This is a genomic window from Bradyrhizobium septentrionale, from assembly GCF_011516645.4.
In the GTDB taxonomy this organism is placed as follows: domain Bacteria; phylum Pseudomonadota; class Alphaproteobacteria; order Rhizobiales; family Xanthobacteraceae; genus Bradyrhizobium; species Bradyrhizobium septentrionale.
This window is the reverse complement of record NZ_CP088285.1, coordinates 3,919,396-3,973,831: the sequence shown is the minus strand read 5'-3', so window position 1 is coordinate 3,973,831 and position 54,436 is coordinate 3,919,396. Positions and strand designations below refer to the sequence as shown.

Annotated in this window: 57 protein-coding genes, 2 tRNA genes and 2 pseudogenes (2 of these 61 running past the window's edge); 23 read left to right on the top strand and 38 right to left on the bottom strand. The window is 64.7% G+C overall.

Annotated elements, in window-relative coordinates; all coding sequences use genetic code 11:
* From HAP48_RS20600 to HAP48_RS20590, 3 genes are all read left to right on the top strand, one after another.
* Positions 1–273, top strand: the final stretch of a protein-coding gene (locus HAP48_RS20600; protein ID WP_166210702.1) for a DUF2252 family protein. It extends 801 nt beyond the left edge of the window; the window shows 273 of its 1,074 coding nt (coding positions 802–1,074); the start codon falls outside the window, past its left edge; the stop codon is at positions 271–273.
* 162 nt (positions 274–435) lie between these two features.
* Positions 436–1,407 (top strand): S1C family serine protease, encoded by a 972-nt coding sequence (locus HAP48_RS20595; RefSeq protein WP_166210705.1) that lies wholly within the window; start codon positions 436–438, stop codon positions 1,405–1,407.
* Positions 1,408–1,431: 24 nt separating this feature from the next.
* A complete protein-coding gene (locus tag HAP48_RS20590; protein ID WP_166210708.1) occupies positions 1,432–2,514 on the top strand; it encodes a carboxylesterase family protein in 1,083 nt (360 codons plus the stop codon).
* A gap of 116 nt (positions 2,515–2,630) precedes the next feature.
* On the opposite strand, the pseudogene HAP48_RS20585 reads toward HAP48_RS20590, so the two are convergent.
* A pseudogene (locus tag HAP48_RS20585) lies at positions 2,631–3,532 on the bottom strand (SDR family oxidoreductase).
* A gap of 57 nt (positions 3,533–3,589) precedes the next feature.
* Positions 3,590–4,330: an SDR family oxidoreductase gene (locus tag HAP48_RS20580; RefSeq protein WP_166210711.1), complete on the bottom strand. Its 741-nt coding sequence runs from the start codon at positions 4,328–4,330 to the stop codon at positions 3,590–3,592.
* Between the two features lie 120 nt (positions 4,331–4,450).
* On the opposite strand from HAP48_RS20580, the gene HAP48_RS20575 reads away from it, so the two are divergent.
* Positions 4,451–5,338, top strand: a complete 888-nt coding sequence (locus HAP48_RS20575) for a LysR family transcriptional regulator (protein WP_166210714.1) — start codon at positions 4,451–4,453, stop codon at positions 5,336–5,338.
* Between the two features lie 63 nt (positions 5,339–5,401).
* Positions 5,402–5,608, top strand: coding sequence for a hypothetical protein (locus HAP48_RS20570; RefSeq protein WP_166210717.1), 207 nt, complete (start codon positions 5,402–5,404; stop codon positions 5,606–5,608).
* A 101-nt stretch (positions 5,609–5,709) separates the two neighbouring features.
* Here the strand turns inward: HAP48_RS20570 and HAP48_RS20565 are convergent, their stop codons facing one another.
* The 6 genes from HAP48_RS20565 to HAP48_RS20540 all read right to left on the bottom strand — a co-directional run bounded on the left by HAP48_RS20565 (position 5,710) and on the right by HAP48_RS20540 (position 9,563).
* A complete protein-coding gene (locus tag HAP48_RS20565) occupies positions 5,710–6,390 on the bottom strand; it encodes a DsbA family protein (protein ID WP_166210720.1) in 681 nt (226 codons plus the stop codon).
* 36 nt (positions 6,391–6,426) lie between these two features.
* Positions 6,427–7,206, bottom strand: a complete 780-nt coding sequence (locus HAP48_RS20560) for a sulfite exporter TauE/SafE family protein (protein WP_166216172.1) — start codon at positions 7,204–7,206, stop codon at positions 6,427–6,429.
* Between the two features lie 93 nt (positions 7,207–7,299).
* Positions 7,300–8,022: an LrgB family protein gene (locus tag HAP48_RS20555; RefSeq protein WP_166210723.1), complete on the bottom strand. Its 723-nt coding sequence runs from the start codon at positions 8,020–8,022 to the stop codon at positions 7,300–7,302.
* Positions 8,019–8,405, bottom strand: coding sequence for a CidA/LrgA family protein (locus tag HAP48_RS20550; protein WP_166210726.1), 387 nt, complete (start codon positions 8,403–8,405; stop codon positions 8,019–8,021). Before HAP48_RS20550 ends, HAP48_RS20555 begins: the two co-directional genes overlap by 4 nt.
* A gap of 274 nt (positions 8,406–8,679) precedes the next feature.
* Complete coding sequence (locus HAP48_RS20545) at positions 8,680–9,123, bottom strand: PaaI family thioesterase (protein ID WP_166210729.1); 444 nt, start codon at positions 9,121–9,123, stop codon at positions 8,680–8,682.
* Positions 9,124–9,128: 5 nt separating this feature from the next.
* Positions 9,129–9,563 (bottom strand): acyl-CoA thioesterase, encoded by a 435-nt coding sequence (locus HAP48_RS20540; RefSeq protein ID WP_166210733.1) that lies wholly within the window; start codon positions 9,561–9,563, stop codon positions 9,129–9,131.
* Positions 9,564–9,655: 92 nt separating this feature from the next.
* On the opposite strand from HAP48_RS20540, the gene HAP48_RS20535 reads away from it, so the two are divergent.
* The gene (locus HAP48_RS20535; RefSeq protein ID WP_166210736.1) at positions 9,656–10,213 is read left to right on the top strand and encodes a TetR/AcrR family transcriptional regulator; all 558 of its coding nucleotides are present in this window, start codon (positions 9,656–9,658) and stop codon (positions 10,211–10,213) included.
* A gap of 188 nt (positions 10,214–10,401) precedes the next feature.
* Here the strand turns inward: HAP48_RS20535 and HAP48_RS20530 are convergent, their stop codons facing one another.
* The gene (locus HAP48_RS20530) at positions 10,402–10,893 is read right to left on the bottom strand and encodes a hypothetical protein (protein ID WP_166210739.1); all 492 of its coding nucleotides are present in this window, start codon (positions 10,891–10,893) and stop codon (positions 10,402–10,404) included.
* Between the two features lie 180 nt (positions 10,894–11,073).
* On the opposite strand from HAP48_RS20530, the gene HAP48_RS20525 reads away from it, so the two are divergent.
* Both HAP48_RS20525 and HAP48_RS20520 read left to right on the top strand, forming a co-directional pair.
* On the top strand, positions 11,074–11,364 hold the full coding sequence (locus HAP48_RS20525; RefSeq protein WP_166210742.1) for a PsiF family protein: 291 nt from the start codon (positions 11,074–11,076) through the stop codon (positions 11,362–11,364).
* Between the two features lie 243 nt (positions 11,365–11,607).
* Positions 11,608–12,693, top strand: coding sequence for an AbrB family transcriptional regulator (locus HAP48_RS20520; protein WP_420869884.1), 1,086 nt, complete (start codon positions 11,608–11,610; stop codon positions 12,691–12,693).
* Positions 12,694–12,936: 243 nt separating this feature from the next.
* On the opposite strand, the gene HAP48_RS20515 is transcribed toward HAP48_RS20520, so the two are convergent.
* The 4 genes from HAP48_RS20515 to HAP48_RS20500 all read right to left on the bottom strand — a co-directional run bounded on the left by HAP48_RS20515 (position 12,937) and on the right by HAP48_RS20500 (position 14,295).
* Complete coding sequence (locus HAP48_RS20515) at positions 12,937–13,317, bottom strand: hypothetical protein (protein ID WP_210292666.1); 381 nt, start codon at positions 13,315–13,317, stop codon at positions 12,937–12,939.
* A 97-nt stretch (positions 13,318–13,414) separates the two neighbouring features.
* The gene (locus tag HAP48_RS20510) at positions 13,415–13,699 is read right to left on the bottom strand and encodes a DUF1488 family protein (RefSeq protein WP_029077632.1); all 285 of its coding nucleotides are present in this window, start codon (positions 13,697–13,699) and stop codon (positions 13,415–13,417) included.
* Positions 13,700–13,736: 37 nt separating this feature from the next.
* Complete coding sequence (locus HAP48_RS20505) at positions 13,737–14,033, bottom strand: hypothetical protein (protein WP_029077633.1); 297 nt, start codon at positions 14,031–14,033, stop codon at positions 13,737–13,739.
* Positions 14,026–14,295: a hypothetical protein gene (locus HAP48_RS20500; protein ID WP_166210748.1), complete on the bottom strand. Its 270-nt coding sequence runs from the start codon at positions 14,293–14,295 to the stop codon at positions 14,026–14,028. The genes HAP48_RS20505 and HAP48_RS20500 overlap by 8 nt, the downstream gene beginning before the upstream one ends.
* 517 nt (positions 14,296–14,812) lie before the next feature.
* Here HAP48_RS20500 and HAP48_RS50050 point away from each other — a divergent pair.
* Positions 14,813–14,944, top strand: coding sequence for a hypothetical protein (locus tag HAP48_RS50050; RefSeq protein ID WP_256434592.1), 132 nt, complete (start codon positions 14,813–14,815; stop codon positions 14,942–14,944).
* Between the two features lie 38 nt (positions 14,945–14,982).
* Here the strand turns inward: HAP48_RS50050 and HAP48_RS20495 are convergent, their stop codons facing one another.
* Complete coding sequence (locus HAP48_RS20495; protein ID WP_224496522.1) at positions 14,983–15,555, bottom strand: disulfide bond formation protein B; 573 nt, start codon at positions 15,553–15,555, stop codon at positions 14,983–14,985.
* 159 nt (positions 15,556–15,714) lie between these two features.
* Between HAP48_RS20495 and HAP48_RS20490 the strand changes: the two genes are divergently transcribed.
* A tRNA-Leu gene (locus HAP48_RS20490) sits at positions 15,715–15,799 on the top strand.
* A 397-nt stretch (positions 15,800–16,196) separates the two neighbouring features.
* Here HAP48_RS20490 and HAP48_RS20485 read toward each other — a convergent pair.
* The 3 genes from HAP48_RS20485 to HAP48_RS20475 all read right to left on the bottom strand — a co-directional run bounded on the left by HAP48_RS20485 (position 16,197) and on the right by HAP48_RS20475 (position 18,129).
* Positions 16,197–16,661, bottom strand: a complete 465-nt coding sequence (locus HAP48_RS20485) for a RidA family protein (protein ID WP_166210754.1) — start codon at positions 16,659–16,661, stop codon at positions 16,197–16,199.
* A 187-nt stretch (positions 16,662–16,848) separates the two neighbouring features.
* Positions 16,849–17,127 (bottom strand): hypothetical protein, encoded by a 279-nt coding sequence (locus HAP48_RS20480; protein ID WP_166210757.1) that lies wholly within the window; start codon positions 17,125–17,127, stop codon positions 16,849–16,851.
* 369 nt (positions 17,128–17,496) lie between these two features.
* The gene (locus HAP48_RS20475) at positions 17,497–18,129 is read right to left on the bottom strand and encodes a TetR/AcrR family transcriptional regulator (protein ID WP_166210760.1); all 633 of its coding nucleotides are present in this window, start codon (positions 18,127–18,129) and stop codon (positions 17,497–17,499) included.
* Between the two features lie 95 nt (positions 18,130–18,224).
* Between HAP48_RS20475 and HAP48_RS20470 the strand changes: the two genes are divergently transcribed.
* The gene (locus tag HAP48_RS20470) at positions 18,225–18,890 is read left to right on the top strand and encodes an O-methyltransferase (protein ID WP_166210763.1); all 666 of its coding nucleotides are present in this window, start codon (positions 18,225–18,227) and stop codon (positions 18,888–18,890) included.
* Positions 18,891–18,917: 27 nt separating this feature from the next.
* Positions 18,918–18,993 (top strand) — tRNA-Ser (locus HAP48_RS20465).
* Positions 18,994–19,012: 19 nt separating this feature from the next.
* Here HAP48_RS20465 and HAP48_RS20460 read toward each other — a convergent pair.
* The 4 genes from HAP48_RS20460 to HAP48_RS20445 all read right to left on the bottom strand — a co-directional run bounded on the left by HAP48_RS20460 (position 19,013) and on the right by HAP48_RS20445 (position 25,313).
* Positions 19,013–21,958, bottom strand: a complete 2,946-nt coding sequence (locus HAP48_RS20460; protein WP_166210766.1) for a toll/interleukin-1 receptor domain-containing protein — start codon at positions 21,956–21,958, stop codon at positions 19,013–19,015.
* 166 nt (positions 21,959–22,124) lie between these two features.
* Positions 22,125–23,465: a TRAFs-binding domain-containing protein gene (locus HAP48_RS20455; RefSeq protein ID WP_166210769.1), complete on the bottom strand. Its 1,341-nt coding sequence runs from the start codon at positions 23,463–23,465 to the stop codon at positions 22,125–22,127.
* Between the two features lie 12 nt (positions 23,466–23,477).
* Entirely contained in the window at positions 23,478–24,062 is a 585-nt protein-coding gene (locus HAP48_RS20450; RefSeq protein WP_166210772.1) for a hypothetical protein, read from the bottom strand.
* A gap of 111 nt (positions 24,063–24,173) precedes the next feature.
* Positions 24,174–25,313 (bottom strand): patatin-like phospholipase family protein, encoded by a 1,140-nt coding sequence (locus HAP48_RS20445; RefSeq protein ID WP_166210775.1) that lies wholly within the window; start codon positions 25,311–25,313, stop codon positions 24,174–24,176.
* Positions 25,314–25,678: 365 nt separating this feature from the next.
* Between HAP48_RS20445 and HAP48_RS20440 the strand changes: the two genes are divergently transcribed.
* Complete coding sequence (locus tag HAP48_RS20440; RefSeq protein WP_166210778.1) at positions 25,679–27,094, top strand: toll/interleukin-1 receptor domain-containing protein; 1,416 nt, start codon at positions 25,679–25,681, stop codon at positions 27,092–27,094.
* Between the two features lie 48 nt (positions 27,095–27,142).
* Here HAP48_RS20440 and HAP48_RS20435 read toward each other — a convergent pair whose 3' ends face one another.
* From HAP48_RS20435 to HAP48_RS20425, 3 genes are all read right to left on the bottom strand, one after another.
* Positions 27,143–27,859, bottom strand: a complete 717-nt coding sequence (locus HAP48_RS20435) for a hypothetical protein (RefSeq protein ID WP_166210781.1) — start codon at positions 27,857–27,859, stop codon at positions 27,143–27,145.
* A gap of 108 nt (positions 27,860–27,967) precedes the next feature.
* Positions 27,968–28,237 carry a hypothetical protein gene (locus HAP48_RS20430; RefSeq protein WP_051345929.1) on the bottom strand — a complete coding sequence of 90 codons (270 nt, stop codon included), beginning with the start codon at positions 28,235–28,237 and terminating at the stop codon, positions 27,968–27,970.
* A 125-nt stretch (positions 28,238–28,362) separates the two neighbouring features.
* Positions 28,363–29,340 (bottom strand): NAD(P)H-dependent flavin oxidoreductase, encoded by a 978-nt coding sequence (locus HAP48_RS20425; RefSeq protein WP_166210784.1) that lies wholly within the window; start codon positions 29,338–29,340, stop codon positions 28,363–28,365.
* A gap of 87 nt (positions 29,341–29,427) precedes the next feature.
* On the opposite strand from HAP48_RS20425, the gene HAP48_RS20420 reads away from it, so the two are divergent.
* A complete protein-coding gene (locus tag HAP48_RS20420; protein WP_166210789.1) occupies positions 29,428–30,990 on the top strand; it encodes an AMP-binding protein in 1,563 nt (520 codons plus the stop codon).
* Positions 30,991–31,232: 242 nt separating this feature from the next.
* On the opposite strand, the gene HAP48_RS20415 is transcribed toward HAP48_RS20420, so the two are convergent.
* Positions 31,233–32,138 carry an alpha/beta fold hydrolase gene (locus tag HAP48_RS20415; protein WP_420869883.1) on the bottom strand — a complete coding sequence of 302 codons (906 nt, stop codon included), beginning with the start codon at positions 32,136–32,138 and terminating at the stop codon, positions 31,233–31,235.
* Here HAP48_RS20415 and HAP48_RS20410 point away from each other — a divergent pair.
* Positions 32,137–32,364: a hypothetical protein gene (locus HAP48_RS20410; RefSeq protein ID WP_166202893.1), complete on the top strand. Its 228-nt coding sequence runs from the start codon at positions 32,137–32,139 to the stop codon at positions 32,362–32,364. The genes HAP48_RS20415 and HAP48_RS20410 overlap by 2 nt on opposite strands.
* Here the strand turns inward: HAP48_RS20410 and HAP48_RS20405 are convergent.
* The 7 genes from HAP48_RS20405 to HAP48_RS20375 form a co-directional block, all read right to left on the bottom strand.
* Positions 32,356–34,482 carry a hybrid sensor histidine kinase/response regulator gene (locus HAP48_RS20405; RefSeq protein WP_166210795.1) on the bottom strand — a complete coding sequence of 709 codons (2,127 nt, stop codon included), beginning with the start codon at positions 34,480–34,482 and terminating at the stop codon, positions 32,356–32,358. The two genes, HAP48_RS20410 and HAP48_RS20405, sit on opposite strands and share 9 nt — an antisense overlap.
* A gap of 397 nt (positions 34,483–34,879) precedes the next feature.
* A complete protein-coding gene (locus HAP48_RS20400; protein WP_166210798.1) occupies positions 34,880–35,650 on the bottom strand; it encodes a thioesterase family protein in 771 nt (256 codons plus the stop codon).
* Complete coding sequence (locus tag HAP48_RS20395; protein WP_166210801.1) at positions 35,650–36,618, bottom strand: NAD(P)H-dependent flavin oxidoreductase; 969 nt, start codon at positions 36,616–36,618, stop codon at positions 35,650–35,652. Before HAP48_RS20395 ends, HAP48_RS20400 begins: the two co-directional genes overlap by 1 nt.
* Positions 36,619–36,793: 175 nt before the next feature.
* Positions 36,794–37,291 (bottom strand): hypothetical protein, encoded by a 498-nt coding sequence (locus HAP48_RS20390; RefSeq protein ID WP_166210804.1) that lies wholly within the window; start codon positions 37,289–37,291, stop codon positions 36,794–36,796.
* 124 nt (positions 37,292–37,415) lie between these two features.
* Positions 37,416–37,997, bottom strand: a complete 582-nt coding sequence (locus HAP48_RS20385) for a YqaA family protein (protein ID WP_029077657.1) — start codon at positions 37,995–37,997, stop codon at positions 37,416–37,418.
* A gap of 69 nt (positions 37,998–38,066) precedes the next feature.
* The gene (gene hisE, locus HAP48_RS20380; protein WP_166210807.1) at positions 38,067–38,462 is read right to left on the bottom strand and encodes a phosphoribosyl-ATP diphosphatase; all 396 of its coding nucleotides are present in this window, start codon (positions 38,460–38,462) and stop codon (positions 38,067–38,069) included.
* 116 nt (positions 38,463–38,578) lie between these two features.
* A complete protein-coding gene (locus HAP48_RS20375; protein ID WP_166210810.1) occupies positions 38,579–39,019 on the bottom strand; it encodes a hypothetical protein in 441 nt (146 codons plus the stop codon).
* 250 nt (positions 39,020–39,269) lie between these two features.
* Here HAP48_RS20375 and HAP48_RS20370 point away from each other — a divergent pair, with 250 nt between their 5' ends.
* From HAP48_RS20370 to HAP48_RS20340, 7 genes are all read left to right on the top strand, one after another.
* Entirely contained in the window at positions 39,270–40,325 is a 1,056-nt protein-coding gene (locus HAP48_RS20370) for an ABC transporter substrate-binding protein (RefSeq protein WP_175612312.1), read from the top strand.
* A 248-nt stretch (positions 40,326–40,573) separates the two neighbouring features.
* The gene (locus HAP48_RS20365; protein ID WP_166210816.1) at positions 40,574–42,352 is read left to right on the top strand and encodes a glucan ABC transporter ATP-binding protein/ permease; all 1,779 of its coding nucleotides are present in this window, start codon (positions 40,574–40,576) and stop codon (positions 42,350–42,352) included.
* Between the two features lie 202 nt (positions 42,353–42,554).
* Positions 42,555–43,979 (top strand): D-alanyl-D-alanine carboxypeptidase family protein, encoded by a 1,425-nt coding sequence (locus HAP48_RS20360; RefSeq protein WP_166210819.1) that lies wholly within the window; start codon positions 42,555–42,557, stop codon positions 43,977–43,979.
* Between the two features lie 178 nt (positions 43,980–44,157).
* Positions 44,158–45,840: a long-chain fatty acid--CoA ligase gene (locus HAP48_RS20355; protein ID WP_166216176.1), complete on the top strand. Its 1,683-nt coding sequence runs from the start codon at positions 44,158–44,160 to the stop codon at positions 45,838–45,840.
* Positions 45,841–45,865: 25 nt separating this feature from the next.
* Entirely contained in the window at positions 45,866–46,423 is a 558-nt protein-coding gene (locus HAP48_RS20350; protein WP_166210822.1) for a DUF924 family protein, read from the top strand.
* A 108-nt stretch (positions 46,424–46,531) separates the two neighbouring features.
* Positions 46,532–47,017: a peroxiredoxin gene (locus tag HAP48_RS20345; protein WP_029077665.1), complete on the top strand. Its 486-nt coding sequence runs from the start codon at positions 46,532–46,534 to the stop codon at positions 47,015–47,017.
* A 532-nt stretch (positions 47,018–47,549) separates the two neighbouring features.
* A complete protein-coding gene (locus tag HAP48_RS20340; protein WP_166210825.1) occupies positions 47,550–48,773 on the top strand; it encodes a calcium-binding protein in 1,224 nt (407 codons plus the stop codon).
* A 141-nt stretch (positions 48,774–48,914) separates the two neighbouring features.
* Here HAP48_RS20340 and HAP48_RS20335 read toward each other — a convergent pair.
* From HAP48_RS20335 to ispH, 4 genes and pseudogenes are all read right to left on the bottom strand, one after another.
* Positions 48,915–49,681 (bottom strand): annotated as a pseudogene (locus HAP48_RS20335) (IS5 family transposase).
* 78 nt (positions 49,682–49,759) lie between these two features.
* The gene (gene rnhA / locus HAP48_RS20330) at positions 49,760–50,221 is read right to left on the bottom strand and encodes a ribonuclease HI (RefSeq protein WP_166210828.1); all 462 of its coding nucleotides are present in this window, start codon (positions 50,219–50,221) and stop codon (positions 49,760–49,762) included.
* Positions 50,209–51,189 (bottom strand): homoserine kinase, encoded by a 981-nt coding sequence (locus HAP48_RS20325; protein WP_166210831.1) that lies wholly within the window; start codon positions 51,187–51,189, stop codon positions 50,209–50,211. The genes rnhA and HAP48_RS20325 overlap by 13 nt, the downstream gene beginning before the upstream one ends.
* Positions 51,190–51,194: 5 nt before the next feature.
* The gene (gene ispH / locus HAP48_RS20320; RefSeq protein WP_166210834.1) at positions 51,195–52,169 is read right to left on the bottom strand and encodes a 4-hydroxy-3-methylbut-2-enyl diphosphate reductase; all 975 of its coding nucleotides are present in this window, start codon (positions 52,167–52,169) and stop codon (positions 51,195–51,197) included.
* A 229-nt stretch (positions 52,170–52,398) separates the two neighbouring features.
* Here ispH and HAP48_RS20315 point away from each other — a divergent pair, with 229 nt between their 5' ends.
* On the top strand, positions 52,399–53,097 hold the full coding sequence (locus HAP48_RS20315) for a DUF1013 domain-containing protein (RefSeq protein ID WP_166210838.1): 699 nt from the start codon (positions 52,399–52,401) through the stop codon (positions 53,095–53,097).
* Positions 53,098–53,211: 114 nt separating this feature from the next.
* Here the strand turns inward: HAP48_RS20315 and HAP48_RS20310 are convergent, their stop codons facing one another.
* A complete protein-coding gene (locus HAP48_RS20310; protein WP_166210842.1) occupies positions 53,212–54,288 on the bottom strand; it encodes an acyltransferase family protein in 1,077 nt (358 codons plus the stop codon).
* 80 nt (positions 54,289–54,368) lie between these two features.
* Positions 54,369–54,436 carry the 3' end of a hypothetical protein gene (locus HAP48_RS20305; RefSeq protein WP_029878796.1) on the bottom strand. The gene runs 205 nt beyond the window's last position, so only the last 68 of its 273 coding nucleotides appear in the window; its start codon lies beyond the right edge, outside the window; the stop codon is at positions 54,369–54,371.

Genomic DNA, 54,436 nt, shown 5'->3' with positions numbered 1-54,436 from the left:
CTGCGTCCTCGTCACGGCTTCATCCTGCGCCGCATCGCCGCCGATTCCCACAAGATCGAGCTCGGCGAGGATGCCGGACGGAAACTGCAACGCAAGCTGATCAAGGCGATGGCTTATGATCTTGCATCGATCCATGCAGCCGGCACATCCCGGGTCAGCCGGTTGCGGGAAGACCTCAAGCGGCGGCAGCGGAAACAGCGCAACTGGCTCGATGCCGCCGCCGAAATCGCCGAGGCCAAGGTGCGGCGCGATTTCCGGGAGTGGCGCGGCTGAACCCGATGCTGAACGCGCGGGCAGCGGCGTGCCCGATCTGGCATCTCGATCATCCGCCAATTGACTGTTATATATCACGGAAGCGGACGACAGTCCGGACCGTGATCTTTTCGCCTCGCACGGCGTTATCGACGACGCATTTGCGCCCCTGCGGAGACCTACATGCCCTCCACCACCGAATGGAAAGTGCCACCGGCCTTTCAGCCTCGCCCCGAAGATTACCGCTTCGATCTCGATCGCGCGCTGACGAGTGTGGTCGGCCTGCATTCGATCATTCCGCCTGACGCCTTCAGCGCCGAGACGCTCGGCACCGAGCGCGCCGGCAATGGCGTGCTGATCGACGACGGGCTGGTGCTGACGATCGGTTACCTGATCACCGAGGCCGCAACGGTGTGGCTGCATCTCGGCGACGGCCGGGTCGTCGAGGGCCACGCGCTCGGTTTCGATTTCGAATCCGGCTTCGGCCTGGTGCAGGCGCTCGGCCGGCTCGATCTCGCTCCGCTGCCGATCGGCCGGTCGGCGGCAACGCGGGTCGGCGACAGTGTCGTGGTCGGCGGCGCCGGCGGCCGCACCCGCTCGGTCGCGAGCCAGATCGTGGCGAAGCAGGAATTCGCGGGCTATTGGGAGTACCTGCTCGACGAGGCGCTCTTCACCTACCCGTCGCATCCGAACTGGGGCGGCACCGGACTGATCAACAATTCCGGTGAGCTGATCGGCATCGGCTCGCTGCAGCTCGAACGCGAGCGCTCGGGCCGCGCCGAGCATGTCAACATGATCGTGCCGATCGATCTGCTCAATCCGGTGCTCGACGATTTGCGCAAGTTCGGCCGCGTCAACAAGCCGTCGCGGCCGTGGCTCGGCATGTACACGACCGAGATCGACAACCGCCTCGTGGTGGCCGGCATTGCCAGCAAGGGTCCGGCGGCGCGCGCCGAGCTGAAGACCGGCGATGTCATCATCGCGGTCGACGGCGACAAGGTGACGAGCCAGACCGGCTTCTACCGCAAGCTCTGGTCGCTCGGCACGGCCGGCGTCGACGTGCCGCTGACCGTCTACCACGAAGGCGTCACCTTCGACGTGACGCTGACCTCGATCGACCGCATGAAGCTGCTGAAGGCGCCGCGGCTGCACTAGAGCAAAAAGAAAGAGGCAGCGGCGATGAGCGAGGCCGTGGTTGATAACATCGTGGCCGTGCTGCCGCCGCTGTTGCAGACGCTGGAATCGCTGTCCTTTGTCGCGCGCAATCTCAACCCGCCGGACTTCGATCGCGTGATGCAGATCGCGGGCGAGCCCGACGAGGCCTTGCAGGCGGTGCGGCCGCTTCTCGCCGGATGGCCGGAGAGATTCGACCACATCAAGACCGCACTTGAAGCTGCGATCGATGCGGCGCTCGCGGGCTACGCGGGCCTGCGCGCGGTGCAGAATGGCGAAGGCGATCTGGTCAGCGTGTTCCGCGCGCTGCGCTATCTGCCGCGGGCGCAGGAGGCACTCTATCCCTTGACGGAGTTGCCGCCGGTAAGCCACTTCTTCCTCGCGCCCGACTTGCGCGAGAATGCCGATCTGCAGGCCAGGCTCGCTGCCACGCCAAACGAGAACACCGGCATTTTCCATGAGCGCAACGAACCGGGCAGCCGCGGCGGCTTCTCGATGTATGTGCCGGAATATTACGCGCCCGATCGCACCTGGCCGCTGGTGATGGCGCTGCATGGCGGCAGCGGCAACGGCCGCGGCTTCCTGTGGAGCTGGCTGCGCGACGCGCGCAGCCGCGGCGCCATCCTGGTGGCGCCGACCGCGACCGGCCAGACCTGGGCGCTGATGGGCGACGACACCGACACGCCGAACCTCAACCGCATCATCGACCAGGTGCGCGAACGCTGGCGCATCGACGAGACGCGCATGCTGCTGACCGGGATGAGCGACGGCGGCACCTTCAGCTATGTCAGCGGGCTCGACGGCGCCTCGCGCTTCACGCATCTTGCGCCGGTCGCGGCAACCTTCCATCCGCTGATGGCCGAGATGGCCGATGCGGATCGGCTGCGCGGCTTGCCGATCTTCATCACCCATGGCCGGCTTGACTGGATGTTCCCGGTGCAGACCGCACGGCAGACCCAGGGATTGCTGTCGGCCGCCGGCGCCAAGGTCACCTATCGCGAGATCGATGATCTCAGTCACACCTATCCGCGTGAGATCAATGCGGAGATCTTCCGGTGGCTGAACGGCGATCGCGCCGACGGCGCGTAGGGAACTGTATCCCCGTCATTGCGAGCGAAGCGAAGCAATCCATCGCGCCACAAGCGGAGGCATGGATTTCTTCGTCGCTATCGCTCCTCGCAATGACGTGGAGGGAGCGCGTCGAGTTACTCATTCACCCGCGGCTTGAGCAGGTCGGAGAAGCCGACCCGGTGCAGCATCTCGTTGCGGACGCGGTCGATCACGCCGAAGGCAACCTCGGCACCGTCCTGGGTCGGATCGATGTGGACGCGGAACGGCCGCTTGCCGAACGGCGTGTCGACGACGCTGACGATCGCATCGGCAACCGATGAGGCGTCTGCATCCTCGGGCACGATCGCCGCGAACGCCTTCATGATCTCCTCGCCGAAGCCGGCATAGGGACCCGCTTCATATTCGGCCACGCGCGCGCCTGGTCGGCGGGACGGCCGGAATGCGCGAAGTGGTTGGTGCCGCCGGTGAAGGCGCCGGGCACGATGATCGAGGTCTCGATGCCCCAGCGCGTGAGCTCGCGGGCATAGATCACGGCCATTGCATCCATGCCGGCCTTCGCCGCGAAATACGGCGCGAGATAGGGCGGCGTGCCGCCGGCCGAGCTGCTGCTCGACACCCAGACCACAAGCCCCTTGCCCTGCTTGCGCAACTGCGGCAGCGCCGCGCGGTTGACGCGCTGGGTCGAGAGCACGTTGACGTCGTAGAGCTCGGCGAGCTGCTCGGGCGTGAACGCCTCCGCCGGGCCGAACACCATGTGGCCGGCATTGTGCATGACGACGTCAAGGCGACCTTCCTCGGCGACGATTTGCGCGATCGCCGCATCAACCGAGGCCTGCGAGCCGACATCGAGCTCGAGCGCGCGCAGATCGACATTGTTGTCCCTGGCGAATTCCTCGATATCGGCGACCGCGGCAGCGTTGCGGCCGGTGGTGTGGCGCATCGAGGCGTAGACAATATGGCCGGCCCTGGCGAGCGCGTTGGCGGTGAGGCGGCCGAAGCCGCTCGATGCGCCGGTGATGACGATGACCTGTTTCATGACACTTATCCCTGTGAAGTCGGGTTGAATGAGCGTTGGGTTGAAGGTGTGAAAGCGTCAGACCAGGCCGCCATTGGCGCGCAGCGTCTGGCCGTTGATCCAGGAGCCGTCGGGACCAACCAGGAACGACACTGCGTTGGCGATGTCGTCGGGCGTGCCGAGCCGCTCCAGCGGCACCATCTTGGCGAAGCGGTCGATCAGTTCGTCCGACTTGCCGTGCAGGAACAGGTCGGTCGCGGTCGGGCCGGGCGCGACCGCATTCACGGTGATGCCGCGGCCGCGCAATTCCTTCGACAGGATCGCGGTCAGTGACTCGATCGCCGCCTTGGTCGCGACATAGATGCCGTAGGTCTCGAGCCTGGTGCCGACGACGCTGGTCGAGAAGTTGACGATGCGTCCGCCGTCGCGCAGCCGGCGCGCCGCCTCGCGCATGGTGTTGAAGCTGCCCTTCAGATTGACCGCGACCTGCTGGTCGAAGGCGGCATCGTCGCTGTCGGCGATCTTGCCGAGCTTCATGATGCCGGCATTGTTGACCAGCACATCGACGCCGCCGAACGCCGCTTCCGCCGCGTCGAACATGCCGCGCACCGCGTTGGCATCGCTGACATCGGCCTTGGCCGTCAGCGCCCGGCCGCCGGCGGCCTCGATCCGGTCGGCGACCGCCCGGGCGGGCTTGGCGTCGCCGGCGTAGTTGATGACGACGGTGAAGCCGTCCCTGGCGAGGCGCTCGGCAACCGCCGCGCCGATTCCGCGCGAGGCACCCGTCACCAGAGCTACCTTGTTGGCTTGGTTGGTCATTTTCAGTCTCCCATCTGGTTGTGCGGCCGAGCCGCGTTCGATGGGAGGACGCTATTCCTTGTCGCTAGCCGGATAATCATGCATATTCTGACATCACTATTCGTTATTTTCGGACAATAGATGGACCGCTTCGACGCGATGCGGGTGTTCACCCGGGTGGTGGAACGGCGCAGCTTCTCGCTGGCCGCCGACGACCTCGGCCTGCCGCGCTCGACGGTGACGGACGCGGTGAAGGGGCTGGAGGCGCGGCTCGGCGTGCGGCTGCTCGAGCGCACCACGCGCACGGTCCGGCCGACGCTCGACGGCGAGGCGCATTACCGCCGCTGCCTGTCGCTGATCTCTGACCTCGAAGACGCCGAGGGCGCGTTCGGCGGCGCGCGGCCGAAGGGGCTGTTGCGGCTCGAGGTGCAGCGCACGCTGGCACGGCACTTCCTGCTGCCGAACCTGCCGGGCTTCCTCGCTGAGTATCCCGACATCGAAATCAACATGAGCGAGAGCGATCGCTGGGTCGATCTGATCCGCGAAGGCGTCGACTGCGTGCTGCGCTTCGGCCAATTGCCCGACAGCGACATGATCGCGCGGCGGGTGACGATGCTGGAGCGGCTGACCTGCGCCACGCCGGATTACTTCGCGCGCTTCGGCATGCCGACCGATCCGTTCGCGCTCGACGGCCATCGCATGATCGGCATTCGCTCGCTGACGACGGGACGCGTGCGGCCAATGGAGTTCGTGATCGACGGCGCACTCAAACAATTTCCACTGCCCGCGCCGATGTCGGTGACCGGCCCCGAAAGTTATCTGGCGAGCGCCAAACTCGGCCTCGGCCTCGTGCAGGTGCCGCGCTTCCACGCCGAAACCGATCTCGCCAACGGCACGCTGGTGCCGGTGCTGCAGCAATGTCCGCCGCCGTCGGTGCCGGTATCCCTGCTCTATCCGCGCAACCGCCAGCTTTCGCCGCGGGTTCGCGTGTTCATCGATTATGTGATGCGGGTGTTTGGGCGCAGTTGATTGATCGCCGGAACCACACCGAGCCCCACGACGTTATCCTTCCGACACCGGAGGGATTAAGCGATGCGGACGTTTTTCGGCATGATTTTGGGTGCGCTGCTGTTGATATGCGGCGTCTATGTCTACGATTCGGCGCGGACGTCGAGCGTGGCCAATGGCGAGGTCGCGCGGGACACGCGCACCATCGTCAATTGGGACGTCGCGGCCCATGACTGGAATCTGTTGAAGACGCGTGTCCGTGAGCAGTGGACCAAGGTCGCCGAGAAGTAACGGTTGATTTCAAACCAGCACAAAAGCAAATGGCCTCTCCGGCGCCGGAGAGGCCATGATTGTTTCTAGCGAACGTCTTACCAAGCTCCTCGGATGAGGCGTTACAAGTTCTTTTCGTTGTTGCGGCCCATATTGGCCTTGCGGGCGTCGGCGATCACCTGCTCGAACTGATCCATGCTGAGCACGCCCGGCACGCGATACTTGCCGACGATGAACGAGGGCGTGCCGTTGAAGCCGAACGCCAGCGCCTGCTCGTTGTTGCGCGCCAGGATCGCATCGATCGCCTTGGCGTTGGCGTCGAGATCCTTCTTGAGCCGGTCCATGTCGAGGCCGGCGCCCGAGAGCAATTCGGCGATGCGCGGCTCGGTGATGCGCGAATTGACCGAGATCATCGCCTCATGCGCAGCCTCGAACTTATCCTGGTATTTTGCCGCCAGCGCCATCCGCGACGCGACCTTGGAGACCGGCCCGAGGATCGGCCAGTCCTTCAGCACGAGGCGGACCTTGCCGTCGTCCTGCACCACCTGACGCAGTTCCGGCGCGAGCTTGCGGCAATACGGGCAGTTGTAATCGAACCATTCGACGATGGTGATGTCGCCCTTGGGGTTGCCGATCACCGGGATATCCGGATCGCGCAACACCTGCGCCTCGGTCAGAACGTTGTCGTCCTCGGCGCGCGCGCCGCCTGCGGCCAACAGCGCGATGCCGGCACCGAGCAGGCCGAGCGCGCCGCGGCGGGTGGCACCGGCGTTGGTCAGAGGCGATTTCGTCAGATGGTTCATGGCTGGCTTTCGCAAGGGCACTTCGCCCTTCTACGTTCAGGACACATTGATGTTACGCAGCAGCATATAGATCGCCACCACGATAATCACAGTCGCAAACACGATATTAAGCGCGCCGCGCCGCTCCGACAGGTGCCGGGCGCTGCGTGTGCCCATCAGGCCGCCTGCGACGCCGCCGGCGACGAATAGCCCCGCCAGCCCCCACGACACCAGCCCGGACCACGCATAGCTCAACGCCGTGGTCATGCCGAAGGCGGTGACGGCGACCAGCGAGGAACTGACCGCGTTCATGATCGGCATACCGGTCGCCAGCATCAGGGCCGGCACGATCAGGAAGCCGCCGCCGATGCCAAAGAAGCCGGACATGGTTCCGGTCGTCAGCCCGAGGCCGATGATCGCGGGCATGTTGGACATCGAGATCTTGACGTCGGTCACTCCGACCCGCGCGCGGGTCTTCAGCATCAGGCCCGCAATCGCCAGCATCACCAGCGAGAACAACGCGAGCAGCTTCTGCCCCTCCAGCATCTTGCCGAGGATCGAGCCGCCGAAGGCCCCGCACATGCCCGACAGCGCGAACACCAGCGCGCAGGACCAGATCACGGTGCCGCCGCGGGCGTGGTTGGAGAGGTTGATCGCGGCATTGGCGGCGACCGCGATCGCCGAGGTGCCGATCGCGACATGCGGCTCGGGCACGCCGACCACATAGACCATCAGCGGCACGGCAAGGATCGACCCGCCGCCGCCGACCAGGCCAAGCGAAAAGCCGACCAGCAGGCCCGATGCCAGCCCAAGCACGCTTTGAGTTGCGGAGAACACCAAGGGGAACAGACTCACGTTTGAGGCCGCGACCCTAGAAGGATTTGCTGCCGAGCGCCATCCCAACAGCACAAAACTGCCCTGCACCCGAGGTCAGCGCACCAGATAGGTCACCGCGAGCGGCACCAGCAGCGAGGTGACCAGCGCGTTCAGGCTCATCGCGATCCCGGCAAAGACGCCGGCGACCTCGTCGACCTGGAAGGCCCGCGCGGTGCCGATGCCATGGGCGGCGATGCCGGCGGCAAAGCCGCGGCCGCGGAAGTCGGTAATCCCGGTGAAGTTCATCAACGGGGTGACGATGATCGCCCCCATGATGCCGGTGAGGATCACCGACACCGCCGTCAACGACGGATCGGCATGCAGCGATTCGCTGATGCCCATCGCGACGCCGGCGGTGACCGATTTCGGCGCCAGCGACAGGATGATGTCGCGCGGCAGCCCGAACGCCTGCGCCAGCAGCACCACCGAGACGATCGCCGTGAGCGACCCGACCGCGAGCGCAACCAGCATCGGCAGGATCGCGGCCGCGACCCGCCTGCGGTTCTCATAGAGCGGCACCGCCAGCGCGACCGTCGCAGGTCCGAGCAGGAAGTGCACGAACTGCGCACCGGCAAAATAGGTGGTGTAGGAGGTTTTCGTCACGAGCAGGAACGCGCCGATGATCCAGAGCGAATGCAGCACGGGATTGGCGAGCGGATGCCGCCTTGTCTTCAGCGACACCGCATCGGTCACGGCATAGATCAGCAGCGTCACGGTCAGCCAGAGCAGCGGCGACTGCGAGAGATAGACCCAGAGCGAGAACGGATTATCGCTCACGGCCTGTCCTCCTCGCGCGGCAGCAGACTGCTCGCCGCAACGAAGGTCGCGACCGTCGCCAGCAGCGTCACGATGACCGAAACCGCGAGGATCACCAGGATCGCGATGCCGTGCTCGGCGAGCAGATCGAGCTTCTGCACCACGCCGACGCCGGCCGGAACGAACAGCAGCGAAAGATTGGCCAGCATGGCGCGGCTCGCACTCTCGACGCCGTCATCGCCGAGCGGCCCGCGCGCCAGCGCCGGAAAGCGGTCGCGCGCCAATAGCAGCAACAGCAGGAACACCAGCCCGACCACCGGCCCCGGCACCGGCACGCCAAGCGCCCGCACGGCGACCTCGCCGACCAGCTGACAGAGCAGGATCAGGCTGAGGCTGGCGATCATGACGAGACGCTCACGTGAAGCATCCGCGTATCAGGTCGTTGTGGCGGGAGCTTGTCAATGCGTCTCCCCAAGCACCGTCATCCTGAGGTGCGAGCCTTGCGGCGCACTTGCGCCGCTGGGCGAGCCCCGAAGGATGCACGGCCCGGATGTTGCCACACGTTGCTTCTTCGCCGAGAGTGGGGCCGTCGACCCTTCGAGACGCCGCGCAAGCGCGGCTCCTCAGGGTGACGGTGATAGATTGCGCCCGAAGGACGGAAAAGTCGGTAGCGCAAACTTACGCCCGCCGCTGCAACGCCATCAGCGTTCCGCTCATGGTCGCGATCAGCGTTTCGACGCCGTCCTGCACCGCGTAAGCCCTGCCGTCGCAGACGGTCAGCGTACGGCCGGGCTTGACCACGACGCCGCAGAACACGAACCGCTCGCCGCGGGCCGGCGCCAGAAGGTTGGTCTTGAACTCCACGGTGAGGATGTCGGAGCCGTCGGGCATCAGCGTGAAGGCGGCGATCCCGCAGGCATTGTCGAGGCCAGCAGTGATGATGCCGGCATGCACAAAGCCGTTCTGCTGGCAGAACTCCGGCGCATAGGGCATTGCGAGATCGACCTCGCCGGGCTCGATGCGCGCGATCGAGATGCCGAGCGTCTGCATCGCGCGCTGGCGCCCGAATGTCGCGGTCGCGACTGCGCGATAGTCGGGATTCTTCGGTTCGAAACGCGGCATGGCGGTCACGCGATCGCAGGTTCTGCGGGCACGAGGTGCGGCATCGCGGCGTAGCGGATCGCCGGCGCGAACGGCACCGATTTGCGCGCCGCGCGGTCGATATGCACGGCCGCGATCTCGCAGGTCGCGACGACCTCGCCGGTCTCCGCGTTGCGCATCTCATGCAGGAAGCGGATCGATTTGTCGCGGAATTCGATCAGCCGGCTCTTGACCTCGATGATGTCACCGGCGAGCAGCTCGCGCTTGTAGGAGATGGTCTGCTGCACGGCGGCCATGCCGCAGCCGGATTCGCGCAGATAGGTCGGCGTCAGCCCGATCCGCGCGAACATGTTCCAGTTCGCCTCGTCGAACTTGCCGACATACCACATCACGTTCATGTGGCCTATGTGGTCGCAATGCCACGGATAGACCGCGCCGCGGTAGGTCGCCTCGCCCTCCATCGTACTCTCCCTTATTGTTTGATACGGTAGCGTATCAAGGAGGAAGCAGGCTAACAATACGGTACCGTATCAGAGGGGTCTGCGGAGATCACATGACTGAAACCAAGGGCGATGTCTGGGTCGCGGCCGGCTTCGCCGAACTCGCGCATAGCGGCGTCGACGGTGTGCGGGTCGAGGTGCTGGCGAAGAATCTCGGCGTCACCAAGGGCGGCTTCTACCGCCGCTTTCGGGACCGTGCCGCGCTGCTCGAGGCCATGCTGACGCGCTGGCGCGACGGCCGCATCGCCGCGATCGAGAAGCAGACCGCGCTCGACGGCGCGAGCGCGCGCGAGCGGCTGAAGGCGATCATCACGCTCTATTCGGAGCGCATGAACACCGAAGCGATGGCGGTCGAGCTCGCGATCCGGCAATGGGCGCGCACCGACGAGGCGGCGGCCACTGCCGCCGCGAGCGTCGACGCCGCGCGGCTGAAGAATGTCGGCCAGCTCTATCGCGCCACCGGCCTAGCGGCCGAGGAGGCCGATGCGCAGGCCTTCCTGTTCTACTGCTTCATCTTCGGCCAGAGCCTGCTGTTTCTCGAGCGCGGCCCGCGCAAGCGCGCGCAACTGCTGGCGCAGTCGGCGGACAAGCTGCTCACGGACGACCAGTAGATCTGGAGCCAACAGAAGAGCGGCCAGCTCGCGCCGGCCGCTCCCACATCGAGTGTCTTGCCTCACCATCGGTGTCATCACCCGCGCATGCGGGTGATCCAGTATTCCAGAGACGCCAATGCTTGAGCCGAGACGCCGCGGCGTACTGGATCGCCCGCCTGCGCGGGCGATGACAGATGTGGCTGGCCTCAGGCGCCCTTCAGGCGCTTGTTGCATTCGCTGTAATAGCCGCCGCCCTTCTGGATCCACTTCAGGCCGCCATTGCCGCCCGTGGTCTTGTTGGCGTTGTACTGGTCGACGCAGGTGTGCATGCGTCCCTTGCCTTCGGACTCCTTGGCATATTTGGGATCGATGGCGTTCGGAAACACGGCCGGACCTGCCGGCAGCGCCGGGGCTGCGGCGGGAGCGGCTTCCTTCTTGGCTTCCTTCGGCGCGGCCGGAGGGGGCGCGGCGGCAGCGGGCGGCGGAGCGGCGGGCGCTGCGGCCGGGGTCGCGTCAGCGCCGCATTGAGCCTTGCGGAAATCATTCCACTTCTGGCCGGCGAGGGTGCCGGCTGTCTTGGCCGCCTGGTACTTGGCGCTGCATTCCTGCGCGGTCAGGGCCTGCGCCGGTGCGCTCGCCGCAAAGGCTGCAAAGCCCGACACCGCAATCACACACAACAATCTGGTTTGAATGGTCATCCCTGGTCTCCCTTTGGGGGCATTGGCATAAGACCATTATCCTAGCGCAACCCCGACTTGCGACAACGCGCGGACGCGCCTCCCCGTCAAAATATTGTGGCGGCAGGACCGCCGCACGTTCATCCACGGTTCAGCATCGCCGCGCAACGTTTCGGCCTCCTTTCCTCACGAGGTGCCTTCATGACGAAGATTTCGACGTTCGCGACCGCAACCGCCCTTGCCTCCCTGCTGCTGATGGGCGGCGCCTTCGCGCAAACCGCCGCGCCTGCCGCCAAGGACGCCGCTCCCGCGGCCCAGGCCAAGGCGCCGAAGGAAGCCAAGCCGCGCAGCGCCGCCTCGCTTGATTGCTCGAAGCAGGCCGACGAGAAGGGCCTGAAGGGCAAGGAGCGCAAGAAGTTTCGCAAGGCGTGCATCAAGGAAGCCGGCGACAAGTCGGCAGCGCCCGCCGCCGCCCCGGCGGCCACGAAGTAAATTGCGGACTTTCCCGTACCGTCATGGCCGGGCTTGTCCCGGCCATCCACGTCTTTCTTTCGCGTCAAAACGCCCAGGACAAGCCCGGGCATGACGAGTTTGTGGGGATAGTGGTCTTGATCCCCGGCCCGTTTGCGAGCGGGTGAAAATATGTGCGCCAGGCGAGGCGCCCGCGTTTTCCGGCGCAATGCTGCAATCGCGAGATGCATTTGTCCCGTGGTTGCGAATTTGCCATAAGGCGGCGTGACCCTGATCCGCGCTTCGATGGCAACGGCCATTCCCGACCGCAGCAAAGTTCTGAACGGGCTCGAGACACTCGTCATCGGCGCCGCCGGCGGCTTGCTGTTTTTGTGGGCAGAATTGCCGGGCGGCCTGATCTCGGGGGCGATGGCTGCGGTTGCGATCGCCGCGCTGATGGGGCGGCCGCTCGCGGTGCCGCCGGTGCTGACGCAGTCGGTGCTGCTGCTGCTCGGCATTTCGCTGGGCTCGCTGATGTCGCAGCAATTGCTGCAGCATATGAGTTCCTATCCGCTCACCATCGGCCTCTTGGCGCTGGCGACGTTCTGCTCGACCTTCGGCTCGAGCCTCTATCTGCAGCGCGTCCATGGCTGGGACCAGACCTCGGCCTTCCTCGCCGGCAGCCCCGGCGCGCTGTCGCAGATCACGATCCTGGCCGCGGAAAAAGGCGCCGACGTCGCGGCGATCGCCGTGGTGCAGACCATGCGCGTGATCATCCTGACCGCGGCGCTGCCGCTGGTGCTGGCGCTGACCGGGGTGACGCACGGCGCACCGCCGTCACTGCCGACCTCGGTCGCCTCACCGCTCGGACTTGCCGCGCTGGTCGCCGGGTCGATCGGCGTTTCGCTGCTGCTGCGCTGGGTCAAGTTTCCGGCGAGCTGGATGTTCGGCGCGATGCTCGCCTCCAGCCTGCTGCATGGCTCCGGGCTGGTCGATGGCGGCCTGCCGCCCTGGATCCGCAACGTCGCACTGGTCGGCATCGGCGCGCTGATCGGCACCCGCTTCGCGCGGATGAAGACCTCGACCCTGCTGAGCCACGTCAATGCCGGGCTCGGCTCGTTCGCGATCGCGATTCTGATCTCCGCGGTGTTCGTCGCAGTGATCGGCTTCACCACCCATGTCCGGCTCTCCGACGTCGTGGTCGCGTTCGCGCCCGGCGCGATGGATGCGATGCTGGCGCTGGCGCTGACGCTGCACATCGACCCGATCTTCGTCGGCGCGCACCATCTGTCGCGCTTCCTGTTCGTCACCATCTCGACCCCGGGCATCATCCATCTGTTCGGACGGCCGCAGGACGACGTCGACGATTGACCTACCAACCGTCATCCCCGCGCAACGGCTTCGCCGTTGTCGCTGGAGGTGCGAGCCTTGCGGTGCACTTGCACCGCTGGGCGAGCCTCGAAGGATGAACGGCCCGGCTGGTGGCCGTGCATGCTTCGAGACGGCCGCAAACGCGGCCTCCTCAGCATGACGGATTGAGAGGCGGACGGGCTTTAACCGTGGAAGCCTGGCGGGTTTCGCGACGCTCTACCCACCCTGCAGCGCCAATCCCGATCATGCCTCGGCCGTCGACTGATTCGGCTGATCGCGGAACGATCGCGCCAACGCCGTCAGCTCCACGGGATCGAACCACAGCTCTTCGTCCCGGTCGGTTTGCAGCTTCGCAGCCGCTGCAGCGCGCCACAAGGGCCCGGTGATCCGGGCATAGACCGAATCGGGCTGGGCTTCGTTCCATTCCTCGAGCCGCTCGCTCGCGACTGCGCGCCATAACGCGGCCAGCCGGCAGCTCGCACCATGTATCTCGGCGATCGCGTATCTCGGGCGCTGCTCGCTCATCAACGTGGCGATGAGATTGCGCCGGCTCTTGAGGCGCATCAGCGTCTCATTGGCCAACAGCAACAACTCAACGGGGACGCGGCGCACGTTGATCAGCATAGGCTCGTCTGTCGCGCAAAGTCGGGGACGGTGACGGCGGGATAGCCTCCACCTTGAAACACCTGACCTGCGTCAGGGCCTTCGCACAGGGAAGCCGCTATCGTTGCTTCCGGAAATCGATGCTGCGCAGGACGATCCCGGGCGGCGCTCCCTCGAACTCCTTCGCCTGGTACTTGCCGTCGGCGCAGGCTTCGATGCGCTCGCGCAGGCGCATGAACTGGGTCTCGCGGTGGCCCGCGCGCCCGAGCGCTCCACCTTCCAATTCATCCATGGCGGAGGTCGAGATCGCGCAATGGATCTCCTTCTGGTCGTCGTGCATCGAAAACAGCACGACCATCCTGTCGTACTCGTAGCTGATGAAGCGACCCTGCCTAAGCGTCATGTGACCGGTTCCTTCAAAGCCGCGCAGTGGTCCTGGCTTATCGCGGCTCGGTGAGCCGGACAAAATCCTCGAGAATTGCCGTGACCAGATCGCGATGCCTTGTATCCTCCGGCGGCAGGCTCGCTGCGTACAGATTCAGGACGTAGCGCGCCTTGGCGGCGACCTCCGGCCACGACGTCGCGGGTGCCGCCAGCAGTCCGGTTTCAAGCGCGGCCTGACGTTCGCGCAGATCCCTCGCGTGGGTCTCGATTTCCGCCAGCGCACGGCGAATATCGGTGGCCTTCTGCGCCGCCATGCCGCGGTGGCGATCGAGGTCGAGCGGCTCGTCAGTCATTGGATGTGCTCGCGTCGATACGCTGGGCGTCCGCGAGATCGACCGAGCCGATCGACACCATCTCCGTCGCCAGTCCGCGCGAGCCTTGTGCCGGCACGATGATCATCGTGGCGACACGGCGGAACGCCGCGAATGAGAGCCCTTCGATCGCCTCTTCGTCGGTAATCACCTCATAGGCCCCTGCAGGCAATTCACGATCGATGCCTCTAATCCGGAATGGATGCCGGAAGGTGACGACTTCACGTTGTGAGCGGATGGTCACGGGCCGGCCTCTTGCGAAACGTCTTGCGGCAGTGCGACCCCACGGCGAGCATGCGCCCCTTCGGCCGCAATAGCCACAGCTTTCTGGGCTTTTCCGGCTGTGTTGCCGGGACCAGAGCGACGGGACGCTTGCCATTGCGTGCTGTGCGTTGTTGCCGCAGCGCCGCCGGATACTTTCGCGCTCGCTATTTGGGTGACATCGGCCTACGCTCGATGATCATCGCGTGTCCCCACGGCATCGGCCGGTGACTGAGGGCCGCGCGCGCTGCCGCCGCAATGAACAGGAAGCATCTCTTGCGGCAATTTTCGGCTGGCCGAATGGATCGTGGCATCCATCGTCGTTCCGCTGCTGCCTGCTTTGGTGTGATCGCAGCGGCTCTCCTCCACACCTCACGCGTTTTCGCGAAGCCGCCATTGCTTCGCACAGGCAAATCCACGTCGACGTCAGAGCCTGCCCCCCAACGGCCAAGCTTTGGCGGATCGATCCGATCCTCTCGATAAGCACAATGGAGACCGTCATGTCCAAAGGCGAGCGACGCAGCAACCGGGAAGCCAAGAAGCCCAAGAAGGAGAAGGTCAAGGTGATCGCCGCGGCCCCCAGCCTGAAGGGCGGCGGACAGCCGAGCTTCGCGCCGGGAAAGAAGAAATAGATCGGTTGAGTCAGGGCCTGTTCTGTCAGGCCTTCACGTCAGACCTTGGCCGCCTTCGCCACGCCCCAGCCGGCGATCGCGGCCATCAGCAGCGAGATCAGCACGTTGTAGCCGGCGAGCGAGATGCCGAGGAAGCGCCACTGCACCTCGTCGCAGCGGACCACCTTGACCTTGTCGAGCTGATCCAGCAGCGAGCCGGCCTTGCCGAAATCCACCAGCGGTCCGGTGCAATCGGTCGGCCCCGGCCAAAAACCCCATTCGACGCCGGCGTGATAGGCGCCGAGCCCGGCATTGGCGAGCGCGGCGAGGCCGAGGATCACGAGCCCTGCAAGCAGCAACCACCGCGGGGCGCCGCGGGCCGCCGCAAGCGCGACCACGACGCCGAGCGGGATCGCGAGGTAATAGGCATAGCGCTGCTCGAGGCAGAGCGGACAGGGCATGATCTCCAGCACCAGCTGGAAGAACCAGGCGCCGGCCAGCGTCGCCGCCGCAATCGCGGCAATCGCCAGGGCCGAGCTCAGCGCCGGATTGCCGGCGGCGGAAGCATGCGACGGATGGGCGGTGGCGGTCGTCACGGCATTCCTCCTGCGAGCATCGTCAGGGCGGGTCATGGCTCTGCTTCATACTCGATCCGGGTCGTATCGCGCGAAAATACCGCTGTCGAGGCGCGGGACAATCACATCCGCGCGGGTTGACCGTGACGGGCCGGCCGCTATAGTCCGCGGCGCTTCGCAACCCCTGGCCGTTTTCCCGGCCGGGAGCTGGCGAATGCCCCTGTGGCGGAACTGGTAGACGCGCTCGACTCAAAATCGAGTTCCGCAAGGAGTGCTGGTTCGATTCCGGCCAGGGGCACCAGCCTTCGCTGCTTCGCAGCTACGGCTTGGCGAGCCAAGCGCAAATTCTATCCGTGCGAAGCAGCGAAGGCTGTCCCGCCGAAGCCTTGGCGAAGGCGGACGCCCGGGTACCGCGTGGCGCAGCCGCGCGAAAGCTGCAATTCCCTCACTTGCTCAAGATCGGCGAGATATCCTTGGCGGGCCTCGGGCCCGGCAGCGAGCCGAGGAAGGCGGGGATGTCGGCGGCATCCTTGTCGGACAGCACGCGCTCCGGGAATGAACGGCATGTCGTTCGGCGCCTCGCGCAGGAAAGCGATGAACGAGTCCACCGGCAACGCGATCTGCGCCAGTGCCGGGGTCAGATAGTTGAAACGGCCGCCCTGCCCGGCGCGGCCGTGGCACTCGAAGCAGCCGTCTGCCTAGCCCGCCAGCGCTGCGATCAACTCGACCTCGATCGCTGCGTTGCGCGGAAGCTGCGCGACGCCGACGCTCGTCCTGGTGTGCAGTCCGCGCTCGGGACCGAACAGCTCCCTGATGAGCTCCGATGCTCCGTCGGCGACCGCCGTCCGACCGCTGAAATCCGCGGCGCTGTGCACGAACACAGTGAGCTTCAAGATCTGCGTGACATTGTCGAGCGAGCCCAGATGCGCCTTGATCGCGGCCAGTCCGCGGATCAGCGCGAGCCGTGCACCCCGCTTGGCGTCTTCCAATGTGACATCACGGCCGACCTGGCCGACGACATGCACCTTGTCACCGTCGCGCGGAAGCTGGCCGCTGACATAAATGGTGTCGCCGTGGACCACCACCGGCGCATAGGCGCCGCCGGCCGCCGCCGACATCGGCAGCTCGATGTTGAGTTCGTGCAGACGTTGTTCGAGCTTCACAATTGCTTGCCAGCGAACTGGCCCTCTTCTCGGATCGCGGCGGGGCTTCCGCCGGGACGCTTCTGATAACCGAGTTCGGCGTGAAGCGGTACTGCGATCATGCTCTCGGAGCAATTGCGCCGGCTGCTCGGCTCCTGCGGCCAGCGCTCAGCGTCATTGCGATCAGATCGCTTGCCATTGGGCAGCGTCAGCAGCCGCGGCAGATGGTCTTGAGCTTGGCGTTCAGCTTTGCATTTTCATCAGCAAGCATCTCGACGACGCTGCCACGCTTGGCCGACGGATCCGATAAGGCGGTCTTGCCCTTGTCCGGGCTTCCACCCGTGATCGCTGCAGCCTTGTCATAGCAGGTCAGCCGGTCATTGGCGTTGCTGATCGCCGAGCATCCGGACGTTTGAGCGGCGGCGCCGTGGCAAGCAATAACTTGACAGGCAAGGATGAGAAACGCCGCGAGGGGAACAAACTTCATCTGAAAATCTCCGTCGGACATCATCTGCCTGCGATTGGGGCTGCACGTTGCGACACGCCTCGAGCCAGCCCGCAAGGCGTCAGTGACTTCCTTATAGGGACGACCGGCCAACGAACCGTTGCCTAACATACCCGGCCGAGATCGAGGAAGAATATTTGCCGCGATCTGACGCCGCGCTGCGCGCCAGGTCAATTGCGAAGCGGAACTCCGCTTATGACGTGTTTCACCCGGGAGACGACGCCCGGCGGGGATTGTCGATGGACCGCTAAAGCGGCGGTTTGAAGGACGGCCGCGAAGGATCCGGGTTGGGCAGCACGCTTCGCCCTGTCGGGCTACGCGTGGCGCGGCCGCGGCGCGATTGCAGACGCTTCAGCGTCGTCCAAGGCTCCTCAGATAGGCGCAGAACATGTCGGCCATGGCGTCGGCGTAGGTCTCGATCTCCGCCTGCGTTCGTGGGCTTTCCGAAAAATCCTTGCCGACCGTGCTCAGCGTCGTCGCGATCAGATCGCCGGCCATCGCGCGCACCGCGTCGGACGCCTTCGGCAATGCCGCGCGCATGAAGGCCTGGACGATACGCTCGCCCGCCCCCCGCGCCTCGCGCGCTTCCGGCGCATCGCGATAGAGCGGCGCGGCGTCACCAAGCGCGACGCGCACCGCGGCCTCCTCGCATTCCGAGCGGACGAAGGCGTGCACCAGCGTGCGCAGCCGGTCGAGTGGCGGCCGTTTTGCGTCCTCGAGGATGTCACGCAGCAGGGTCGTGGTCTGCCGCCACTCGTCGCTCTGCAGCCGGAACAGGATCGCCGCCTTGTTCGGAAAATACTGGTACAGCGAGCCGACGCTGACGCCGGCCCTCTCGGCCACCCGCGCCGTGGTGAAACGCTGCGCGCCCTCCTTCGTCAAAACCTGAACAGCGGCAACGAGAATCGCCGCGACGAGTTCGCTGGAGCGGGCCTGTTGCGGCTGTTTTCGCGAGGAAATTGAAGAGCTTCGGCGATCGGCCATCGAGGCCCCCGGGGAATGCGATTAGCGAATGCGAATAATTATTCGTATTTCTGACGGGGCGCAAGGACGCGCCGCTTTCAGACCGGAGACCCGATATGACCACCCTCATTTCACCTGAGCTCGCGGGCCTGCTCGATCGCCTGTTCGAGCAGGCTTCCACCGCGCGGGAAGAAACCCGGCTCGCGGTGGCTGACCTCACCGACGAGGAGCAGACGCGCCTGATGCGGAGCAAGACCGACTATCGCGCACTCTACGGCCGCCTGAACAACGTGCCGCTCGCAGTCTCGCGCGAGACCGGCGCGCTGCTCTACATGCTGGCGCGCGGCAGCGGCGCGCGGAGCATCGTCGAGTTCGGCACCTCGTTCGGCATCTCGACCCTGCATCTTGCCGCCGCGCTGCGCGACAATGGCGGCGACCGCCTGATCACCAGCGAGTTCGAATCGTCCAAGGTGGTGCGCGCCCGGGACAATCTCGTCGCCGGCGGCCTCTACGACCTGGTCGAGATCCGCGAGGGCGACGCGCTCCGGACATTGCGCACCGATCTGCCTGATACGATCGACCTCGTGCTGCTCGACGGCGCCAAGGCGCTCTATCCCGAGATCCTCGATCTGGTGGAGAGCCGCCTCAAGCCGGGCGCCTTCGTGGTCGCCGACAACGCCGATGACAGCCCCGACTATCTGGCGCGCGTGCGCTCGCCTGAGAGCGGCTATCTGTCGGTGCCGTTCATCGAGGACGTCGAGCTGTCGATGCGGCTTGGCTGAGGCGGGCGAAGCGCGCGGTCAGGCAATGCCCCTGTGGCGGAACTGGCCGACGCGCTCGACTTGAGTTCAAGGAGTGCGGGTTTGATTGCGGCCAGGGGCGCCATCAAACCGCGCTGCCTGCGCTAACAATTTGCAGCAATTCCGCGAATGAGGGTCTTGCCGCCGCTGAAGGTGGTGGTTACCGCGGCGTTGCCGCGGCACTCGCTGCCATTTGGCCGCACAAAGCGATACTTCACGTTCACCACATCGTTGCTTGCAAGCTCGACGCTGAGCGTTTCCATTGGCGATGGCAGGTTCGAATAGAATTGCCGAATGCTGGTCGGATTGAACGGACCACTGCCCCGCTTTTCAGGAATAACAAACGTCTGCGCCAAATCGCCGTCGGCTCGCGACAGCGCGAGATAGAACGCTCTGACCGTGCCGACGGGATCGTAGGAGCTTGCCGGCGGCTGAGACGCGGCGATGGGCCGGGGATCGGGCTGAACCCGAGCGACCGGAGGTACCGGCGAAGGGGTGATGTTTGGTACCGGACCGGCCTCGCTGCGGCCTGATGGAGGTCCCGGCCTGGAGCCGGGATCAACGCCTGGCGCGAACTGGCGGATATTCTCGAACCCCTGCCTGATTTTCCCCGGCCGATCAGGCACCGGTTCGAACGCGCCCTCATTGTTGATCGCGAGGCCTCCCAACGCCTCGACCAGATCGGGGAGCCAGCCGCTCACCGTTTCAGGCGGGGTCAAATCCAGTGAAGCGAGAGCAACAAATCGTTTGTTTGAGTGGCCCGTGAAGGCAACGTATTTGGCGTCCGGATCGATCATTGCGCGCTCCACTTCATCGTCACCCATGGTATTTTCGAAGAGTGTGCGATCCATGAGGGGCAAGCCCGTTTCCAAATCCCAAAGGCTGTACCACTGAAGGTCCACGTTCGGCGGATCCCAAAGCGAACTTGCGATCAACGCGCGCCTGTTGTCGCGCGGGACAAATACGCGCTTCGTCGACTGAGGCGTGGTTCCCTGACCGAACAAGCGCCGTTCCACGATCGGCAGACCAAGGCGCCGCGAAAAGTCGGTCGTCCATACTTCGGTGACAAAATCGCTTGTCGTAACCGCAAGGCTATCTCCGCCCTCGCCAAGACACACCAGGATGACTTCGTTGGAAAAGACCGGCGACACGGCGACTTGTCCCCCCTCCCTCACGACAGCGAGCTGTCGCGGTCCGGGCCGAGACAGTTCACCCTTCGATGTGCGCAGCTTCCCGTCAGCCGGAGCGTCCATGGCGTAAACAACGCCGTCATCCCATCGCTTGCATCCGGTGGATGCCTGCTCGCTGACGACCGGGCCCGCCAAAGGCATTTTCACGACCGAGCTCAATGCAAAGAACGGGGAGTTGCCGGGACCGAGAGTTACGACAATTCGATCGTTGCCTACTCGCTTGATCGACGTCGCAACGCTCGCGAGATGCAGCACATTGCCAATCAGCTCCCCACCAGCGCCGCCGGCCAGACGGGTGACGCGCAGTATCCCGTCGGAACTCGACGTCATGAGCCATTCATGTGCGGCGTCCAGCTCGGCGAAGACGATTGGCGCGGCATGTTCGCTCTTCGCAATCATGTCGATGCCAGACGGATCCACCCGGAATATGACGGCGTCTCCCTTCTCGGACACCGTGAACAGCAGCATGCTGGAATCGGCGCCGGCGTGAGCCGGTTCAGGCAAAAACTGCACCCGTGAGAACTGGACGTTTTGACTGTTCGGGAGTCGTCCGGTCGCTCTCACGTCGGAGCCAATTTGCTGATTGGTCTTCAGGTCGATGATTTGCAGGTACGCTGTCTCTCTCCACCCCGTGACGTCCAGAGCCAAGAGATTTCCGTCCAACGACAGGTAGCCTCTGAGTGAAGCGACGTAACTTGTTCCGTTGTATGGCGGCTTGATCCAGGGCGTGACAGGTGTTCCGTCACTGCGCCAGATCCGATATTGGGCATCGGTCGCTTCGACGTTGTCGCCGATGGCGGTGAATATTCGCTTGCCGTCGCCGCTCACGGAGATGAACTTGACCTGTGCCGAGGCCCCGTTGACCGTAACGCTCTTGTACCTTTTCTTGATTGCGTCCGGGATTGCGTCCGATTGCACGGGACCGGCGGCAACGGCCGCCGTGCCGTCAGGCTGCGCCGGCAGCCAGAAGCGCCGCTGCTGAAGCAGCGTCCACAGTCTTGCAAGGGCGCGCTTGTCCTGTCCTTCCCTGACGGACCGCGACAGCAACGCCATCCCTTCCGACGTCGTGTCGTTGTTTTCCAACAGCGACGTTCCCTGGCGGAAGTCGGAGGTGGCGAGGGTCCGGACGGCATTCGACCGACTGGCTTCCGCCAGTTGTCGCTGGGTAACGGCGAAGGCTGCCAAACCCAACGCGAGCACACCGACGGCGAGCGACGCAGCGACCGTCAGGCGCAGCCGGCGCGTGGCAGCACGCCGGCTCTCGGCGACAAAGCTCTTGTGAAGAGCCGTCGGCTCGGGCGCCCCACGCGGCCTCGAGGCGATCCAATGTTCCACGCTCTGCAGTTCTTGCCCCCGCAGGGTCAGGCCGCCCGGCCGGTTTCGCTCGTCCCAGCGGCGAGCCAGCTCGCCGACCCGCGTGTGCTCCTTGAGCCAGACAAGGTCCGTCTGCAAAGCGTGCGCGAGCTCGTCGACCCGTGCATCGAAATCGTCTGCCTTGTCGAAGAACAGGTAGTTGATCCTTGCGATGGCTTCGGGAATGCGGTCGTCGGATACCCGTTCGAGAACAATCGGAGCCAGGCGCTTGTTGAGCGCGGCGACCTGCTCGACCTCCCACGCGCAAACCGGCGACAGAATCGAGTTTGGGCTGACGATGAAAACGACCGCGTCGGCTTCACGAATAAAGCCCAGCAACTCCCGCCGCCAATCTTCAAGCTTTGGCAGATCGCGGGTGTCGATCCGCGGTGTCAATCCGCGCGCTTCCAGCGCGGCGACGATCTTCTGCGCAAAATCGACATCCTTGCGCGAATATGAGATGAAGACGCCGAGCTGTTTTTGATCAATCGCCGGGGTCGCAACCATCGATCCTTACCGCCTTTGAAAATAGCAAATGCAGTGGTAATGAGCCCTATCCCTCCGCCGTGATCACAGCGCGCGAGCCTGGTGGCTCGCGGCGGTCATGTGCCGATCGTGCCGGCACCATGCTTCACAGAGCAGTCGTCACCATGCCGCCAAGATGGCGCGGCGGTCAGGCCGTCTTGATCTTGTCAATGATCGCAGACAATCGCGCGCGCCTTGCGGCGTCGTTGACATGCAAGACGCTGGCGTTGAGGTCGCGAAGCACGCTGCGGACTTTCCATTTCACCTGGCCTTCGGCGACCACTTCTCCGGCAAGCGCGTCAGCCTTGTCGGGATCGCCAAGATCGAAGGCCGCGGCAAGCAGCGTCGGGCGCAGCCATTCGTCAGCGACGTTTAGCCGCCGGGCACGCTCGCACGCGGCGATCGCAAGCCTCACCGTCGCCTGCGCGCGATCCTCGTCACCTTCCGTGCCGCGCGCACGATAGAGACGGGGCAGGTTGCTGGAGCAATAATAGGCGTTGAGATCGAGATCCATTCCCTGTTCGTAATACTTGATGGCCTTTTCACGATACTGCGGGCGCTCATCGGCAGCGCAATTGGGATCGTCAGCGAGGCGCTTGTAGCGGCCGCCCATCAGGCCAAGACGTTCCGGTGTCGAGCCCGCGAGATCGATCAGCGTCTGAATCTCCGCAATGGCCTGGAGATCGTCGCCAATTTGGGCAACCGCGAACGCGCGATTTTCCTGCACCTCCGGCTCGTTGGCGAAACGCTTGGGAAGCCGGCTGGTGTAGTTGAGCACGACGTTCCAGTCAGCCTTGGTATCGACGCAGTCGCGCAGCATCAGCAACAGGGCCAGGGCTTTCGCATAGCTAGCAGGCGGATTTCCCTCCGCGGCGATCAACGCCTGCGCCCGCTTCATGCGCTCGGCCACGGGCGCCGCGCGCACCGCCCGGATTTTGGTCTGAAATGCGGCCTGCTCTGCAAGCTGGTCCTGCATTGTCGTGGCCTTGCGGGGATCGACTTTGTCGGGATAGCCCGGGATCGACTGATGCATCGGCGAAATCCCGTCGGAAAGCGCCTTGATCGGCTCCTTGATCGCAGCCTGCATTGCCGCGGCGGCTTCGGGCTTGATATCTCCCTCGGGCAGCGGGTACCGAATGGTCCGCATCTGCGCGACATCGAACAATGGCTTGGACCAGTCGGCCGCGAGCAGGACACATCCCGTCTTTTGCGATGCGTGGCGAATGCCGACCTCGTAATAGACGTTGCCGTTCGGAATCGTCATGTCGGCCAGCACGAGATCGGCGAAGTAGATTCGTTCCAGCATCTCGCTGACGATCAACGCGCTGGTGTCCTGATCGGCCCGCACCGGCTCATAGCCCAGCGCCTTGATGGCCGGAACATATGCACGATCCCAAAGCGCATTGAAATCGATCTCGGCCGGGCCAAGCTTGGGATCGGCTTGCGTCGCCTTGCGGCCGTAAGGCATGATCATGAAACACGACGGCATCTTGCAAATCCTTCAGTCCCATAATTTTCTTGTATCCAGCCAGTAAATCCACGTCGTCCTGCGCCCCGCTTCCTCCATCAGGTGCTTGGCGCCGCCAGGGCCATCGCCGCCCTCGCCGTTCCACAGGCAGACGAACGCCATTTTCTCGCCGCCGAACCGCGCGGCCCGCTCGAGCATCCATTGATTGTCGCGCTCATAGGCGTTCTCGCCGGCCGGCAGCAGCCCCAGCTCGTCGGGCATGACGTGGAGCGTCGCGCGCGATTTGGCCGCGAAATAGCGCGCGCGCCAATTCCCGCCCGCGAAATCCACCGAGCCGGCAAGGAAGGTCGGCTCGTCGAACGGAATATAGATTTCAAGCCGCATGCCCTTTGCGAGGGCCGCTTCCGCAAACAGCAAGTCGCCGCCGCAAGCGCCGCCGCAGATGGCAAGATCGCCTCCGGCCGCGCCGATTCGCGTAAGCGCATCGGCAATTGCAGCCACGGCTGCCGGCTCCTTGTCCGGCGGAAAGCGCGGCGTTTTTCGATCTGGCGCATCGATCATGTGACCGCTGAAGAGAACCACCTTGTTTGGCGATTGGGCGTCTTGTTCTGTGGTCATCGTGACACCTCGACTAATGATTGGATCATCGTGTCTCGGTGACGAACTTAGCTGATGGCGAATTGCTTGTCGAAACTGGGACTTGCGTGTTGAGAAGCCGCTCCGGCGGCATCACTTGATATCGAAGGCCGGCGGGAAGTGATCCGGCTTGACCTGCCTGATTGCTGCAAGTCGTCCGATCTCGGCGAGTTCGTCCATGTTGTTCGGGTTGTCCATCGCCGCGATCTTCACCAGCGCGTCCGGCGTCCGGTCGATGGCGATCGTCTTCTTCAACCAGTCGGTTTCCAGCAGCACGTTGTAGCGCGCATAGGTCGCGAGTTGCGGCCCGCCGTGGCTGTCGGCCACCATGTCTTCCACCGCACGATCGATCATCCGCGGCGTCAGGCAGTTCGTCAGCCATTGCAGCATGCCGTGATTATGCCGCCCGCAATCGTCCATGAGCGATTGCAGCGACCGCAGGCCCTGCTCGGCCGCCGGCATGTGGACGATCTCGTCCGTCGAGAACGTCGATTTGAACACGCCCGTACCCGCCGAGATCAGCAGGAGCTTGTCCGTGCCGGTGTGCCAGCGAAAGCCATGGCCATGGAGTGCCGCGAGCATCAGGAGTTGCAGGGCCGGATCGTTGAACGGGCTGACGCCGCCGTCGACGAAGGCGCCGCTGACCGTGCTGCCATTGCGCGCCGAGATCGTGATCTTCTGCGGTTCGAAATAGGTTGGCGCCGCGGTGCTGGCGCGAACCACCTCGGTCAGCCGCAAGGCGCCGTCCTGCTTGGCGTAGGGCGCTTCCGGATGGTTATGCAGCGGCCAGGGACTGCCGGTATCGAGCCGCTTGGTCATGATCATCAACCCGGTGCGGATGCGATCGCCGCCGAGCGCCGTGTCGGCGCCGAGCTGCGCGTCGAGCGCGCGCTGCAAGGCGTCGGCCTTGAATTTTGGCGCCAGCAGCCCGCGCCGCCAGAACGAACCCTGGAAGATGTCGGTGCCGATCCCGCGATAAAGCTTCTTCAAGGCGTCGACCGTCATCCCGCAGGCCAGTCCGGCCGCGATGATCGATCCCGTCGAGGTGCCGCCGATCAGATCGAAATAGTCGCACAGCAGCAGATCGTCTTTGCGGTACCGCTCGCGCAACGTCGCTTCGACCGCGGCGAGATATTCGAGCGTCAGGATGCCGCGAATGCCGCCGCCGTCGAGAGCCAGGATCCGCTTCGGTCCGGAGTCGCGATCGAAATGCTGCTGCTTGGTCTTCGGCATAATTGCCCCCGACGAACCATGACGTCATGGAATGAAGCGATGCGCCCAGGTCGGCGCATCCAACTCAACGCATCCACGCCGACGCATCCAAATCGATGCATCGGCTTACCGACAATTTTAGTCATTCGATGCCGGAGCACGACAATTCCCGCGCGCCGTCCCTGCGGCTGGCAGCTTGCACGTAATGCACCCTACGGTATAGTGAGATATTTCACTGGCAGACGGCTTTTCTTTTTCTCGCCTGGCGATTGCGGATTTCAAGGACGGGATATCATTCCGTCCGCGGCGAACAGTGCAGCCACGGAATTTGGCCGACGAAGATGCGGCCGGCCGTCGCATAACATTCATGCAGATCGGGTTTTGCCATGCCGGATGATTTTTCGGTCTTTCTCAGCCATCGCGCCGAAGACAGATATCTCGCGCGCCTGCTCAAGGCGCGGCTCGAATATCTCAGCAGCCTCGACCGCCAGCGTCCGGTGGAGTGCTATGTGTGCGAGGAAATCCCCGGGGGCTCGGAGTGGCGCCAATGGATGATCGACAACACGGCCAGGGCCGACTGCCTGATTTTCATCCACACCAATGCCGAGCACAATTGGACCTGGTGCGCGTCGGAGATTTCGCAGTTCGACGGCTACAAGCGCGCGCTGAAGCTGATGTCGAAAGTGCTGTGGTTCTCGGTCGATAGTTCGCCGTCGTTTCCGATGCTGGCGGAAAACGAGTTCTACGGCATCGGCGAAGACGATGTGCGGCGGTTTCTCGAGGATCTGTTCGTGAAGCCGACCTTCGGTAACGTCCCGCTCAGGCCGCGACTGAACGCCAACCACGCCCGCGAGTTCAACGATGCGGCGAAGGACATTCACGCGCAGTTCATGCAGATCACCCGTCCGGAGGAGCTGTTTCGGCTCAGGCTGCGCATCGTGTTCAGCGACGAGCTGTCATTCCGGCAAAAGGCCGACTCGCTGGCGCCGCTCGCCCCTGCGGATCGCGCACGCGGATTCCTGAAGGATGCGAGACTTGAGGCGGATGCCGCCACTGTCACGCTGCTGTCCGGTCCCGACACGGCGGAGTTCGACTGGGAGGACCTGCTCCGCGCGCAAAACCGCTACGACAGCGGCGCCTGGCTCGACGAACTGACCAACTATGTCGCGAACTCGTTCGCCGACGTCGATATCGCAAGCCGCCGCAGCCGCGAACAGGTGCTGAGCCCGATATTCCGCGACCTGAAGCTTTATCAGCCGGTCATTGCCCGGCTCGAATATCTCGACAACACGCCGTTCTCGGTCGTCCTCATCTTCGTCCCGATGCCGCCATTCAGCGAGGATCCCCGCCTGATGGTCGCGCAGAACATGCCAAAGGACATCGTCTTCCTGTCGATCCTGCTGCGGCTGGCAAGGCGCTTCCGCTGGTCGTTTCTCGAACCCTTGTACAACGCGGTTGAGGGCATGGACGATGACGTCAACGCCAAGCGATGGGACGATCTGCTCGAGCGCTACCACGAATGCCTGGAGAATCTGGATTCGATCCTGCGGCAGAGCAACATGCGCGAACTCGAAACCGTCGGCGACATCAAATCGGCGATCAACATCTCCGACGATGCGCTGCTGAAGGAGATGTTCAAGGATTGGGGGACTTTCCAGACCCGGCTTGCGCAGGCTGTCGAGAAGAGGTCGCCAGGCGATATCAGGCAGACGCTGGAGCCCTGGCTGAAGCGCAACAAGGATTTCATGAAACAGCTGCTTGTCGAAACCCAGGGCAGGGTCGAGAAACTGCGGCCGATGTAGTAAACCCGCGAAGCTGGAGCAAAGGTCCGGTTCGACCGGACCCGGCACTCAGATCATCGCCGCGACCCGTTCGAGCCCGATCAGGCGGGCCAGCGAGCGCACTTCGTTCTTCTGGTCTTCGCGGAGCTGGAACAGCAGCGGCATCGCCGCCGATTTCAGCTGCTGAACTTCCTCGGAGTCGGGATCGATCGGCATAGTGCCCGCGGCGGGATCACCCTGGCGCTTGGCGTGGATCTTGCGCGCGACGGCACGCAGCGCGGTCTCGACCGCCGGCCAGTAAGATTCCTGCGCCGACGACAGCTTGAGCCGGTCCTTGATGCCGGCGATCTGCGCGTCGCTGAGCAGCGCGTAGCTCTTCTGCGGTGCCGGCTTGGCGGCGGCCTTGGGCTTCGGCGGCGCAACCACCGGCTCGGCGGCCTTCGGCTGAGCCGCATCGACGGGGTCGGTGAGCTTCGGCAGGCCGATATCGGCCGGCTCGGCGGAGGCATAGGCCTGGCGCACGGTGTCAGTCGCGCCCGGGATCGCGGCCTGCGCCCGCAACAGGAGCGGCGACGGATTGGCGGGAGGCTCAGTCGGCTGGGGCGCCTCAAAGGCGGCAGTGGCAAGCGTCGTGACCGCGAGCTTGTCCTGCTTGCTGGCGCGGTTGGCGACCGGGCCGATGTCGGCCTGCGCCGCCGGCAGGCTGTCGCGGCCCAAAATGGCTGTGATCGCAGCGCCGGCAAGAAGGAAACATGTCAGCGCGGCGAGGGTGATGGCTCTGGTCAAAAATTACTCCATTCCCTGCCAGTATCACCGCAGGCTGACCGCCAAATGCGGCGTTACCGTGCCATGACGATGCCAAATAGGTGAAATTGTCCCGAAACGGCCCGAAAATCAGGCCGCGGCGGCAAGCTCATAGGCTTCCTGGATGTCGGCGACGATCTCATGGGCCGTCCACAGCGCCCCCGGCTGGACCGAGTGCAGGCTGACCGTCCAATTGGTGCGCCGGGTCCGCGGCGTGCTGACGATGTCGAATTCGACCTGGCGGCACAGCGGATGCCGCTGCAGGGCGTAGAAGACCCGGGTCCGGAGCTCGTCGAGCGATGCCGGGGTCTTGTCCAGATCCTTGGCCAGATCCTTGGCGAAAAGCGCCTCAAAAGCCATGTCGCATTCCCACAACTGCCGGGCGGCGGCCGTGGCGGCAGCCGTCCCATGGCGCCATTGTTGGGACTGGCATGGTTAATGCCGCGTTAAGCGGACAGGCGGGGCTTGAGCGACCGGGTCCGGTATCAGGCGAGTTGCACCCGCGCGCTCGCCGCTTCGTACTCCGCAACCGTCTGCGCGACGAGATCGTCGACGCCAAGCACCCCGGTCACCCCCGAAGTGGAATGACCGCCGCTCCAGATGTCGCGCCAGCGTTTCGGGCGGCTTTCGCGGGCGCCGATGTCGATGTCCTTGCCGATGTCGATCGCGCCGCGCGCCGGCAGATCGTCGGGATCGAGACCGGCGGCCTCGATCGACGGCCGCAGCATGTTGGTCTGCAGGCCCGTGAACGCCGTCGTCAGCAGGATGTCGTCGGCGCTAGAGTCGACCAGCATCTGCTTGTACCTCGCGTCGGCCATGCTCTCGCGGGTCGCGATGAACTTGGTGCCCATATAGGCGAGATCGCAGCCGAGCGCCTGCGCGGCGCGCAGGGCATGGCCGTCGCTGATGCCGCCGGCAAGCACGATCGGGCCGTCGAAGAAACCGCGCACCGCGCGGACGAACACGAACGGATTGAGCCAGCCGGTCTGCCCGCCGGCGCCCGCGGTCAGCAGCACGAGCCCGTCGGCGCCGGCCGCGACCGCGCGCTCGGCATGGCGGATCGAGGCGACGTCGGCGAACACCAACGCGCCGGCATCGTGCAAGGGGGCGAGCACCGGTGCGGGCGAACCGACCGAGGTGATCACGAGCTCGACCTTGTGCCGCAGCAGCACGGCGAGATCCTGCTGGAGCCGGGCATTGGAGCGGTGCACGATCAGGTTCGGGCAGATCGGCGCCGCCGCTTTGCCGTTCGCATCGGCATGCGCCTGCAGGCGGCGCTCGATGTCGCCGAGCCAGGCATCGAGCTGTTCCGTCTCACGGCAATTCACCGTCGGAAACGAGCCGATCACGCCGTTGCGGCAGGCCGCTACCGCCAACTCAACGCCCGACACCAGAAACATCGGCGCCGCGATCAGCGGCAGTCGAAGGCGATCGCGAAAACGCGCAAGAAGATCAGCGGACAAGTTGTTTCTTCCCTGCAGCCTTGTGTTAGCGTCGCCCGCAACATTGGCACGAGAGAAGCCAAAGACAAAGGCGGGAGGAAGAACAAGATGAGCAATCCGCTCTATGCATTTCCGGCGGTGTGCGAGCAGACCTTGCGGGCGCTGGCGCGCTATCCGTCGCGCACGGCCTTCGCCTGGCCGGGCGGCTCGCTCAGCTATCAGGGCGCAACCGACCTGATCGGACGGATGCAGAGCGTGTTCATGCGGTTCGGCTTTGCGCCGGGCACCCGCGTCGCCTTCCTCACCGCCAACCGCGCCGACACCTGGTGCGCCGGCGTTGCCGCGCAATTGTCGCGGCTCGCGATCACCTGGCTGCATCCGCTCGGCTCGCTCGACGACCAGCTGTTCCAGATCGAGGATTCCGAGGCCGAGATGCTGATCGTCGACGGTATCACGTTTCGCGATCGCGGCGGCGAGCTCGCGGCCAAAGCGCCCGGGCTGAAGACCGTGTTCACGCTCGGCCCGGCAGATTACGGCGCCGACCTGCTGCAGGCGGTCGAAGGTACGGGCAGCGCAAGTCCAAAGAACTTCGCGCTTGCGGACGACATCTCGACCCTGAACTACACCGGCGGCACCACGGGCAAATCCAAGGGCGCGCTGCGCCGTCACCGCGAATATGGCGGCTTCGCCGCCGCCATCCTCGCCGACTTCGAGATTCCCGAGACGCCGCGCTATCTGACGGTGGCGCCGATCAGCCACGTCGCCGGCACAAAAGTGCTGCCGACGCTGATGCGCGGCGGCACCGTGCACATGCTCAAGGGGTTCGATCCGGAGGCCGTGTTCGAGACCATCGAGCGCGAGAAGATCAACTTCACGCTGTTCGTGCCGACCATGATCTATGTGATGCTGGATCATCTCGCGCTCGACAAGACCGACCTCTCCTCGCTCGAGCTCCTGCTCTACGGCGCGTCGGCGATGTCGCCGAGCCGGCTGGTCGAGGGCATCGAGCGGATCGGCCCGGTGTTCTCGCAGCTCTACGGCCAGACCGAATGCTATCCGGTCTCGGTGCTGCGCAAGGCGGACCATGATCCGAAGTCGCCGGAGCTGTTCCTGTCCTGCGGCTTCCCGATCGCCGCCTGCCAGGTGAAGATTCTCGATCAGGACGACCAGGAGGTCACGACCGGCGAGGCCGGCGAGATCTGCGTGCGTGCCACGCATGTGATGGCCGAATACTGGAAGCGGCCCGATATCACCGCCGAGACGTTGAAGAGCGGCTGGCTGCACACCGGCGACATCGCGCGCATGGATGAGCGCGGCTACATGTTCATCCTCGACCGCAAGAAGGACATGATCGTCTCCGGCGGCTTCAACATTTTTCCGCGCGAAGTCGAGGATGTGCTGTCGCAGCACGCTGATGTTGCGATGGTCGCGGTGGTCGGCGTGCCCGACGACAAATGGGGCGAGGCCGTCACTGCCGTCGTGGTGGCGCGCGAGGGCGCAACACCCAACGCCGACGAGCTGATCGGCCTGGTGAAGGCGAAGAAGGGCTCGGCGCATGCGCCAAAGCAGATCCAGTTCGTCAAGGAGCTGCCGATGACCGGCGTCGGCAAGGTCGACAAAAAGGTGCTGAAGGCCGGCTTCTGGACCGGCCGCGACCGCATGGTGGGTTGAGCATCGCGGCGCGCGCAAAACCTATCACCGTCATCCTGAGGAGGCCGCACAGCGGCCGTCTCGAAGGATGCACGGCCCCGATATTTCAGCGCGCGTCCCGGCCTGTCGCGGTGACAGCCGCGCCGCGCCCTTCGAGGCTCGCTCCGCTCGCACCTCCAGCGACAACGGCAAAGCCGTTGCGCGGGGGTGACGGGTCAAGTCCGCATGACGGGGAGAGGCCGCCGGCGGCGGCACATTCCGCGTTACTCCTTGCGCTGGTCGAGACGCGCAAGGAAGCCGCGAACCAGCGTCGCGATCTCGTCGGTCGCTTCGTCGAGCGCGAAATGTCCCCCATCCAGGATGTGTACCTCGGCTCCCGGCACATCGTCGGCATAGGCGGTTGCGCCGGCGACGGTGAACGACGGGTCGTATTTGCCCCAGACGACGAGGGTTCGCGGCTGCGCCTCGCGGAGCCATTTCTGCCATAGCGGATAGGAGGCAAGGTTTGTCCGATAGTCCAGGAACAGCGTGGCCTGGATGTCGGCCTGGCCCGGACGGGACAAGAACGCTGCTTCGTCGACCCACAGATCCGGATCGTAGCGTTCGGGATGCGGGCTCGTTCCGACATGACGCTGGCGCGTCGCGTCGAAGGACGTGAAGTTGGCCTTGAGCTTGTCGAGCTCGTGCGCCGGATCCGCCCAGAATTTCCTGCGAGCGTCCCAAAGCGGGCCCAAGCCCTGTTCGTGGGCCACCGCGTTCTGGACAATGATGGCGCGGACTCGTTCGGGATGCGCAAGCGCCAGGCGAAAGCCGACCGGCCCGCCATAGTCCTGCATGAACAGCACATAGTGCGCGAGCCCGAGCTTTGTCGTGAGCTCGTCCGTGACGCGCGCGAGGTTGTCGAAGGTGTATTCGAAACTCGACGGCTCCGGCGTGCTGCTGTTGCCGAACCCCGGATAATCGGGGGCAATCACGTGATATTTGTCGGCGAGAAGAGGCAGTAACGGCTCCCACATCCGCGATGAGGATGGAAAGCCGTGGAGCAGCAGCACGGCCGGTGCGTCGGCGGGCCCCGCCTCGCGGTAGAAGATGTTGACGCCCAGGATATCCACCGTGTGATACGAGATCGACCGGCGGCTCGATTGCAGGTCGCTTGCCGAGGCCTGCATGGCCAAGCCGGCCAGAGCGGCAGACATCGCTATTCGGGTGGGCATCTTCATAGGGCAGCTCCAAGTGCTCGGCGTTCTTCGACGTGATGTGAGCAACACCGGTCACGCGCGCATCCTTCCCGCCGATCCGTCGCGCGCAGTTCACGTTTCCGACATTGTCAGCGACGCGACCGCAGCCGGGCCGCCGCCTTTCGAGACGTCGCGCAAGCGCGGCTCCTCAGGGTGACGGGGAGAGACCGGAAGGCGTGTCGCGACTGTCGGCGCTGGCGGCGGCGGTGTGCTGACCGACGCCCTGCCCGAGCAACTGATCGAGCCGCTCGCGCAGCTGATCCTGGTGGTAGGGCTTGGCCAACCGCGGCAGGTCGACCTGGATGCCGTCGGGCAATTCGGCATAGCCGGTGGCGAGCAGCACGGGAAGTTGCGGCCGCAGCTTGCGCGAGGCCGCGGCGAGCTCGATGCCGGTCATGCCGGGCATGACGTGATCGGTCATCATCAGGTCGATCTCCTGGTCGCTCCTGATGATATCGAGCGCGTGACGCGCCGAATTGGCGCCGATCACGCGATGGCCAAGGTCCTCCAGCATCTCCATGGTGGACATCGCGATCAACGGATCGTCGTCGACCAGCAGGATCACCGCCGAGCGCTTGACCGTCTGCGCGGCGGGCGCCGGGCTCTCGGCCTCCGGCGCTGCGGTTGCGACCGGCAGCACCAGCGCGGCCGTGGTGCCCTTGCCGACCGCGCTCGACAGCTGCAGCGCGCCGCCGAGCTGCACCGCGAGCCCATGCACCATCGACAGCCCGAGCCCGGTGCCCTTGCCCACCGGCTTCGACGAGAAGAACGGCTCGATCGCCCGCTTCAGCACGTCCGGCGACATGCCGGTGCCGCCGTCGACCACCGACAGTTTCAGGTAATTGCCCGGCTGCAGCGCCGGATCGTTCTTCGCCTGCAAGGCCGCGAGACTGATCTCGATGGTGCCGCCATCCGGCATCGCATCGCGCGCATTGATCGCAAGGTTGAGCACCGCGAGCTCGAGCTGGTTGGTGTCGACACAGGCCGGCGGCAAGCCGGCGGGAATGTCGAGCCGCAGCATCACGCGCGGACCGAGCGAGCGCTCCAGCAGATTGCTCATGTCGCGCACCAGCGCGCCGAGATCGACCGGCACCGCGCGCAGATCCTGCTGCCGCGCGAATGCCAACAGCCGCTGCGTCAGCGAGGCGCCGCGCTCGGCGCCCTGCAGCGCGCCGTCGACCAGCCGCCGCAGGCGCGGATCCTCCGGCATCCGCTTGCGCAGCAGGTCGAGATTGCCCATCACCGCCATCAACAGATTGTTGAAGTCGTGCGCGACGCCGCCGGTGAGCTGGCCGATCGCCTCCATCTTCTGGGAATGGCGGAGCTGCTCCTGCGCCCGCTCGCGCGCGGCAACCTCCTTCATCAGGTCGGCGGTGCGCTGCTCGACCCGCTGCTCCAGCGTCGCGGTGAGCTCGGCAAGCGCGGTGCGCTCGGCGGCGAGCTGCGCCAGCAGCGCCTCGCGCTCGATCTCGGCGGTCTTGCGCGCGGTGATGTCGGAGCAGACCCCGACCAGCGAGCGGATGCTGCCGTCGGGCCGGCGCACCGCGCGGGCGCGGACGTCGAGCCAGTGCTGGGTGCCGTCGGGCCAGATGTTGCGATATTCGATCCGGTAATCCGCGCCGGTGCGCAGCGTCTGCGCGACGATTTTGCTGCGGCGGGCACGGTCGTCGGGATGCACCGCATCCAGCAGCTCCGGATAGGTGAAGGGATCGGCAGGCTTGCGCCCGAAGAATCTCTTGCAGGTCGGCGACGCTTCGAGCTCGAAATCCGGCATATGAAGTTCGAGCGCGCCGAGATGGCCGGCATCGAGCGCGGTCTGCAACAGGCCTTCGCTCTCGGTCAGATCCTCCAGGATCTGGCGGGTCTGATACTGGCGGCGGCGGCCGCGCACCGCGGCGGCGACCAGGCTCACCAGCGTGGTCGGATGAAACGGACGCTCGACGAAGGTGACATTGCCGAGCGCGCGGCCGAGCCGCGCCGCCTCGGGATTGCGCTCGGGCCCGCCGCCCTCGCTCATCAGCACGATCGGGAAATCCGACCATGACGGCTGCTCGTTCAGCCAGCGCGTCAGACCGGCGAGGTCGGCGCTCCGGATCGCCTCATCGGCAATGATGGCAAGGCCCGCCCCGCTTGCGACCTGGCGCTCGAGCTCGGCGAGATCGCCGCAGATATTGGCGTAGTAGCCGGCTTCCTTGATCAGATGGGCCGTCTTGACGGCGTCCCGCTCGCTTGCGGCAAGGATGACCGCGCGTTCCGAGGACGGGCCGGGCCTCATCGCGACCGCCCCTGCGGCCGCCGGGCCTCACCACGAACCGGTGCCATGTCACACCGCCGCCGGGCGGCCATGGCCACGATACCGGCGGTGGGATCGATACGCATCATGGGGCCCCTCACCGGAGCGAAACTCGCTGGTGCCGCGAACCGTTCCCGGGAAGCCGGGTTATTTTTGCTGCAAGGGCAGCCGCTTGGCAGCAGTTCACGCACGGCGGGCCGGTCAACGAACCCCCAAAGGCGCGGCTGATCTTCCCCTTCCCCCTGAAAGGGGGAAGGTCGGGATGGGGGTCAGCCGCAGGCGATGCCGTATGCGGAGAGAGTTGATCCCCACCCGCTTTGCTCTGACGCGCAAAGCGACCTCCCCTTTTCAAGGGGAGGTTGGGGAAGCCTAGTCCTAGTTAGCGCCGCTCGATCACCAGGCTCTGGACCGCCCGGCCGAAATAGCCGCGCTGGTCGGCGAGCCGCGACATCGCAAGGCCGGCGCCGTCAGCCCCGATCCAGGATTCGCCGTCGAGCAGGATCCAGTCGCCGAGCGGCTCGCGCGCCAGGCTCACGGTGAGGTCGGCGTTGATGAAGGTCCATTGGTTGAAATCGAGCGCCGGCGAGGTGCCGTTGGAGAAATCCGAGGCGACCACCGCGCGCATCGCCTGCGAGACGGCGGCGCCCGCGATCAGCGGCTGGTCGACGCGGAACCAGATCGCGCCCGGCCCGATCTGGCCGAAACGGCCGCGCGCGGCGCGCATCGAGATACATCTGACGAACGGGCTGCTGATGTCGCCCGGCTCGGCCGAGCATTGATCGGGCCCCGGAAGATCGACCGGGAGATCGGCAATCTCGGGCGGCAGCTCGGCCGCCTGATGCTTGATCTTCAGCACGCTGGCCGAGACGACGAGAACGCCGTCGGCGAAGAGCCTGACGCCGCAGAGCTGGATCTTGCGGCCGTCGCGCAGGATCTCGCTCTCAACCGTCAGCGGCGCCACCGGCACCGGACGCATCAGGTCGATCGTGACGCGCGCGATCCGCATCGGCACCGGCGTGGGGATGGCTTCGGCAGCCCACACCACGAGTGCCGCCGGCGCAGAGCCGTGCTGCATCCGCGGATCCCATGGACCCGCGGCATCGGGACTGGTGACGACGCGGTCGCCGTCAACGCGAAAGATCGGCTCCATCAGAGCGCCGGATCGACCGCTTCGTCGTACTCTTTCTTGAAGCGAGCGATCAGCTCGGCGGCAGGCACCACCTTGGAAATGCTGCCGACGCCCTGGCCCGAGCCCCAGATCTCCTTCCAGGCCTTCGGCTTGGCGCGCTCGCCGGAGGAATCGGTGCCGAAGCTCATCTTCGAGGGATCGGAAGTCGGCAGGTTCTCCGGATCCATGCCGGCCGCGACGATCGACGGCTTCAAATAATTGCCGTGCACGCCGGTGAACAAGTTGGAATAGACGATGTCCTCGGCGGACGAATTGGTGATCATGCTCTTGTAGCTCTCGACCGCGTTCGCCTCCTGCGTCGCGATGAAGGCGGAGCCGATATAGGCGAAGTCGGCGCCGATGATGCGCGCGGCGCGGATGGCGCGGCCGTTGGCAATCGTGCCCGACAGCGCAATGGGTCCGTCGAACCACTGCCGCGTCTCCGACACGAACGGGAACGGCGAGAGCGTGCCGGCATGACCGCCGGCGCCGGCTGCGACCAGGATCAGGCCGTCGGCGCCCTTCTCGATCGCCTTGTGCGCGAACTTCTGATTGATCACGTCGTGGAAGACGATGCCGCCCCAGCCATGGACGGCCTGGTTGAGCTCCTCGCGCGCGCCGAGCGAGGAGATGATCATCGGCACCTTGTGCTTCTCGCAAAGCGCCATGTCGTGATCGAGCCGGTTGTTCGACTTGTGCACGATCTGGTTCACCGCGAACGGCGCCGACGGCCGCTCCGGATGGGCCTTGTCATAGGCGGCGAGCTCTTCCTTGATCCGGTACAGCCATTCGTCGAGCAGTTCCGGCGGCCGCGCGTTCAGCGACGGAAACGAGCCGACCACGCCGGCCTTGCACTGGGCGATGACGAGGTCGGGCACGGAGATGATGAACAGCGGCGCCCCGATCACGGGAAGAGACAGGCGGCCCTTGAACAGAGCAGGCATGGACATTGGGTGCGGATCCTCGGGTTGGTCGTCGTTGATCTCGAATGCTGACCGTCATACCAACAAGAATCTTTCCAGTGTCAAGTATTGCGTTACGGCGCTGCGAAATGGATGACAAAACCTCATCCAGGCACGGCATTTTTCGCAGGCGTCTGGCATCCCAGACGTGGTTTGGCCCGCCTTATTGGCAGACCGCCCGTGTCACGAAATTTTCGGTCTTGCAGTCGTTCGGGCCGCGCTTGTGGCCTGGCAAATAAACCAGCGGCGAGCATTTCTCGAAGGCGCCGGTATCGATGCCCTTGCCTTCCCGAAACCCCTTGCTCTGGCACAGCCGGTCGGCGCCGATCTTGCAGTCGGGCGCACCGTTCGACGCCACCACGCAGGCCGCGCGTCCGGTCACCACCGTCGAGGGGCGCGCGATGTTCGACAGGTCGTTGATGGTCTCGCCAGGGCTCTTCAGCGCAGGCAGCGCCGACTTCGACTTCTCGAACAGCTTTCCGATTTCGTTGATCAGCCCGGGATTCTCGCGCTCGACCGGCGCCGGCGGTAACTCCATCTGTGGCGGCTGAGGCTCAACAGGCAGTTGCGCGGGCGACTGCACGCCGAGCGCGGGCGGCGCGGTCTGCGCCCATCCTCTGTCGCTCGCAGGCAGCGCCATCGACAGCGCAAGGCCCGCCATCGCAACGTGCTCCCCGGCGGGCTTGAGTCTCGCGAGATTCACCGGTCGTCGATTCCAGCAGCCATCGCAGCGAGCGTAGTCCGAAGCTGTCCGCGGGCAAAGACGCGAACAGCTAGAACTTTGGTTAGATCAGCTTGAATGCGACAACAAAGCCCAGCACCAGCACGATCGCGCCGATCGCAACCCACAGGCCGAGCCGCTTCTCGAGCTCCGCGCGGATGACATCGCCATAGCGGTTGAGCAGCACCGCAACGAAGAAGAAGCGGCCGCCGCGCGCGACGATCGAGCACAGGACGAACAGCCAGATGTTGTAGCCGGCAAAGCCCGAGGTGATGGTCACGAGCTTGTAGGGGATCGGCGTCAGCCCCTTCAGCAGGATGATCACGGCGCCCCATTCGGCATAGGAGGCGCGGAACGCGTCGACCTTGTCGGACAGGCCGTAGAGATGGATCAGCCACTGCCCGAGCGAGTCGTAGAGCAGCGCGCCGATCGCGTAGCCGAGCACGCCGCCGGCGACAGACGCAACCGTACAGACCGTCGCAAACCACCACGCCCGCTTCGGCCGCGCCAACGACATCGGCAGCAGCATGATGTCGGGAGGGATCGGGAAGAAGGAGCTCTCAGCGAACGAGACGGCCGCGAGAATCCAGAGTGCGTAGGGCTTGTCGGCCGCCTCGACGCACCAGTCGTAAATCCGTTTCAACATGGGCGCGATGAACCATCATGGAGCGGATTTGTCCATGCCGGGATTGGGCTGATTTGGGACGATTTGCGGCTACCGTTTGCGCAGCCGGTTCTCCAGCGCGACAATTCGGCGCCGAACCACCGGGACGGGCGCAGTTTTGGGCAGCTTGACTGGCGACTTCGGCAGCTTCTCGGCGATCCCGAGTAGCCGCTCGCGCCGCTCCATCTCGCGCCAGACGTCCTCCGGCTTGACGCCGGCCGACGCCCAGAGAACGGTGAGGTTGTAGAACAGGTCGGCGCTTTCGCGGACCACGGCATCCGACTTGCCGGCGACGGCGTCGATCACGACTTCGATCGCTTCCTCGGCGAGCTTCTTGGCCATCTTGGCCGGGCCGCGCTGGAACAGCCGTGCCGTGCGCGAAATTGCCGGATCAAGATCCTTGGCCGCGATCACCGCCTGGTAGAGCCGATCGATCGAATCACTCATCCTTCGAACCTAATCGAAACGCGTCGCCAGCGTGTTAACGGCGCTCATGAAAAAATCCACCGGCCTGAGGCCGGTGGATTGATCGTTTGTGACAGTTCTGAGAACCGCCGGCCGTCTCAGTACGGCGTATAGGGCAGCTGCGAGCGGCGCCCGTAATAGCCGTGGTAACCATAATACGGTCCGCCGCCATAATAGACCGGGCCGCCACCGTAATAGGCGGGGCCACCACCGTAATAGGTCGGGCCACCGTCGTAATAGCCGTACGAGTCGTAGTAATCGCGGCGGCTCTGGGCCGCGGCGATCGCGAGACCCGTGCCGACGATCCCGGCGAACGCGGCCGCGGCAGCCGCGCCGCCTCCGCCATAGTAGCGACGGCGTGCACTGAAATCGGTCGCGCCGCTGGTGCCGTGCGACGTGGTCACAGCGGCCGCCTTGCCCGCCGCAGCCGAGCCTGCGAACGCCATCGTCGGCTCAACGGCCGTCAGCGCCACGGCGGCAACCGTTGCCAATGTGGCTGCGCGGCCAATGGACGAAAAAACACCTTCTCGCGCAAACATTGCAGTCATCCTTGGTGGAAGCTGGCCCGACGGGCCTTGGTTAGCTAACCACTGCCTCCAGATTAGGTTCCCCAAACCGAATGCAAGCTGAACAACCCTAGGCGAAAACAAGGCAGTCATCGGCCGTTCACCTTGCCTGGAGCAAAATGCCTGCAAATAACGCTTGAAATTGCACGTTGCCCTGGCGCATTCGATGCCATGAAGCAGGGCGCACCGGCGCGGCACTTTGTCTCGCCTCCCGGATGTCATGATGCAGGTAACTCGGACCATCGTTCTCCGCTGGATATTGGCCGCTGCGATCGGCCTCGCGGGCGGCGCGTGGCCGGCTGTCACCCCGCTCCGCGCCAGCGACCAGCCGCAGTCGCTCGCCATCCAGTTCACGCTCGACCGTCCGCTTGATGCCGCCGCCGCGCCGTTCGTGATGGCACAGACCGGCGGCCTGTTCAGCGCCGAGGCACTTGCGGTCGGCACCAACGTCGCCACCAGCTCGGCGGACGCGATCGCACGGGTCGCCGACGGCTCGAGCGATTTCGCACTCGTCGACATCAACGCGCTGATCCGCTTTCGCGACAAGCCTGGCGCTGCGCCCGTCAAGGCGGTGCTCGTGCTGTTCAACCAGGCGCCCTACGCGATCATTGCCCGCAAGAGCCGCGGCATCAAGACGCTGGCGGATATGGAAGGCAAGAACCTCGGCGTCGCCGAAGGCGACCTCTCGATCCGGTTGTGGCCCGCTGTCGCCAAGCAGAACGGCATCAAGCTCTCGAGCGTGAAACAGAACACGATCAGCGCCGCGGTGCGCGAGCCGATGCTGTCCGCCGGACAGGTCGATGCCGTCACCGGCTTCTCCTATCTCTCGGCAATCAATTTGCGGGATCGCGGCGTGCCGGCCGACGATCTCGCGGTGCTGCGCTTCGCCGACTATGGCTGCGAGGCCTATGGCTTTGCCGTCATCGTCAGCCCGCGCCTTGCCGCGGCGAAGCCGGATGCGGTGAAAGGGTTCGTGCGCGCGGTGATCGGCGGCACCAACCTCGCCATCAAGGACCCGGGGCGCGCCGCCGGCGAGGTGGCGAGCCGGATGGATGGCGGTTCGCGCGATCTCGAGCTCGAGCGGCTGCGCGCCATCATCCGCGACAACATCCTGACCGGCGAAGTGAAGCGCGACGGCATCGGCGGCATCGAGGCGGAGCGCTTCGAGCGGTCGATCGACCAGCTCGCGGAGGATTTCAAATTCCAGAAGCGGCCGCACGTAGCCGACATCTTCGACGACCAGTTCCTGCCGCCGATCGACGGCCGGCTGGTGAATTGAGGCCTCCCGCAAGCTAAGAAATCGGCCCCTCCGCCGTCATTGCGAGCGAAGCGAAGCAATCCATCCCACCGCAAATGCCGAGCGATGGATTGCTTCGTCGCTTTGCTCCTCGCAATGACGGGCTGTTTGTTCGCCTCCTCGTCGGGATGAGGTCGGAGTGTGTGGACCAACGAGGGAAAGTGGGTAGTTCTCCGCAGCGATCCCGGCTTAGAATGGCCTAGCGTCCACCGCTTACGAGTCCCGCCGGCATGTCCATGCTCCGCCTCTATACCCGCGTCCTCGAACTGCTCGGCAAGGAAGCGCGGCTCGGCTGGATCCTGGCGGCCGCCAACATGCTGCTCGCCGGCGCGCAATTCGCCGAGCCGGTGCTGTTCGGCAAGATCGTCGACGTGCTGTCGGGCCGGCCGGTCACCGGATTGTTCGCGACGAACTCGGCGTGGCCGCTGCTCGTCGCCTGGGCGGCGTTCGGCCTGTTCACGATCGGCTGCAGCGCGATCGTCGCGTTGCAGGCCGACCGGCTGGCGCACCGCCAGCGCCAGGCGGTGCTGACCGATTACTTCGAGCACATCCTGCAGCTGCCGCTGACCTTCCACTCCGGCACCCATTCCGGGCGGCTGATGAAGGTGATGCTGAACGGCACCGATGCGCTGTGGCGGCTCTGGCTCGGCTTCTTCCGCGAGCATTTCGCCGCGATCATGTCGCTGATCGTGCTGCTGCCGCTCGCGCTCTACATCAACTGGCGGCTGGCGATCCTGCTGTTCGCGCTCTGCGTCGTGTTCACCGTGCTGACCACGCTGGTGGTGCGCAAGACCTACGGCATGCAGAGCGAGGTCGAGGCCTATTACAGCGACCTCTCGGCGCGCGCCTCCGACGCGCTCGGCAATGTCGCGCTGGTGCAAAGCTTCGTGCGGATCGACTCCGAGGTGCAGGGCCTGCGCTACGTCGCCGACAAGCTGCTCGCGGTGCAGATGCCGGTGCTGTCATGGTGGGCGCTGGTCACCGTGATCACCCGCGCCTCGACCACCATCACGGTGCTCGCGATCTTCACCGTCGGCATCGCGCTCCACAACGAAGGTCTCACCACGGTCGGCGAGATCGTGATGTTCGTCTCGTTCGCCACCATGCTGATCCAGAAGCTCGAGCAGGTGGTGAGCTTCATCAACAATGTGTTCATGGAAGCACCGCGCCTGCAGGAGTTCTTCGACGTGCTCGATGCGGTGCCGGCGGTGCGCGACCGGCCGGGTGCGGTCGATCCCGGACGGCTGTCCGGGCTGGTCGAGTTCAACGACGTCTCGTTCTCCTATGACGGCAAGCGGCCGGCGATCGAGGATCTCTCCTTCACCGCACTGCCCGGCCAGACCATCGCGCTGGTCGGTTCGACCGGTGCCGGCAAGTCCACCGCGATCGCGCTGTTGCATCGCGCGTTCGATCCGCAATCCGGCATCATCAAGGTCGACGGTATGGACATCCGCGCGCTGAAGCTGACGGCGCTGCGGCGGAACATCGGCGTGGTGTTCCAGGAGGCGCTGCTGTTCAATCGCTCGCTCGCCGACAATCTGCGCGTCGGCAAGCCCGACGCGACCGATGAGGAACTGCGTACCGCCGCAGCGCGCGCGCAGGCGCTGGATTTCATCGAGCGCAGCGACAAGAAATTCGACACCCATGCCGGCGAACGCGGCCGCATGCTCTCAGGCGGCGAACGGCAGCGGCTGTCGATCGCGCGTGCGCTGTTGAAGGATCCGCCGATCCTGATCCTCGACGAGGCGACCAGCGCGCTCGACGCCGTCACCGAGGCCAAGGTGAATGCCGCTCTCGATGAAGTGATGAAGGGTCGCACCACATTTGTGATCGCGCACCGCCTGTCCACCATCCGCCACGCCACCCGCATCCTGCTGTTCGACCAGGGACGGGTGATCGAAAGCGGAACTTTCGATGAACTGGTGGCGAAAGGCGGGCGTTTTGCCGAGCTCGCACGGGCCCAGTTCATGGTCCATGAGCAGGCACGCGCCGGCATCGAGACACCATAATTCCGGCCTTCCAATTGAGGCGGCTGCCGAAATTCAGCCGATTTCGTCCACGATATAATCCGCCGGCCTCTGTTCTCTGCCGGCAAGCCGGTATAGGGTTTGCATCGCCGCAACGCGGCACCGGACACGCTTGAAACCCGTACGCTACAATCGCAAGACCTCCTTGTTTTAAGGCGGGTCTCAAAGGACCGGAACCGGACTCGTGCATTTTCCTCGCCCGCTGCGCCCGTCGTTGAAATGGATTCTGGCTGTTGCGATGCTCGCCATCGCAACGCCGCGGATGGCGCAGGCCGAGGCGCTGCTGGTCGTCGAGGCCGATTCCGGCAAGGTGCTGCAGGCCGACAATGCGACGATGCCGTGGTATCCGGCTTCGCTCAGCAAGATGATGACGGCCTATGTGACGTTGAAGGCGGTCAAGGACGGCCGCGTGTCACTCAACACCTTGCTCACCGTCTCGCCGACCGCGTCGTCGCAGTCGCCCTCGAAGATGGGCTTCCGGCCCGGCACCCAGGTCACCGTCGACAACGCGCTGAAGATGATGCTGGTGAAGTCGGCCAACGACATGGCCGTGGTGCTGGCCGAGGGCATCGGCGGCTCGATCGACGGCTTTGCCGGGATGATGAACCAGACCGCGCAAAAGCTCGGCATGACGCAAACGAGCTACGTCAACCCGAACGGCCTGCCCGCCGACGGCCAGATCACCTCGGCGCGCGACATGGCGATCCTCGCCCGCGCCATCATCCGCGACCTGCCGGAATACGAATATTTCGTCCACATCCCGTCGATCCGCTTCGGCCGCCGCATCACGCCGAACTTCAACAAGCTGATCGGCCGCTATCCCGGCGCCGACGGCTTCAAGACCGGCTTCATCTGCGCCTCAGGCTACAATCTGGTGGCCTCGGCGACGCGCGACGGCAAGCGGCTGATCGCCGTGGTGCTCGGCGCCTCCTCGGGCCGCATGCGTGCGATCCGCGCCGCGCAGCTCCTGGATCGCGGCTTTGCCAATAATAACGGGCTGGCGTGGCTGCGGCCTTCGCTCGGCACCGTCGACAATCTGGTGCCGATCGATGCCTCGCCGCCGAACCTGCGCGAGGAGATGTGCGGCGGCAAGCACAAGCGGCCGGCCAGCGACGAGGACGGCGAGGACACCGTCGCCAGCGCCGGAAGCTCCAGCACCAACGGTGAAGGTGGCGTGGCCTTCTTCGCCGCCGGCCTGCAGGCCGCGATGCCGAAACCGTCAGAGATGCTGGCGCAGGCGCCGGCGGCGTCGGAGCCGGTCGTGGTTTATACGGGGCCGACCAAGACCGGCGCTGCGTTGATCGCCGCCGTCGAGGCCGACACCGAGAAGATGCAGCCGGTCAAGCGCGGCAAGGGCAAGCACACCCGCGTCACGGCCAAGAAGCCCGATGCGGCGGCCGACAAGGGCGACGCCAAATCCGACAAGCCGGCGGCCAAGCCGGTGCGTCACGCCAACGCCAAGCCAGATTCCGCAGCTGCGAAGCCGGCCGCGGACAAGCCGGCGGCCGCAAAGCCTGCCGCCACCGCAAAGCCCGCGGCAGCGAAGCCCGTGGCGGCAAAGCCGAAGGCGGCCGACAAGCCGAAGGCCGACGCCAAGCCGGCCGGCTAGCAGCCAGCCGGCCCTCCTATTCCCGATGCGTCGATAGCGCGGCTTGCCATTGACCGCGGCATTGCTCAATACTGCCGAAAATAACGCGGCCAACAGCCGACCAAGTACCGGCCAAAGCGCCGGAAACCCGGAAGCAATCCGGGACATCAGGCAATTTTGAGAGAGGGGATTGACCACCATGGAGCGCATCTGGCTCAAGCACTATCCGGCCGGCGTGCCCGCCGATATCGACGTCACGCAATATTCGTCGCTGGTCGAATTGCTGGAAGAGAGCTTCAAGAAGTTCGCCGATCGCAAGGCGTTCATCTGCATGGACAAGTCGATCACCTATCGCGAGCTCGACGAGATGTCGTCGGCGCTCGGCGCCTACCTGCAGAGCAAGGGCCTGCAGAAGGGGGCGCGGGTCGCGCTGATGATGCCGAACGTGCTGCAATATCCGGTTGCGACCGCCGCCGTGCTGCGCGCCGGCTATGCCGTGGTCAACGTCAATCCGCTCTACACCCCGCGCGAGCTCGAGCATCAGCTCAAGGATTCCGGCGCGGAGGCGATCATCGTGCTGGAGAACTTTGCCACCACCGTGCAGAAGGTGCTGCCCAACACCGCGGTGAAGCAGGTGATCGTCGGCAGCATGGGCGACCTGCTCGGCTTCAAGGGCGTAATCGTCAATCTGGTGATACGCCGGGTGAAGAAGATGGTGCCGGCCTGGTCGATCCCGGGCGCGGTCTCGTTCAACGACGCGCTGTCGGCCGGTCGCGGCATGAAGCTCACCAAGCCCACGCTGACGCGCCAGGACGTCGCCTTCCTGCAATATACCGGCGGCACCACGGGCGTGTCCAAGGGCGCCACGCTGATCCACCAGAACGTGCTCGCCAACGTGCTGCAGAACGACGCCTGGCTGCAGCCGGCGCTGAAGAAGCCGCCGCATGTCGACAATATGATCATCGTCTGCGCGCTGCCGCTTTATCACATCTTCGCACTGACCGCGTGTTACCTGCTTGGCGTGCGAACTGGCGGAACCAATCTGCTGATCCCGAACCCGCGCGACATGGCCGGCTTCATCAAGGAATTGTCGAAGTACCAGGTCAGCTTCTTTCCGGCGGTCAACACGCTCTACAATGGCTTGCTGAACACGCCCGGCTTCGACAAGCTCGACTTCTCCAAGTTGAAGATCGCCAACGGCGGCGGCATGGCGACGCAAAGGCCGGTCGCGGAAAAATGGCTGAAAGTCACCGGCACCTCGCTGTCGGAAGGCTATGGCCTGTCGGAGACCTCACCGACCCTGACATGCAATCCCGCGACGATCGAAGAGTTCTCCGGGACGATCGGCCTGCCCGTGCCGTCGACATGGCTCTCGATCCGTGACGACGACGGCAATGAACTGCCGATCGGCGAGGCCGGCGAGATCTGCGCCAAGGGTCCGCAGGTGATGTCGGGTTACTGGAACAGGCCGGACGAGACCGCGCGCGTGATGACCGCGGACGGCTATTTCCGCACCGGCGACATCGGCGTGATGGACGAGCGGGGATACACCAAGATCGTCGATCGCAAGAAGGATATGATCCTGGTCTCGGGCTTCAACGTCTATCCCAACGAGATCGAGGAAGTGCTCGCGAGCCATCCGGGCGTGCTCGAGTGCGCCGTGATCGGCGTGCCCGACGCGAAGTCCGGCGAGGCGGTGAAGGCCTTCGTGGTCAAGAAGGACCCGAACATTACCGCCGAGGACATCATCAAGTTCAGCGCCACCCAGCTCACCGCCTACAAGGTGCCGAAGCAGATCGAGTTCAGGACCGATTTGCCGAAGACCAATGTCGGCAAGATCCTGCGCCGCGAGCTGCGCGACGAGAAGAAGGCTGCGGCGTAAGAGACCGGCGAGGCGAGCGTTGGACATGACTGACGCGCGCCTCGCGACGCCGGCCGATATCATCACCTTCTGGCTAAAGGCCGGCCGTGACCGCTGGTACACGCGCGACGACGCGTTCGATGCCGAGATCCGCAGCCGCTTCCTCGTCACCTGGCAGAAGGCGGCTGCCGGCGAGCTGTCGTCATGGGAGGCGAACGACGACGGCGCCCTGGCGCTGACCATCGTGCTCGACCAGTTTCCCCGCAATCTGTTTCGCAACGACGCCAAGACTTTTTCCAGCGATCCGCTGGCGCGCGAGGTGGCAGGCCGGGCCATCGACCGCGGCGTCGACGCGCGGATCGATCCGCTGCTGCGCGAATTCCTCTATCTGCCTTTCGAGCATTCGGAGCATCTCGCCGACCAGCAGCGCTGCGTGGCGCTGTTTCGGCAATGCGGCGGCCATCCCGACAACCTCAGATATGCCGAGGACCACGCCGACATCATCCGCCGGTTCGGCCGCTTCCCGCACCGTAACCGCGTCCTCGGCCGCCAAACCACCGCGGATGAGCAGGCATTTCTCGACGCCGGCGGGTTTTCCGGCTGATGACGGAACGGTGACCAGCCTCCGGCATTGCCGTTCTTCCGCCAGGTCGTATTGTGCCGTCCGGCCGCCGGGTCTAAGACATTTCCGCTTCACCGAGGGAGAACACCGATGACGATCAATGTTGGCGACAAGCTGCCGGAAACCAAGTTTCGCGTCATGACCGCCGAAGGGCCGCAGGTCAAAACCACCGACGACATTTTCAAGGGCAAGAAGGTCGCCCTGTTCGCAGTGCCCGGCGCCTACACCGGCACCTGCCACAAGATGCATCTGCCGAGCATCTTCCTCAACGCCTACGCCTTGAAGAACAAGGGCGTCGACACCATCGCGATCGTCTCGGTCAACGACGCCTTCGTGATGAACGCCTGGAAGCGCGACACCGACCAGCGCGACGAAGCCGTGTTCCTCGCCGACGGCAATGCCGACTTCGCCAAGGCGATCGGCATGGAGCTCGACGCCTCCGGCAACGGCCTCGGCATCCGCTCCAAGCGCTACTCGATGCTGGTCGAGGACGGCGTGGTGAAGAAGCTCAACCTCGAACCCGCTCCGGGCAAGGTCGAAGTCTCCGGCGGCGACACGCTGCTCGGGCAGCTCTGAGCTGAGCTTTCGCCGCAAACCTGGCTGTCGTCGCCCGGCTCGCCGCCTTCGCTAAAGCTTCGGCGCGCCAATGATTATGGCCTCGTCGAAGCCTTGGCGTAGACTGGACCGGGCGACCCAGTACGCCGCGGCCTCTCGTTTCAATCGCCACTGTCTCTGGAATACTGGATCGCCCGCTTTCGCGGGCGATGACAGTTTTGGGCGTCGCGATAGCTGGGGATCGCCGCGTTGTAGCTTCGCAGGATGGGTAGGGCGTAGCGAAACCCATCAACTTCGTGCCGTGCATTGAGATGGTAGGTTTCGCTGCGCTTGACCCACCCTGCGCAGGGCCGGCTACGTGCAATCTGTGCCGGACGAAGGGTTCCCTCCGCGGACCAGCTTTTTCGTCCCGCCTCCCCCGAGCTTGCCGGAATTTCCCAGGCGCCCCGGTGTTTGGTCAACACGCAGAGCATTGATGCTGCGCTGATTTCGGCTCAAGTCGATTAAATTCCAACAACTTAATGTTCGGCCGCACTGATCAGGGAGGCCCGTCATGGCTGAAAATGCATCCGCGTTCATCGGATTCGTGCAGCTTTCCCCGACAAGCTATCAGTACACGATCACCTTGATCGACAATGGTACCACCCCGATTGGTACATTCTGGTTCTCCTGGCTGCCCGGCCAGGGCTACCTGAGCGAGATTCCGACCTTCGTAGCCCCTTCGGGATGGACCGCAAGCATCACGGATGGTGTCCCCCCGGCGAACGGCTACAGCGTCCGTTGGGTCGCAGACTCCACCGCCACCGCGCTGCAGCCCGGCCAATCGCTCACCGGCTTCACCTTCACGACCTCAATTGCGCCGAACGAGCTTTTTGCAGATTCATCAATCCATCCGGGGGTGTTCGGCACGACATCGGTGGTCTATTCCGCCGGCCCCTTCAGCGACGGCGGCTTTGACCTGGTTGCCGGCCAATTGCTGTCCGGCTCGGCGAGCAATGACATCCTCATTGGAACGATCGGCGATGACGCGGCCTATGGCGGAAACGGCAATGATTACATCTATGCCTATGGCGGCGATGACACGCTGGTCGGGGGCGATGGACTTGACGTGCTCCTGGGCGCAGAAGGCAACGACTTCATCTACGGAGGCACCGGGTTCAACTATCTGTTCGGTGGCAGCGGCGATGACACATTGATCGGAAGCGGCGGAGCGACGGCTTCCGACGTCAACGTCATGTACGGCGGCGACGGCGCGGACTTTCTCTACGGCGGCATCGGCACCAACTACTTCTACGGCGGTGCCGGCGTCGATACGATGGTTGGCGGCTCCGGCCTCAACATCTTCATCTCGTCGGGCGAAACCGACGGCAATTTCATCTACGGCGGTTCAGGCCAGAACTATGTTTATGGCTCGAATGGCGGCGACACGGTCATTGGCGGCGCGGGCGTCGACGTTTTCCTGATGGGCTCGGGCGCTGACAACATCACCGGTGGCGGCGGCGTCGATTATGCCTGGGGCGGCGGCGGCTCCGACACTTTCACGATCAATGACGGCACGCCGGAGGTCATGGTTGTCCAGGACTTCAGCACCGGCGGCGTCAATGACTTCGTCAATTTCGCCGGCACGTCACTGCATTCGTTCGCCGATGTTCAGGCGGCCGAGTTCTATTCGCCTGGCATCAACACGACCATCATCACCGACGCGGCAGGCAGTGCAGTCTGGCTGATCGGGATCGCGCCAGCACAGCTGGACGCCAGCATGTTCAAGTTTGGCTAAGCGCCTGGCACCGTAGGATGGGCAGAGCGCAGCGAAACCCATCAGCTTCTTGCCGCGGACGGAGATGGTGGGTTTCGCTTCGCTCTACCCACCCTACGCAGCCAGATAGCGGCGCGACCGCGCCCTAGGTGGTGTGGACACTTATCGCATCCATAAGACGATGGCTGCGAGGGTGACGACGGCGCGATAATTTCGGGCGGTCTTTTCGAAGCGGGTTGCGACGCGTCGGAACTGCTTGAGCTTTGAGAAGCAGCATTCGACGAGATGACGCTGGGCATAGAGATGCTTGTCGAGCGGATATTTGAGCGCGCGTGACGGGTTGTTGGGGATGACTGCGAGCGCGCCTTTGGCGGCGATGGCTTGGCGCAAGTGATCGGCGTCATAGGCCGTATCGGCCATGACGACCTCGGCGGATAAGCCTTCGATCAATGCGGCGGCTTGCGGTGCATCGCCCTTCTGACCTGCGGTAAGCGTGAACCGCACCGGACATCCCAAGCCTCGAACGGCCATATGTATCTTGGTGCTCAGACCGCCGCGCGAGCGGCCGATCGCTTGATCTTCCGCTTGATCTTCAGACCCCCCTTTTTGGCGCCGGCGGCGTGCTGATGCGCCCGAACGATGGTGGAATCGACGATCAGATATTCGAAGTCCGGATCATCGGACATCGCCTCGAAGATCCGACACCAAACACCCTTGATGCTCCATCGACTGAAGCGCCGGAACACGCTGTTCCAATCGCCAAACACCTCCGGGAGATCGCGCCAGGGAGACCCCGTGCGCACGATCCACAGCACACCTTCCACGAACATCCGGTTGTCGCGCCCGGTGGAGCCCTTCTGATCGGGGCGCCCTATGATCAGCGGCGCTATCCGCTCCCACGCCGCGTCGCTCAATACCAAACGGTCCATCACACCCAAGGCTGCCTCCCCAAAAGCAGCCTTGAATCTGATTTGCTCCTAAAAGGGAATCCTTAGAGTCCACACCACCTAGCCCTTCAGCCGCGCCATCGCCACGCCTTCGCGCGCGAGCTCATCGGCGCGTTCGTTCTCAGCGTGGCCGGCATGGCCCTTGATCCAGTGCCAGCTCACCTCATGCGGCTTCAGCGCGGCGTCGAGGCGCTGCCACAGCTCGACATTCTTGACCGGCTTCTTGTCGGCGGTGCGCCAGCCGTTGCGCTTCCAGCCGTGGATCCAGCCGGTGATGCCCTGGCGGACATACTGGCTGTCGGTGGTGAGGTCGACCACGCAGGGCTTCTTCAGGGCTTCCAGCGCCGAGATCGCCGCCATCAACTCCATGCGGTTGTTGGTGGTGTGCGGCTCGCCGCCCTTCAATTCCTTCTCGACGTCGCCGAATCTGAGAATCGCGCCCCAGCCGCCCGGTCCGGGATTTCCGGAGCAGGCACCATCGGTGAACACGATCACATGCGGCTTGTCGCTCACGCCGCGCATCCCGCTGGCGTGATGCCGTAGTCGTTGATGGCAGCGACGTTCTGCTGAAAACGCAGCTTGCGGACGTATTCCAGCGGATCCTTCGGCTGCACCAGCGCGCCCTCGGGGACGTTGAGGAAGTCGACCAGGCGCGTCAGCAGGAAGCGCATCGACGCGCCGCGCGCGAGCAGCGGCAGCGCGGCCTCCTCCGCCGCCGACAATGGCCGCCCGCGGCCATAAGCATTGAGCAGCGCGCGCGCCTTGGTGACGTTGAAGGAGTGATCCGGCTCGAAGCACCAGGCGTTGAGGCAGATCGCGACGTCGTAGGCCAGGATGTCGTTGCAGGCGAACGGGAAGTCGATCAGGCCCGACAGCCTGTCGCCGAGGAAGAAGACGTTGTCGGGAAACAAATCGGCATGGATGACGCCGACGGGTAGATTCGCCGGCCACGCGGCTTCGAGATGATCTAGCTCGCGCGCGATGAAGTCGTGCAAGCCTGGCTGCACGCTGTCAGCCCGCGCGGCGGCGAGACCGAACAGCGGCCGCCAGCCGGAGACGGATAGCGGGTTCTGGCGGACCAGCGGAAAGTCGCGGCCGGCGAGATGCATTTTGGCCAGCGCCTCGCCGACGCCTCCGCAATGCGCCACGTTCGGCCGCCGCGGCCACACGCCTTCGAGGAAGTTGATGATCGCCGCGGGCCGGCCAGCGAGCCGGCTGTAGACCTCGCCCTCGCGGTTGCGCGCCGGCTGCGGGCACGACACGCCGCGCTCGGCGAGATGCGCCATCAGCGACAGGAAATACGGCAGGTCGTCCTCCGCCACGCGCTTCTCATAGAGCGTGAGGATGTAGGCGCCCTGGCTGGTGTGCAGCAGGAAGTTCGAATTCTCGACACCCTCGGCGATGCCCTTGTAGGAGAGCAATTCGCCGATCTCGTAGCTTTTGAGGAATTCCGCGAGGTCTTCGGCGGCAACGTCGGTGTAGACCGCCATATGGTCTATTCCGCCGCGGCAGCGTCGGGCCGTAGCGAACGCGGCAGCGGGAAGAACTCGTTCTCTTCCGCGGCCGAGACCGTCTCCACGTGCAGTTGGTAGCGCTCGGCGAAGGCGCCCATGATCTCCTCGACGATCACCTCCGGCGCCGATGCGCCCGCCGTGATGCCGAGGCTCGTGATGCCTTCAAACCTGCTCCAGTCGAGATCGCTGGCGCGCTGGGCAAGAACCGCGATCGGGCAGCCCTCGCGCTCGGCGACCTCGCGCAGGCGCTGCGAGTTCGACGAGTTCGGCGCGCCGACCACGATCAGGGCATCGACCACCGGCGCCACCTTCTTCACCGCGAGCTGGCGGTTGGTGGTGGCGTAGCAGATGTCTTCCTTGTGCGGACCGTTGACGTTCGGGAAGCGCTGCTTGAGCAGCGCCACGATCTCCGCGGTGTCGTCGATCGACAGCGTGGTCTGGGTCACAAAGGCGAGGTTGTCGGGGTCCTTCGGGACGAAGGTCTTTGCATCGTCAGCGGTCTCGATCAGGGTCACGGCGCCCACCGGAAGCTGGCCCAGCGTGCCGACCACCTCGGGATGGTGGGAATGCCCGATCAGCAGGATCTCGCGGCCGCGCTTGAAATGGATCGCCGCCTCGCGGTGGACCTTGGTCACCAGAGGACAGGTTGCATCCAACGAGAAGAAATTGCGGGATTTCGCCTCGGCCGGAACCGATTTCGGAACACCGTGGGCCGAAAACACCACCGGCGCGTTGGTATCGTCGGGGATTTCGGCCAATTCCTCGACGAAAATGGCGCCTTTGGTCTTCAGGCTGTCCACCACATACTTGTTATGGACGATCTCATGCCGGACATAGACCGGGGCACCATAGATGGTAAGCGCCCGCTCCACCGTGTCGATGGCGCGGACCACCCCTGCGCAAAAGCCGCGGGGGGAACAAAGCACGATTCTAAGGTCGGGTTTTTTCGCTGACATCGGGCTGTCTCGGGGCAATCTCGGGACCGAATCACCCCTCGCCGGCGGGCAGGGAACGGCCAATTAAGGTAAGGACTTGGGACTGCTTTGGGGCTCTGTCAAGGCGATTTTGCTGGCCCATTGCGCCATTCCCCCCTGAGGGCTTATATAGGCGCCATAATTCCCGTCATCACCGATGACTACCAGCTTCGCCTCGACAGAGGTGGGCGAAGCACAAAGGAGATTTGCCATGAGCAACGCACCGCTGATGCCGAAGGCGACTGCCGTGTGGTTGGTCGACAATACCGCCCTCACGTTCGATCAGGTGGCCGATTTCACCAAAATGCACCCCTTGGAGGTCCGCGCCATCGCCGATGGCGACGCCGCCCAGGGCATCAAGGGCATGGACCCGATTTCCAACGGCCAGCTGACCCGCGAGGAGATCGAACGCGGCGAGCGCGACCAGAACTACCGTCTCAAGCTGCAGGAGAGCAAGGTGGTGCTGCCCTCCGCCGCCAAGAAGAAGGGCCCGCGCTACACCCCGGTGTCGCGCCGCCATGAGCGGCCGAGCGCGATCCTCTGGCTGGTGCGCAACCACCCCGAGCTGAAGGACGCCCAGATCATGCGCCTCGTCGGCACCACCAAGACCACGATCGCCAGCGTGCGTGACCGCACCCACTGGAACGCCTCGACCCTGACCCCGATGGATCCGGTGACGCTCGGCCTGTGCTCGCAGATCGAGCTCGATTTCGAGGTGCAGCGCGCCGCCAAGGAGAAGCCGACCACGACCGTCTATGGCGGCGCTACGCTGCTGCCGGCCTCCGAGACCACGCGCAAGGACGAACTGGACGATCAGCCGATCGAGAAGCACGACGACCTCAACGTCGATGCCGTGTTCGCCAAGCTGAAGACGATCGGCGGCAAGAAGGCCGACGACGAGGAACAGTAAGCGCCTCGCGCGACCACCGGACGACGACACGCGGCGGGGCAACTCGCCGCGTTTTTTGTTTGCGAGCACGCGTTGCCCTGATCCGGCACGCGGCGCGCCGGTCTCCGGCCTCGCTCACCCGAACGAGAAACGCCGGTGGGCAAAGTCGAGCAGCGGACGTTCGAAATATCGATAGCTCAGTGCACACAGCCCGAACGTCAGGGCAAGCGCGGCGAAGGTCAGCAGGATGCCGGCGAGGTTCGTCACTGTCCTGGGTTCATGGAGCACGGCGAACAGCAGGTACACGATGACGTGGTGGGTGAGGTACGCCGCGTAGGACGTTCTGGCAAAGAAGTTCGCGACCGAGCTGCGCAGGATCGCGAGTTTTGCAGAGCCGCGATTTTCCAGAACGACGAACAGCAGGGAACCGAAGAATATCTCGACCTGCGTGTGCGAGAACGCCACCGACCAGCGCTTCCACCCGAACAGCCACAACAGGGGAAGCGAAACGCTCGACCATTTGAGGATCGCGGCGACGCGTCCGGAGATCTCGGCATCCGGCTTGCGATAGAGACGCCACCAGGCGATCAGCGCGCCGATCGCAAGCGAATCGATCCTGAATTGCGGGAGTACGTACCAGCCATAGGCATCCGGCAGCGTGCTGTCGATCAGGCGCCCGATCGGGCAGATCAGGATCGGGACGAGCAAGATCGCGAACAGCCGCTCGGACGGGATATTTCGGACCAGCAACGGAAACAGCAGATAAAACTGCTCCTCGATCGCAAGCGACCAGGTGACGGCCAGCCAGTAAGCGCCGTCCGTCTGCGCCTTGGCCATTCCGAAATTCTGCAAGCCGAACAGATACAGCCAGCCAGGCACGCCCCTGGTGTCAAACAAATGAGGGCTTAGCGAAAAATACCAGCCGATCGCTGCGCAGCCGCACATCAAATAGTAGAGCGGCCAGATGCGGAACGCACGCCTGCCGTAGAAGGCCGAGTAGTATCGTTTGGCCGCGCGGTGCCGCAGCAGAATATCCGTGATGAGATAGCCGGACAGAATGAAGAAGAGGTCGACGCCGAAGCGGCCGACATGCAGCAGTTCCCAGGGCCAGCGCTGCGGACCGTCAGGCGTCCCGAAATAGTGCCAGATGACGACGGTCAGCAGCGCGATCGCGCGCAGCCCGTCGAGCTCTCCGATCCTGTCATGTTGCAACGCGAGCTCGCCTTCCACACGCACAAGACCAGGTCTCGTCCAGTCCGCGCAACCCCGCCGGCCGGGCCGTCATCACGCGCCTAGTGCCGGTCCGGATTGTTCATCATGTATTCGCCGAGATCGCGCTGCCGCCGATCGGTGCGGGCTT

What these genes read in the sequence shown, in the direction of transcription:
- HAP48_RS20595 (WP_166210705.1), top strand. Translation starts at nt 436, where the DNA reads ATGCCCTCCACCACCGAATGGAAAGTGCCACCGGCCTTTCAGCCTCGC.
- HAP48_RS20590 (WP_166210708.1), top strand. Translation starts at nt 1,432, where the DNA reads ATGAGCGAGGCCGTGGTTGATAACATCGTGGCCGTGCTGCCGCCGCTG.
- HAP48_RS20580 (WP_166210711.1), bottom strand. Translation starts at nt 4,330, where the DNA reads ATGACCAACCAAGCCAACAAGGTAGCTCTGGTGACGGGTGCCTCGCGC.
- HAP48_RS20575 (WP_166210714.1), top strand. Translation starts at nt 4,451, where the DNA reads ATGGACCGCTTCGACGCGATGCGGGTGTTCACCCGGGTGGTGGAACGG.
- HAP48_RS20570 (WP_166210717.1), top strand. Translation starts at nt 5,402, where the DNA reads ATGCGGACGTTTTTCGGCATGATTTTGGGTGCGCTGCTGTTGATATGC.
- HAP48_RS20565 (WP_166210720.1), bottom strand. Translation starts at nt 6,390, where the DNA reads ATGAACCATCTGACGAAATCGCCTCTGACCAACGCCGGTGCCACCCGC.
- HAP48_RS20550 (WP_166210726.1), bottom strand. Translation starts at nt 8,405, where the DNA reads ATGATCGCCAGCCTCAGCCTGATCCTGCTCTGTCAGCTGGTCGGCGAG.
- HAP48_RS20545 (WP_166210729.1), bottom strand. Translation starts at nt 9,123, where the DNA reads ATGCCGCGTTTCGAACCGAAGAATCCCGACTATCGCGCAGTCGCGACC.
- HAP48_RS20540 (WP_166210733.1), bottom strand. Translation starts at nt 9,563, where the DNA reads ATGGAGGGCGAGGCGACCTACCGCGGCGCGGTCTATCCGTGGCATTGC.
- HAP48_RS20535 (WP_166210736.1), top strand. Translation starts at nt 9,656, where the DNA reads ATGACTGAAACCAAGGGCGATGTCTGGGTCGCGGCCGGCTTCGCCGAA.
- HAP48_RS20530 (WP_166210739.1), bottom strand. Translation starts at nt 10,893, where the DNA reads ATGACCATTCAAACCAGATTGTTGTGTGTGATTGCGGTGTCGGGCTTT.
- HAP48_RS20525 (WP_166210742.1), top strand. Translation starts at nt 11,074, where the DNA reads ATGACGAAGATTTCGACGTTCGCGACCGCAACCGCCCTTGCCTCCCTG.
- HAP48_RS20515 (WP_210292666.1), bottom strand. Translation starts at nt 13,317, where the DNA reads ATGCTGATCAACGTGCGCCGCGTCCCCGTTGAGTTGTTGCTGTTGGCC.
- HAP48_RS20510 (WP_029077632.1), bottom strand. Translation starts at nt 13,699, where the DNA reads ATGACGCTTAGGCAGGGTCGCTTCATCAGCTACGAGTACGACAGGATG.
- HAP48_RS20505 (WP_029077633.1), bottom strand. Translation starts at nt 14,033, where the DNA reads ATGACTGACGAGCCGCTCGACCTCGATCGCCACCGCGGCATGGCGGCG.
- HAP48_RS50050 (WP_256434592.1), top strand. Translation starts at nt 14,813, where the DNA reads ATGTCCAAAGGCGAGCGACGCAGCAACCGGGAAGCCAAGAAGCCCAAG.
- HAP48_RS20495 (WP_224496522.1), bottom strand. Translation starts at nt 15,555, where the DNA reads ATGACCCGCCCTGACGATGCTCGCAGGAGGAATGCCGTGACGACCGCC.
- HAP48_RS20480 (WP_166210757.1), bottom strand. Translation starts at nt 17,127, where the DNA reads ATGAAGTTTGTTCCCCTCGCGGCGTTTCTCATCCTTGCCTGTCAAGTT.
- HAP48_RS20475 (WP_166210760.1), bottom strand. Translation starts at nt 18,129, where the DNA reads ATGGCCGATCGCCGAAGCTCTTCAATTTCCTCGCGAAAACAGCCGCAA.
- HAP48_RS20470 (WP_166210763.1), top strand. Translation starts at nt 18,225, where the DNA reads ATGACCACCCTCATTTCACCTGAGCTCGCGGGCCTGCTCGATCGCCTG.
- HAP48_RS20460 (WP_166210766.1), bottom strand. Translation starts at nt 21,958, where the DNA reads ATGGTTGCGACCCCGGCGATTGATCAAAAACAGCTCGGCGTCTTCATC.
- HAP48_RS20455 (WP_166210769.1), bottom strand. Translation starts at nt 23,465, where the DNA reads ATGCCGTCGTGTTTCATGATCATGCCTTACGGCCGCAAGGCGACGCAA.
- HAP48_RS20450 (WP_166210772.1), bottom strand. Translation starts at nt 24,062, where the DNA reads ATGACCACAGAACAAGACGCCCAATCGCCAAACAAGGTGGTTCTCTTC.
- HAP48_RS20445 (WP_166210775.1), bottom strand. Translation starts at nt 25,313, where the DNA reads ATGCCGAAGACCAAGCAGCAGCATTTCGATCGCGACTCCGGACCGAAG.
- HAP48_RS20440 (WP_166210778.1), top strand. Translation starts at nt 25,679, where the DNA reads ATGCCGGATGATTTTTCGGTCTTTCTCAGCCATCGCGCCGAAGACAGA.
- HAP48_RS20430 (WP_051345929.1), bottom strand. Translation starts at nt 28,237, where the DNA reads ATGGCTTTTGAGGCGCTTTTCGCCAAGGATCTGGCCAAGGATCTGGAC.
- HAP48_RS20420 (WP_166210789.1), top strand. Translation starts at nt 29,428, where the DNA reads ATGAGCAATCCGCTCTATGCATTTCCGGCGGTGTGCGAGCAGACCTTG.
- HAP48_RS20410 (WP_166202893.1), top strand. Translation starts at nt 32,137, where the DNA reads ATGGCCAAGCCGGCCAGAGCGGCAGACATCGCTATTCGGGTGGGCATC.
- HAP48_RS20415 (WP_420869883.1), bottom strand. Translation starts at nt 32,138, where the DNA reads ATGCAGGCCTCGGCAAGCGACCTGCAATCGAGCCGCCGGTCGATCTCG.
- HAP48_RS20405 (WP_166210795.1), bottom strand. Translation starts at nt 34,482, where the DNA reads ATGAGGCCCGGCCCGTCCTCGGAACGCGCGGTCATCCTTGCCGCAAGC.
- HAP48_RS20400 (WP_166210798.1), bottom strand. Translation starts at nt 35,650, where the DNA reads ATGGAGCCGATCTTTCGCGTTGACGGCGACCGCGTCGTCACCAGTCCC.
- HAP48_RS20395 (WP_166210801.1), bottom strand. Translation starts at nt 36,618, where the DNA reads ATGTCCATGCCTGCTCTGTTCAAGGGCCGCCTGTCTCTTCCCGTGATC.
- HAP48_RS20390 (WP_166210804.1), bottom strand. Translation starts at nt 37,291, where the DNA reads ATGGCGGGCCTTGCGCTGTCGATGGCGCTGCCTGCGAGCGACAGAGGA.
- HAP48_RS20385 (WP_029077657.1), bottom strand. Translation starts at nt 37,997, where the DNA reads ATGTTGAAACGGATTTACGACTGGTGCGTCGAGGCGGCCGACAAGCCC.
- hisE (WP_166210807.1), bottom strand. Translation starts at nt 38,462, where the DNA reads ATGAGTGATTCGATCGATCGGCTCTACCAGGCGGTGATCGCGGCCAAG.
- HAP48_RS20375 (WP_166210810.1), bottom strand. Translation starts at nt 39,019, where the DNA reads ATGTTTGCGCGAGAAGGTGTTTTTTCGTCCATTGGCCGCGCAGCCACA.
- HAP48_RS20370 (WP_175612312.1), top strand. Translation starts at nt 39,270, where the DNA reads ATGCAGGTAACTCGGACCATCGTTCTCCGCTGGATATTGGCCGCTGCG.
- HAP48_RS20365 (WP_166210816.1), top strand. Translation starts at nt 40,574, where the DNA reads ATGTCCATGCTCCGCCTCTATACCCGCGTCCTCGAACTGCTCGGCAAG.
- HAP48_RS20355 (WP_166216176.1), top strand. Translation starts at nt 44,158, where the DNA reads ATGGAGCGCATCTGGCTCAAGCACTATCCGGCCGGCGTGCCCGCCGAT.
- HAP48_RS20350 (WP_166210822.1), top strand. Translation starts at nt 45,866, where the DNA reads ATGACTGACGCGCGCCTCGCGACGCCGGCCGATATCATCACCTTCTGG.
- HAP48_RS20345 (WP_029077665.1), top strand. Translation starts at nt 46,532, where the DNA reads ATGACGATCAATGTTGGCGACAAGCTGCCGGAAACCAAGTTTCGCGTC.
- HAP48_RS20340 (WP_166210825.1), top strand. Translation starts at nt 47,550, where the DNA reads ATGGCTGAAAATGCATCCGCGTTCATCGGATTCGTGCAGCTTTCCCCG.
- rnhA (WP_166210828.1), bottom strand. Translation starts at nt 50,221, where the DNA reads ATGCGCGGCGTGAGCGACAAGCCGCATGTGATCGTGTTCACCGATGGT.
- HAP48_RS20325 (WP_166210831.1), bottom strand. Translation starts at nt 51,189, where the DNA reads ATGGCGGTCTACACCGACGTTGCCGCCGAAGACCTCGCGGAATTCCTC.
- ispH (WP_166210834.1), bottom strand. Translation starts at nt 52,169, where the DNA reads ATGTCAGCGAAAAAACCCGACCTTAGAATCGTGCTTTGTTCCCCCCGC.
- HAP48_RS20315 (WP_166210838.1), top strand. Translation starts at nt 52,399, where the DNA reads ATGAGCAACGCACCGCTGATGCCGAAGGCGACTGCCGTGTGGTTGGTC.